At 35.7% G+C, this 40652-nt stretch carries 34 protein-coding genes, 3 pseudogenes and 1 riboswitch; of the genes and pseudogenes, 22 read left to right on the forward strand and 15 right to left on the reverse strand.

The genetic code is table 11. The features are described from left to right. The 3 genes and pseudogenes from G468_RS20000 to cas1f all read right to left on the reverse strand — a co-directional run. Positions 1-210 (reverse strand): annotated as a pseudogene (locus tag G468_RS20000) (hypothetical protein); the annotation flags it as partial. 59 nt (positions 211-269) lie between these two features. Beyond that, positions 270-2738, reverse strand: coding sequence for a type I-F CRISPR-associated helicase Cas3f (gene cas3f / locus G468_RS20005; protein ID WP_051296986.1), 2469 nt, complete (start codon positions 2736-2738; stop codon positions 270-272). Between the two features lie 20 nt (positions 2739-2758). Beyond that, positions 2759-3712: a type I-F CRISPR-associated endonuclease Cas1f gene (gene cas1f / locus G468_RS0106900; RefSeq protein WP_026822504.1), complete on the reverse strand. Its 954-nt coding sequence runs from the start codon at positions 3710-3712 to the stop codon at positions 2759-2761. Between the two features lie 668 nt (positions 3713-4380). Between cas1f and G468_RS0106905 the strand changes: the two genes are divergently transcribed. From G468_RS0106905 to G468_RS0106915, 3 genes are all read left to right on the forward strand, one after another. Continuing rightward, positions 4381-5130, forward strand: coding sequence for a LysR family transcriptional regulator (locus G468_RS0106905; protein WP_026822505.1), 750 nt, complete (start codon positions 4381-4383; stop codon positions 5128-5130). Between the two features lie 4 nt (positions 5131-5134). After that, positions 5135-5302, forward strand: coding sequence for a hypothetical protein (locus tag G468_RS23720; protein ID WP_155846980.1), 168 nt, complete (start codon positions 5135-5137; stop codon positions 5300-5302). A gap of 154 nt (positions 5303-5456) precedes the next feature. Continuing rightward, a riboswitch (M-box (ykoK) riboswitch) is annotated at positions 5457-5626 on the forward strand. Between the two features lie 337 nt (positions 5627-5963). Beyond that, positions 5964-6959, forward strand: coding sequence for a porin (locus G468_RS0106915; RefSeq protein WP_162143415.1), 996 nt, complete (start codon positions 5964-5966; stop codon positions 6957-6959). Between the two features lie 118 nt (positions 6960-7077). Here the strand turns inward: G468_RS0106915 and G468_RS22855 are convergent, their stop codons facing one another. From G468_RS22855 to speFL, 4 genes are all read right to left on the reverse strand, one after another. Further along, positions 7078-7494 (reverse strand): lysozyme inhibitor LprI family protein, encoded by a 417-nt coding sequence (locus G468_RS22855; protein WP_026822507.1) that lies wholly within the window; start codon positions 7492-7494, stop codon positions 7078-7080. A gap of 233 nt (positions 7495-7727) precedes the next feature. Further along, positions 7728-9059 (reverse strand): putrescine-ornithine antiporter, encoded by a 1332-nt coding sequence (gene potE, locus G468_RS0106925; protein WP_026822508.1) that lies wholly within the window; start codon positions 9057-9059, stop codon positions 7728-7730. 76 nt (positions 9060-9135) lie between these two features. Further along, positions 9136-11295: an ornithine decarboxylase SpeF gene (speF, locus tag G468_RS0106930; protein ID WP_026822509.1), complete on the reverse strand. Its 2160-nt coding sequence runs from the start codon at positions 11293-11295 to the stop codon at positions 9136-9138. 265 nt (positions 11296-11560) lie between these two features. Next, positions 11561-11668, reverse strand: a complete 108-nt coding sequence (gene speFL, locus G468_RS23725; protein ID WP_135678032.1) for a leader peptide SpeFL — start codon at positions 11666-11668, stop codon at positions 11561-11563. Positions 11669-12062: 394 nt separating this feature from the next. On the opposite strand from speFL, the gene G468_RS24655 reads away from it, so the two are divergent. The 14 genes and pseudogenes from G468_RS24655 to yjiA all read left to right on the forward strand — a co-directional run bounded on the left by G468_RS24655 (position 12063) and on the right by yjiA (position 28251). Continuing rightward, complete coding sequence (locus G468_RS24655) at positions 12063-12797, forward strand: hypothetical protein (RefSeq protein WP_246067275.1); 735 nt, start codon at positions 12063-12065, stop codon at positions 12795-12797. 222 nt (positions 12798-13019) lie between these two features. Next, positions 13020-14564: an AAA family ATPase gene (locus tag G468_RS24660; protein WP_246067274.1), complete on the forward strand. Its 1545-nt coding sequence runs from the start codon at positions 13020-13022 to the stop codon at positions 14562-14564. Then, on the forward strand, positions 14561-15397 hold the full coding sequence (locus G468_RS22365; RefSeq protein ID WP_026822510.1) for a DUF2357 domain-containing protein: 837 nt from the start codon (positions 14561-14563) through the stop codon (positions 15395-15397). Before G468_RS24660 ends, G468_RS22365 begins: the two co-directional genes overlap by 4 nt. A 38-nt stretch (positions 15398-15435) precedes the next feature. Beyond that, complete coding sequence (locus G468_RS22370; protein WP_026822511.1) at positions 15436-15942, forward strand: hypothetical protein; 507 nt, start codon at positions 15436-15438, stop codon at positions 15940-15942. Between the two features lie 137 nt (positions 15943-16079). Then, positions 16080-16379: a hypothetical protein gene (locus G468_RS22375; protein WP_135678030.1), complete on the forward strand. Its 300-nt coding sequence runs from the start codon at positions 16080-16082 to the stop codon at positions 16377-16379. A 103-nt stretch (positions 16380-16482) separates the two neighbouring features. Continuing rightward, positions 16483-17813: pseudogene (gene rimO, locus G468_RS20020) on the forward strand (30S ribosomal protein S12 methylthiotransferase RimO). A gap of 225 nt (positions 17814-18038) precedes the next feature. Then, positions 18039-18557 carry a DUF2165 family protein gene (locus G468_RS0106970; protein WP_026822513.1) on the forward strand — a complete coding sequence of 173 codons (519 nt, stop codon included), beginning with the start codon at positions 18039-18041 and terminating at the stop codon, positions 18555-18557. 995 nt (positions 18558-19552) lie between these two features. Then, positions 19553-20116, forward strand: coding sequence for a fimbrial protein (locus G468_RS0106975; protein WP_026822514.1), 564 nt, complete (start codon positions 19553-19555; stop codon positions 20114-20116). Between the two features lie 155 nt (positions 20117-20271). After that, the gene (locus G468_RS0106980; RefSeq protein WP_248604877.1) at positions 20272-20886 is read left to right on the forward strand and encodes a fimbrial biogenesis chaperone; all 615 of its coding nucleotides are present in this window, start codon (positions 20272-20274) and stop codon (positions 20884-20886) included. A gap of 21 nt (positions 20887-20907) precedes the next feature. Further along, a complete protein-coding gene (locus tag G468_RS0106985; protein WP_246067273.1) occupies positions 20908-23439 on the forward strand; it encodes a fimbria/pilus outer membrane usher protein in 2532 nt (843 codons plus the stop codon). 17 nt (positions 23440-23456) lie between these two features. Further along, positions 23457-24365 (forward strand): fimbrial protein, encoded by a 909-nt coding sequence (locus tag G468_RS22380; RefSeq protein ID WP_026822517.1) that lies wholly within the window; start codon positions 23457-23459, stop codon positions 24363-24365. A 460-nt stretch (positions 24366-24825) separates the two neighbouring features. Continuing rightward, the gene (locus G468_RS0106995) at positions 24826-26979 is read left to right on the forward strand and encodes a carbon starvation CstA family protein (protein WP_026822518.1); all 2154 of its coding nucleotides are present in this window, start codon (positions 24826-24828) and stop codon (positions 26977-26979) included. 64 nt (positions 26980-27043) lie between these two features. Beyond that, a complete protein-coding gene (locus G468_RS0107000) occupies positions 27044-27247 on the forward strand; it encodes a YbdD/YjiX family protein (protein WP_026822519.1) in 204 nt (67 codons plus the stop codon). A 35-nt stretch (positions 27248-27282) separates the two neighbouring features. Next, on the forward strand, positions 27283-28251 hold the full coding sequence (yjiA, locus tag G468_RS0107005; RefSeq protein WP_026822520.1) for a GTPase: 969 nt from the start codon (positions 27283-27285) through the stop codon (positions 28249-28251). Between the two features lie 53 nt (positions 28252-28304). On the opposite strand, the gene G468_RS0107010 is transcribed toward yjiA, so the two are convergent. The 3 genes from G468_RS0107010 to G468_RS0107020 form a co-directional block, all read right to left on the reverse strand. After that, positions 28305-29645: an MATE family efflux transporter gene (locus tag G468_RS0107010; protein WP_026822521.1), complete on the reverse strand. Its 1341-nt coding sequence runs from the start codon at positions 29643-29645 to the stop codon at positions 28305-28307. A 388-nt stretch (positions 29646-30033) separates the two neighbouring features. Further along, positions 30034-30864 (reverse strand): phosphoenolpyruvate hydrolase family protein, encoded by an 831-nt coding sequence (locus tag G468_RS0107015; RefSeq protein WP_026822522.1) that lies wholly within the window; start codon positions 30862-30864, stop codon positions 30034-30036. A gap of 15 nt (positions 30865-30879) precedes the next feature. After that, positions 30880-32097: a Tm-1-like ATP-binding domain-containing protein gene (locus G468_RS0107020; RefSeq protein ID WP_026822523.1), complete on the reverse strand. Its 1218-nt coding sequence runs from the start codon at positions 32095-32097 to the stop codon at positions 30880-30882. 217 nt (positions 32098-32314) lie between these two features. Here G468_RS0107020 and G468_RS0107025 point away from each other — a divergent pair, with 217 nt between their 5' ends. Continuing rightward, positions 32315-32941, forward strand: a complete 627-nt coding sequence (locus tag G468_RS0107025; RefSeq protein WP_026822524.1) for a TetR/AcrR family transcriptional regulator — start codon at positions 32315-32317, stop codon at positions 32939-32941. Between the two features lie 131 nt (positions 32942-33072). Here the strand turns inward: G468_RS0107025 and speD are convergent, their stop codons facing one another. From speD to G468_RS0107040, 3 genes are all read right to left on the reverse strand, one after another. Further along, positions 33073-33873, reverse strand: a complete 801-nt coding sequence (gene speD, locus G468_RS0107030) for an adenosylmethionine decarboxylase (RefSeq protein WP_026822525.1) — start codon at positions 33871-33873, stop codon at positions 33073-33075. Between the two features lie 25 nt (positions 33874-33898). After that, positions 33899-34762 carry a polyamine aminopropyltransferase gene (gene speE, locus G468_RS0107035; protein WP_026822526.1) on the reverse strand — a complete coding sequence of 288 codons (864 nt, stop codon included), beginning with the start codon at positions 34760-34762 and terminating at the stop codon, positions 33899-33901. A gap of 105 nt (positions 34763-34867) precedes the next feature. Then, positions 34868-35221 (reverse strand): YacC family pilotin-like protein, encoded by a 354-nt coding sequence (locus G468_RS0107040; protein ID WP_026822527.1) that lies wholly within the window; start codon positions 35219-35221, stop codon positions 34868-34870. 233 nt (positions 35222-35454) lie between these two features. On the opposite strand from G468_RS0107040, the pseudogene cueO reads away from it, so the two are divergent. Further along, positions 35455-37034 (forward strand): annotated as a pseudogene (gene cueO / locus G468_RS20030) (multicopper oxidase CueO). A 121-nt stretch (positions 37035-37155) separates the two neighbouring features. Beyond that, positions 37156-37692, forward strand: coding sequence for a hypoxanthine phosphoribosyltransferase (gene hpt / locus G468_RS0107050; RefSeq protein WP_026822528.1), 537 nt, complete (start codon positions 37156-37158; stop codon positions 37690-37692). A 57-nt stretch (positions 37693-37749) separates the two neighbouring features. Here the strand turns inward: hpt and can are convergent, their stop codons facing one another. Next, the gene (gene can / locus G468_RS0107055; protein ID WP_026822529.1) at positions 37750-38403 is read right to left on the reverse strand and encodes a carbonate dehydratase; all 654 of its coding nucleotides are present in this window, start codon (positions 38401-38403) and stop codon (positions 37750-37752) included. A 164-nt stretch (positions 38404-38567) separates the two neighbouring features. On the opposite strand from can, the gene G468_RS0107060 reads away from it, so the two are divergent. Together G468_RS0107060 and G468_RS0107065 are read left to right on the forward strand one after the other, a co-directional pair. Next, positions 38568-39512, forward strand: a complete 945-nt coding sequence (locus G468_RS0107060; protein ID WP_026822530.1) for an ABC transporter ATP-binding protein — start codon at positions 38568-38570, stop codon at positions 39510-39512. Next, on the forward strand, positions 39509-40279 hold the full coding sequence (locus tag G468_RS0107065; protein WP_026822531.1) for an ABC transporter permease: 771 nt from the start codon (positions 39509-39511) through the stop codon (positions 40277-40279). The genes G468_RS0107060 and G468_RS0107065 overlap by 4 nt, the downstream gene beginning before the upstream one ends. A gap of 49 nt (positions 40280-40328) precedes the next feature. On the opposite strand, the gene tnpA is transcribed toward G468_RS0107065, so the two are convergent. Next, positions 40329-40652 (reverse strand): IS200/IS605 family transposase (gene tnpA, locus G468_RS0107070; RefSeq protein ID WP_026822532.1); only part of this gene is annotated, 324 nt, incomplete at its 5' end.

Genomic DNA, 40652 nt, shown 5'->3' on the forward strand with positions numbered 1-40652 from the left:
GAGAAAAAATTGGGGGCCGAGTCGGACGCAGTGGCGTATGGCTTCTTTTAGGGTGTCATAAAAAAATTCAGGCGGTCTGTCATCATCATTTTCGGGTGGGAGAGAGATCATAAAACGTTTCGGATAAACAGGCGCTGTGGCACGTGAAGTGACGGGCAGCCTGCCTGATTTAACCGGTTTACGCTTTCTGGGAGATTTATTGCGAGCCATCGAGATGAATCCCTGAAAAAAATTAACCTACTGCAGAGTATAAAACAGTACTCAACTCATTAACATCCCCGAAGCAGCACCGCTGCGCCGCTCACGCGTAGCGTGCTACGTTCTCGGCTGTGATAGGCCATGGCCCGAATATCGACCTCTTGCGGCCAAATGGCTTCCAATAAGAAACGGGTTAACTGAATACATGGCTGAATATTTGCCATCCGTACAACACCAAAAGAGACATTAATACCGGTGAGCTTGTCAGGGAAACTGTGCTGTTGGTGTTGAGCAATAATTGCTTGCTGAATAGCCTGAAAGTAGCTTTTTTGCTGATCAGTATCATTTTTATCACGTGGCAATGGCAAAATTGTTGCTTTGCGTCTTGCTGGTTTTTCCGCCAGCCGCTCAGTTCGTTTTTGGATAAATGTCTGATGTTCAGCTTGATAGTATTGCGCAGTTTGTTCACTGTTATTGAGGGTGGCAAGGTGGGCGGTAAATTCATCGACCCAGACGCAACCAACCTGATGATTAAGATGTCGGCTAGTGGCATGCAGATGCCAGCCTTGCTGGTAGGCATGGAAAAAACTTAATGCCAGATCCGGTGGTATAGTGGCTGATGAGATCATCACTTTGCGCCCCAACATACCGGCCAGATGAATTAATCGGCCAATGGCGACCAGATCCTCGCCCATAAAATCATCAACCTCATCGATCACTAAATCGGAGGACATTAACCTTAGACAAGGCAGGATATAGCGTCCACCCCGTGTGGTCTCGGTCGCAGCCATGATATGGTCGATGGTACAAGCTAATACGGGCGCATAGAGTAAAGCGCGATCTTTTGCGCGTTTTAACACAGTGATCAGCTCTTCTTCTGGCAGAATTCCTTGCCAAGCTTCATCTTGCCAGCGTAATTCGTCGTCACCATCAAACAAATTTTCCACAGATGCTGAGCCCGTTGCCTCATACTCCGTTTCTGGCTCTTCATTTTTCGGCGACAGTTCATCTTGATGCAATTGTTGGATCGCTTGCGAGCCGATTAAGACTGCTAATTGGCTATCATCGAGCCCGATCCGAGCACGGTATTCATCCCCAGTTTGCAATGTCAATGTACGCAATCCCAATGCGAGTATGTAACGGAGACTCTGTTTATCATCCGATAAGGCTTGCATAATTTTGGCGTTGGCCAGTGTTTTACCACAGCCGGTACTCGCCATATTGACGATAAAAAAACCGCTAATATTGTCGTTATTTTCATCACGGTAATGGCTAATCGCCGTTACTGCCTTGTCTTGCCATTGAAATCCTTGCTTGGGATTTTTCTGTGGTTTTAGCTTCTTGATATCACAGGCGACTGGCGGTTCACTCTCAAAAAAAGGCAAATATTCCACTACATTTCTCGCCGCTTCTGTAACATTGAGTAGATGTTCATCCAGTTTTTGCTTTAATTTTTTACCGCCGTTATTTGGTTCAAGTGCAGTGTTAGCATATAAATTAATATTGGTTTGCCAGTTAGGATCGTTATTTTGTGATGAGTAATGATGATCGCCCAACATTAGACATAAGCGAGCATGATGAGCAATTAGGCGCCAGCTGCCATTTTGCATTGCTTCCATAAATAGGGGTAACTGTTGTTTTAAATGGTTGGCCGCTGAACTTAGCGCTGTAAGCCAAACCAGCGATTGACTGAGTAATCCCTGGGGAAATTCGAAGCACTGACTCACTCGTTGTTGATATTCTTTTTCATCTTGCCGATTTTCGTATCCCCAGTTTTGTTTCAGCCGCTGCAATAATAGTGTTATTGTGTCACAGGTATGATCTTTTAAATTGTTAATTTCCTTATCAACCCGTAATGAAGGTAACCGGTGATGGGAAACAATTAACCAACTTAGTAGTGATGCAGCATCAGGTAGGTGGGTTAACGGTTTTATTTCCTGCTGATGACTTTGTTGTTCTGTTAGCCAATTTTGTAGCTTTGCTTCATCAATGCGCTGAGTAATTAAGGTGTCAAGCCAGCTTAGATCATGCTGAGGTTGGTCACTGGTTTTGACTAACGCACTAAATAGTAATACCGAGATCCATTCATGCCTAATTGGATCACCCTTAGCTGAAGTTTTACATTGTGGATCTAATTTTGTTTGAAATAAGCGAGAGGCTTTTCCCCAATCATGTAATAAGCCGGCTAGACGAGTGAAAGCATCAATTAACGGCAGGTACTTCCAGTTATTTTCATACTGGCTGCCAAGTAGTGATTTTTCCGTGCGGTTGACAGGAACATGGCCTTCGTTATTAAATTTATTTTTATTACCAACCACCCATAATAATTGAAAACGAGAACGAGATCGTATCCAGTGGCAACTGATGGCACTATTTCTGCTAGCACTTTGGCGTAACATTTTATGTACGGTTTTTAATCCATTTTCAGTGATCACCGTTTGCCAGGTGTTATCGCCGATCCGATTGGCAAAGGCATCTAATATTCGACGTGTTCTTTTCAAGGCATTTTTCTCACACTGAGAAACAAACGTTACCATCATAGATTTTGTTCCTTAATCTGTTATTCAGAATGGTTTTGTAATGCGATTGCTTTTACGGTATTAAACATAAAATCGAGTGCTTGATGCTCAACAAATTGTTGTAATACTTGTTGGCGAAACTCCTGTTCGCTGGCATTGTCCTTGGCGCAGATAAAGGCCCATGGCAGAACTATCGCATCTTTAATTAAGTCAGCTACATCAAATACCAGTGCGCCACGGCGGGTTTTGCCATGCATAACAGCAAAACTGTGGGGGATGCCTAATACCCATAGGCAACTGGCGGCTAAACCGTAAGCTAAGTAATTACCGTGATTAAGAAACTCATTAGTTTTATTGAGTGATTTATGTTGTCGGATAAAATTTTTCTGGTTGGTATTATTTGCAGCATATTTATATAAAGTTTTCGTCAATTGCGCTTCTGTTACTAAGAGTTCTATGGGATCCTTAGCCACTTTGGTGCGCGCATGAAATGTTTCCAGAGCCTTTTGAATTATTTTATTTTGGTAAACAAATTCTTCATTTTTCAATTCACGATCTTTTTCCCATACTTGTTGTAAATAGTTGATCCGCGCCTGCTGAAACTGCTTAGCGGCGGCTAAACGCTTATCTTGATCAAACCAGAACTGCATCCAGCCTTGTAAATATTCTGTTGGTCGATACTCATTTTGTGGTGTTAGCCACTCGATTTCGGCACCCATAAATAAAGGGGTACCGCCGCCGCCACAGAAACCTACCAGTACGCCGGCGGTGGCTAGCATTCGCATAGCAGCTTGAGTGATAGAGGTTCCTGTGCCTAATAGAATTACGGTCGTATTTGCAATGGGAATATTGTAATAGCAGTTTTCATTCTTGGCTTCCGTTAGATATAAAACTCGGCCATCTTTTTGCATAACGCGACAATGTTCTAGATAGTAGAGGTTAGCTCTTTTGGAATGTAATATTGTTTTTAGGTCTGAAGGCGGCAATTGTTCCATTTTTATTTTAAAACTCCATTTTAATGATTTTTTGACGCTAAATGGCGCTAGCGAATTAATTGATTGCTAAGTGGCATTTGGGGTTGTTATTTAGTGTTCTATATTAATGAAAATTTATTTTATATTTCATGATATAGCACATAAAAATCAGATAAATTTAGGTTAAGTGAAACATTGTTCTATGGTATGGCTTATTGGGCTTAATTTTAATTTCCCCTAATTAGGCGTAAAATTTTATTGCTTAGTTGCTAGCAACTTTTTTATTAACTAATAATTTATGTAAATATAGTTAATATAAGTTATAGAAATATTTTATTAATTTAAAGAACTATATATTAATTAAATGCTGCTAATCTTTTATTATTTTCATTTATTATAAAATTAAAAATTTCTAGTGATTATTGAAGAGTTAAATAAATAGAGTTTAAACAGAAAATAAATTGAATTTGATTTTGCATTGCTATTTAGTTGAAATACTAAGGTATTGCTATCAGCGATACCTAACGTTTTTTTACAAAAAATGAAATTTATATATATTAAATATACTATTAAAAATTTAGTTGCAGAAAAATATTTGTTAATGTCTGATTATCATAATATTTTATTATAAATTGTTAGAAATTGATTTCAGGTAATATATATTCAATAAAACAGACAGCGGAGCAGTAATGAAAAAATTTTTACCTCAATTAGAAAATAAAATGCTGATGGCGTTTGTCGCTGCTGCTGAGTCAGGTAATTTTTTACAGGCAGGGATATTATTAAATAAGTCTAAAACGACAATTAGTCGTTGGATAAATGAACTTGAGATTATATTAGGCTATACGTTATTTGATAAACGCGCGAATGGCTCTGTTTTGGATATAAATAGTAATGGTAAACTTTTATTGCCAAAGGTGAAAATGTTTTTGTTATCTTTACAAAAATTAGAAAAATTTTCTTTCGCGTTAAATAACAATAAAGAGCCTGCGGCCATTAGATTAGCATTTAATCAACTGATTCCTGAAGAGGCGATTGCTGATGTAGTATTAAAATTAAAGAAAGAATTTCCCGCTGTTGAAATACATATTGTTCATGCGGATTTATTTGATGTTGAATTTACCCTTAATAGTAATAAAGCGGATTTTGTTTTAGGTTTGCAATGTGTTGAGATATATAACAATATTAATGCGCAAGTTGTTGGTGATATTCAAATGATGTTAGTGGCAGATCCAGCCCACCCTTTGGCGAAAGAACAACAGGTCAATAGTTTGTCTTTATCTTCTGAAACAGTCATTTATCCTTCATTGCAAGGTAAAGTCGATGATGAGCGATATCATTTCCTGCCTTATTCAGAAATGATGTTAACCACTGATTATTATTCGTGTGTGAAATTGGCAGAAAAAGGATTAGGTATTACTTATTACTTATATTCCTGACCATATGGCTATTAATTCTATTTTGACAAAAAAATTAAAAGAGGTAAAAGTTGATAAAAATGAAGTCAATAATATCCATTCATTAATGCTATATTACCGTGCAGATTATCGTTATTTTGCCATATCTGCCATTTTAAGTTCAGGATTAAAAGAGTGGTTTGGTTATCATTAAGTGATGAGCACCGTTTGGTATTCAATTGATCTAACGACTCGTTGCTGGGTTTTATCGTAAAGTGGCTAACATAATTAAATAAAACATAAACAAACTAGCAATGGGATATTTTTTCCCCATTCTTTACGCATATAATACGCGCTCATTCGAAAGTGTTATATCTCGTTAGGCGAGGCTCCTATACAAACACAAGTTGCTGATCTCACGACGTCGAGAGACGCCCAAGGTTAGGACAAGGCAGATCGGATTAAGGTTTGCCTCAAAGTAACTTCCTATCATAGGATACGTTGTATAGTGCTAAAACTAAGACGATTGGGATAGTGTTCTATGCTCTTTCATCTGGTTGCCCCTATATATGAGATTTATTATAGGGTATCTATATGTTGCTATTTTTGACATTCAGCGAGCAAAGTATTTTCTTAGCTAGATTTAGCTATATCTCTCTTCTTTCTCCCATACCGATAAATTAATTGTTTATTTTATTGGGTTAAAACAGCATTAAGTGATTATCTAACATCACTAATCAGCTGTGTATATTTAAAATATTTTTATGATGACCAGTTCATCAATTTTACTATGTCTTGAGATAAGTATTATGTTTTCTTTTATTAAAAATAAATCGACCAGTTTAATTTTTTTCTGTTTTTATATTCCCGGGGCTATGGCAGCAGACGTTTATGATAAGCAAGGTAATCGAATAGCGGTTAATGGTGAGATTGAATCTAAACTAATGAATTCAAAAGATAAGGATCAAGATGGTAATGAAATAAAGGTAAAACTGGGTTTAGAGTTAGATAGTCAGTTTACCAATTCTGCTAGTGGTTTTGCCAAATTTGAACATGAGATAGAACTGCATGGCGCAGAAGGGGACAAAAGTAATGAATCAAAGAATAATTTAGCTTTTGCTGGCTTAAAATATGTTACTCACCATATCGATTATGGTCGTAATTATGGTGTTATTTATGATGTCGCTGCTTATACCGATGGATTATCGCTTTTTGACGGTGATTTCTTTTCTGATAGTGATATTTCAACCACCAAAGAGGCGAGTAATTTGCTGACTTATCGGCAAACTGATTTTTTTAATTTAGTAAAGGGACTCAATTTTGCTTTGCAGTATCAAGGCAAAAATAGTCATGATGAGGTTCAGCATCAAAATGGTGAGGGGTGGGGAGCCAGTGTTAGTTATCACTTTACGGATAATTTGCAAGCAACCCTGGCCTATTTTTATTCCAACCGAACCCAACAGCAACAGCAGATCCGGCCGGGTAAATCGGCGGAAATATGGGCGATGGGTTTCAATTATGACGCTGAACCGGTCAAATTTGCTGGTTTATATTCCGAAAGCCGCAATATTCATTTCCACGAAGTCGATGATAATGTGGTGATCTTTGGTAAAGTTAGTACCCTCGAGTTGCTTTCTTCCTATACTTTTGCATCTGGTTTAGAGCCGGGAGTGGCTTATTTTTATTCACGGGCTAATAAGCAAGTGGATGTGGTTAACTATTTTAATATTTTTACTAACTATAATTTTAACGATAATTTCAAAGCTTACGCTGCTTATAAGGTTAATTTATTGAGAAATAGCCAACGGGGTAACGAATTAGAGATAGCGCGCGATAATGTTATTGGGGTAGGGATGACTTATAGTTTCTAAACTTTATCACTATTGGGAGCGGATTTTCTATTATCTTGCATCTTAATTGTTAGTTATGTGTGTCGTTAGCTATTTAATGACACACATAACTAAATTTATTTTTATTAACCAATGGTTATTAATTACCGATTTCAGTGCTTGTTCTTAATTTGGTTAATTCCAACGCTTTATTTTTCGTTAACTCAATTTTGTTGGCCATCGCGGCGATCCCCCAATAGGTTCCTTGCTGAGTATCATAAAAGCGGTTAATCGCTTCTAAGTTAAGATCGCGATATTTTATCCATGCCAATTGTGATTTTTTCAATGCAGTTTTGAATCTTGAGCTCAACTTTTTATCGGCGATTAATAATTGATATTGCTTGTTCAATTCGTTATCCCATAACTTTAATGCATTTTGGTAACAATCAACGCTATCAAGCGTTGATACCGTTGTTGGTTTCGCTAAACATTGTTCCAACGTTTGATCGATATTAATGCTATCGGCTAGCACCAATTTACTGATAAATAACATGATAACTATGGTTAATTTTTTCATGGCATCAACTCAAATGGTTTATCGGCATTAATAATATATAAGTATATAGGACAAGGTTGCTGGTTGAGATATAAATGTCGGTCGATTATCAATATTACGATTTAGTCTGAATAAAAGAATAATTATTCTTCATTAGGTAAATTATTGTCCTCATGTTAGGTTGCTAATTTAGGCTGCCTCAACTAGCTCCTCATCGAGTGACGATGAGGAGAAAGCGAGTCAATAATATTGAGCTAGTATTTGCTACTTATGTTTTGATTATTTTCCATTTCGAAACGTGGTGAAACGAAGCCATAGAGTGTCCAGCCTAGGAATGTTGCTAGTGCGCCCCACATAACGGCATCTTCTCCAGAGGAGTACAAGGCATAGAAACTATAGGCGGCACCAATAAAAGCAATAATATTAGCCATTTTTGCTTTCTGTGGCTCAACATTAGCCACTTTTTGTAAGATGATCATGGTGGCCATAGAAAGAATATAAGGGATAATATTAGTGACAACCGCTAGGTTAACTAATACATTAAATTGTTTATTTAATGATGGACTAATGGTCATTAGTGCTAAACCAGATTGGATAATGACAATAGTCAGCATACCTTTAATCGGTGCTTCTGCTTTATTGACAGCGGAGAAAAGTTTTGGAAAGTAGCCAGCATCCGATGATGATTTAAATACTTGCGCAATCGTAAACTGCCAACCCAGTAGGGAGCCACAACATGACATGATCATTAGCGCCATGATGACTTTACCGATAGTGGGATTAAATATTTGTGCGAAGGCTAAACCAAAAGGGGCTGTGGAGTTAGCTAAGTCTATATTTGGCACAATACCGGCTATGACATTGGTGGAAACAATATAGATTACCGCTGCGCCTAGTGTGCCGCCTAATACGGCAATAGGAACATTTTTCTCTGGGTTATCAACGGCTTCACTATTTGCACAAGCCGATTCCATGCCGAGAAATGCCCATAGTGTCATAGCAATTGAGGAGCCAACGGCCTGAAAAAATGGAAAATTGTGTGGGTTCCAGGAGTGGATATATAGGTCGGCTTTGAACCAGTACCAGCCAATAATGGAGATGCCCATAACGGGAATAATAACCCCCCAAACGGTAATACTACTTATCTGACCCGAGATGTGTGCCCCACCAAAGTTAGCAATGGTACATATCCATAATACGGCGATGGTAGCGATACAGATAACCAATGGACTTAAGTTTACCCCAAATAATTCTGCTCCATACCCAACCGCAGAGATAGCAATTGCTACGTTAGCAATTAATAGTGAGATCCCATAGGTATAGTTAGCCATAAAGTTGCCGGATTTACCAAAGGTATATTCAGCGTAACCACCCATTCCGCCACTGCGGCGGCTGTACATGCCACACTTTGAGAAAGCGTAAGCCAGTGCCATCGAGCCGATGGCTGTAACGATCCATGAAAGAATCGATATGGTGCCAACTTCTGCTAACTTGGTCGGTAACATAATAATACCTGAGCCCATCATATTCACCGTAGTCAATATGGTTAGCTGTAGCACACTCATTTTATTTTTAGATACCTGCATTTTTTTCTCTCTTTACTTATGAGAAATTTAAGTTATTTAATCGGTAAAAATTTACTGATTGTAGAGTTGTGCATAACTATTTAATCGCATAGCCATAAGCACGTTTGCGGCCATCAGCATCGGTTTGCAGATATACGCCTTGTAGTTCAGGTGAAAAACCTGGGAACTGATTGATCCCTTCTTCTAACGCCAGAAAATAATTTTGCACCGCCCCGCCCCAGACTTCTCCTGGCACAACACACAGTACGCCTGGTGGGTAAGGTAGCGCGCCTTCGGCTGCAATTCGACCGGCGATGTTTTCAATCGCAATCAATTCGACCTGGCCGCGTACAAACTGGATATTGGCTGCTTGCGGTAACATGTTGACGGCTGGAAAATGCGCTTGACGAAACATCTCTTTTTGGAGCTGCTTTACGTTCAATTTGGCATATAAGTTATGCATCTCTTGGCATAGCTGACGCAGGGTATAGTGCTGATAGCGTTGTTGGTTGCTACGGTAGAGTGTCGGTAAAACGTCAGCTAATGGGGCGTCGATTTCTAGTAAATGTTCAAAACGGGCAATTTGAGCCACCAGATGTTGCATTTTTGCTATCGATTCTGCCGGTGTGAGCAAAAATAGAATTGAATTTAGATCGCATTTTTCCGGGATAATGCCCTGTTCACGTAGGTAATTTGCCAGAATGGTGGCTGGTACACCAAAGCTTTCATAATCGCCAGTTTGGCTATTAATGCCGGGTGTGGTTAACATCAATTTACACGGGTCAACGAAGTACTGATTTTCGGCGTAACCATCAAACGAGTGCCAACGTTCACCGGGGGTAAATTTAAAGAAGCGTAAGTCATTAGCGATTTCATCAGTGTCGTAGTCACTCCAGGGGCGATTATCGACCATTGCAGGAATAAATGGGCGGATGAGTTTACAGCAACTTAGTAATAATTTGCGCGTTTCGATACCGGTTTTTACGCAGTCTATCCATAGCCGTTTGCCACTTTCGCCGGCATGCATTTTGGCATTAACATCTAAAGCGGCAAATAGCGGGTAGAACGGGCTGGTGGAAGCGTGCATCATAAAGGCGTTATTCAAGCGTTTGTGATTGACATAACGTAGTTGCCCTTTGATATGACGGTCTTTTTTATGGATTTGGGAAGTCTGTGAGAAACCTGCTTGTTGTTTGTGAACCGATTGGGTGACCAAAATACCGGGATCATTTTCATTGAGTTCCAGCAGTAATGGTGAACAGTCCTTCATCATTGGAATGAATTGTTCGTAACCTACCCAGGCAGAATCAAATAAAATATAGTCACAAAGATGGCCGATTTTATCGACAATTTGGCGTGCATTGTAAATTGTTCCGTCATAGGTACCAAGTTGGATCACCGCTAGGCGGAAAGGTCGTTTTTGCTCTGCGTGCTCAGGGGAAGTTTTTTTGATCAGATCAAGCAGATAATCTTCATTAAAACAGTGAGCGTCGATGCCACCAATAAAGCCAAATGTATTGCGAGCTGTTTCTAAATAGATTGGTGTTGCACCTGCTTGGATCAGCGCACCATGATGATTGGATTTATGATTATTGCGATCAAATAACACTAAATCCCCGGGTGCCAGTAAGGCGTTTAATACCACTTTGTTGGCAGAAGAGGTACCGTTTAAAACAAAGTAGGTTTTATCGGCATTAAACACTTTTGCGGCGTATTGCTGTGCCGTACAAGGTACACCTTCATGGATCAAGAGATCGCCCATTGAAACGTCCGCATTACAGAGATCTGAACGGAATAGATTTTCACCAAAATAGTCGACGAATAAGTTACCTAGCGGATGACGCCGAAAGAATGCTCCCCCTTGATGACCCGGACAATCGAAAGCGCTATAGCCTTGTTCGACATATTTTTTCAATTGGCCAAAAAAAGGTGACAGTAAATTTTGCTCATATTTTTGTGCCGCTGTTTCTAATTGCTTGGCATATAACTGGCTATTATCTTTGTTGAGATCGATAACACCCGCCAGACAAGAAAGTGTGTCGGCCGGAATAACTTGATTGCGATGAATTAGCGCAAAGATCGGCTGACCAAAACTATGTTGTTTAATGGTGTCGAGCGCACCTTGTTGAATATCTTCCAGTGAGATAATAATCGCAGCTACATCAGTGAAGTCAGTAGCAAAGATATTAACCAAGTTACGCTGGCTATCAATATAGTCACTGATATCAAAACTGGTAGCGAGTTTATATTGTTGCATTTTATTTCCTGTGAATTAAGACAATAGAATTGCAGCCAAAATGGATAAGAAAATATTTTGGCGTATTGTTTATTGCAAATTTAATTAAGCTAAATTTAATTTGGCTTAAAGCAATAAATAATTTTGTTAGATTAATTAACCTAAATGCGCTAATTGACAAGTATGAATAGTTAATGCCATAGACATGATTTATTTAAATCAATAACATGGCTATTTGGGAATGACGATCCATACAGTAAAACAGCAGCATGGATGTCGAAAAGGATCACCTGTGGGGATAGAAACGTTCAAAACTGAAACATGAGCGATGGCAGAACATCATTAAATGGGTTGTTCGTCTTATATGTGGCCAAAGTCGGTTATTATTTTCCATTTTGCACTTCTAAAAAAGCAGTTTGTTATATAGCGTCTCTTTATCAATATAAATTAATAAAAGAATTAAATAATGATGTTAATCAAAATTAGTATAAGAAGTTTTTTTAATTATTATCAAATTAACAATAATGTTAGTAATAATGATGTTAATTATATTGTTTTTGTTAAATATAAATTTATTGTTGGTGTTTGTTTTATTACAGAATAATAATCTTATATTTTTGTTTTTAATTTATTAATTTATTAATTTATTAATTTATTAATTTATTAATTTATTAATTTTAATGTTTTTTATTATGATAAATTATTCTTGATAATAGAATATGAAATTACAAGTTGTTATAATAATTATGAAATAAATATTATTTTTTATACTAATGTGAGATTAATAGATGCAAGCTTTAGAACGTAGGGTTATTTGCACTTTAGAGAAAAAATATTCTTTCGAGAAAGAAGAAAAGATCGGAAGATTGAATGTTTTATTTGAAGTATTACCAGATGGTAATGTTAGTCCAGTGAATCAATTAGAAATTTTTTGTGAAACAGGACAGGTATTTGTTACATCAGGTTTTAATGAAATAAGAGAAAGATTTAACGATGCTATTTTTGAAACCAAATGTAAACCCACAAGTTTTGAGCATAGAGATGGTGAATGTCGATACGTTAGTAATTCAAGTTCATGTGAGGATATACGAGGGATAATGGTTGCACAATTATTTAAAATGCCTCTACCTAACATACTACATCCTGTAATAATTTTATCAGAGGCACCTCAAACAAAAATAATTTTTCTTGAAGATGATAAATTTATATATGGTCCATTTAGCTATGAATTAAATGATAAAAATATTGGTAAGCAACATATATTAACCCTGGCTAGTATAACTACTCCCATTAATAAAATTCCTCCATTTCATATTGCAAAAATAAACAAAGAAAAAGTAAATAATCACATTTCAGTAAATATAAGACAGGGAACATTTTTTTTGGGTAATGTTAAATATATTATAGAAAATAACGATGATATTATTGATTTTATTTCTAATGAGCAAATAATTTCAACTTATGGAAATAAAATAGCTCAAAATTCAAATATAAGAAATTTTAGTAAGGGAACAATTACTTAAATAAGAAAACATTATTCTTCTACTATAGAATATAAAACATTTCCGCAGAGATTTAAACGTTTATTTCAATGTTTAGAAGATGCTGAGACATGGGATAATAGTAGAAAAGAATTATTTGATAATTTTCTGTCGAGTGAAAAAGGTAAAAATATACTAAAAAAATATATTGAAGATAATAAAGAACATTATTTTAAGGATGAGAAGAAATTATATATTGAGAAATTGAAAAAAGATACACTAGATAAGGAAAAATATCTCAAACAGCTACAGCTTGATAATAAAAAATTAGAACAAGAAATAAGAAAAAAAATCAGAGAAAGAGATCAATTTGAAGATGGAAGCAATTTTTTAACAAAAAAAGAAAGGAATGAATTAGAACAAAGTTTTTTTAAAAAGGAAAAAGAGTTAGAAGAGCTTAACAAAAAACTATCTTCTCTTGAATTTAAATATTATCATTTGAATACTATTTATAAGTTAAAAAAAGAAATTAATAATTTAGAACGGGATAGGGATAATTATCGCGATAGAAAAAAAGATATGAATGCGCAACTGAACGATGTAGAAAAGCGTTTAAAGGAAAATAATGAATCACTTATTGGTAAACTGTTAGAATTTAAACCTTATGTTGATACTTTATGCGGAATCAGGCCAAAATCTCCAGTCAAGTCTCTAGACTATAAAGTCAATATAAGAAAGTTAGATTCTGACGCAAATATCGAAGACTTAAGAGAAAAACTGATTGATACGGTACTAGATTCTCTAGATAGTCAGGGGCGAAAGATTGATTATTATACTGCGGCTAATTTGTTAACCACGATAGCACAATCTCAGTTTACGCTTTTTAGTGGCTTGCCTGGAACAGGTAAAACATCGTTAGCAAAAATGCTGGGAATTAGTTTAGGGTTAAAAAACAGATTTCTTAATATACCTATAGCACGAGGCTGGACTTCTTATCGCGATATTTTAGGTTTTTACAATGCTTTGTCACAAAGTTATGTTAGTGTATCATCTGGTTTATTTGAGTTATTAAAATATTTACATATGGAACAAAAAGAGCAAATTGATGGGGCTTTATCGATAATTTTACTAGATGAATTTAACTTATCTCAACCTGAACATTATTTTAGTCAATTTATGGAAATGGCAGATCCTGAGTCTAAAAGAGAACTTTCAACTGGTGATCCAGATGAGCCATATTTCATTATTCCTGAATATCTGAGGTTTTTAGGCACACTCAATCAAGATGAATCAGTACAAATTTTAACACCACGTCTGCTTGATAGAGCAGCTATCATTAATTTTGATGAGTTTGAGTCTGATTATGAATTTTTGGAGTTTGGTACTAAGAAAGAATATTCGGTAGAGCCGATTAGTGGGAAAAAATTTATTGAGCTTTTTCAACCAAGCTCTTTAGATATGCCGTCAGATATTGAAAATACATTAAAAAATATCATTGATATCTTAAAAAAAGATAGTCCTGATTTAGGGATTCCCATAAATATTTCTTATAGAAAAATAAAATCAATTCGTTCATATCATAATGTAGTAGGGCCAATGATGTCTACTCAGAGCCGCTATACTGCTTTTGATTATGCGGTATCTCAGCACCTTATTCCATTATTGAATGGCTATGGTTCTCAGTTTGGTAAAAGATTGGAAAATCTTGAGAAAGAATTGCCCGATGATATGGAAAAATCTAGAAAGTATCTTAATAAATTGATTAATTATGGTAATCAAAATATGTTTAATTATGGAATTTCTTTATGATTAGTTGGTTTTTATATATTAATAATAATAAAGAGGCTATTGAACTAAAGACAGATGAATTGATAGAAATAAAAGAGACTGATAGGCTTTTTTTTGTTGTTAAAATTAAAAGAAATATATTGGATGAAGTTGGATATCCAATATTATTGTTAGGAGATATACCGGTCGTTTTTGATGATGAAGATTATATTGATAATGATGCGATTTTTAAGTCACAAAAAAGTGAAGATATAAATCAATTAAGATATTTTTATAATTTTTTTGGTGAAAGCGAAGCTAAACTTTCATTTCAAAAAGATGATGAAAAATCTATTAAATTAAAGTTTAATATATTGGCAAGAAAGGAAAATGCTATATTGGCAAAACAAATGTTAGATTATCTGACTGATAGAATAGATGATGCTATTTTTATTTGTTTTTCCAGAAGCTCTATTCACGGCACGTCTTCTGATAGAGAAAATTTTAATTTTAATAAATTCAATTTAATTGAAAAAGTTGTTGATTTTTTGAGGGAAAATATTTGTTTATTTGTAAGAGAAAATAAGCATACTTGGCAAACAGATATTATTCTTTCTAAAGTAGGTCAACCAACAGGAGCTGATTCAGTATATTGGGTTTTGTCTAACTTAGATAAAATCACATTAAATAATGGAGATAATGTTAATGTTTTTTATAATAATAGAGGATATAGTTTATCTTTGATCCCTAAAGAGATAATAAAAAAGCAAACAGATACTTATGAAAATCGAGTTATAAAATCTTTTTTATATCATGCTGAAGATTTTTTAAATAAACTAAAAAACAATATTCTAATTTTGATTGTAGTATTTTAAATAATATTAATAATGATTATGTACGATTTGATCATACTATGTCACAATATATAAATATAGTATTAGAACATAAAATAAAGAATATACACTTATTGCAAAAAAAGTTGAAAGATATACATTACATTTTTGATAAAATTTTACCTGCTAAATTAATAAAAAATATTTACCCTAAATTTACACCATATGTAAATAGACATTATCATTACCGTGAAGTTTTCACGTTAATTACAAAATGTTTAAAATCGCCTAGTCCAAAATTATTAGAAAGAGATTTATTATTTGGTATTAAAAATTTAGCTATTATTTATGAGCTAACAATATTAATGAGTTTACATGATATATTTATAAATGATTTTAATGTTAAAATAAAAAGTAAAGAGTATCGACAATATTTAGCTGAACTGCCTTTCGGAGGGAAAAAAGTGAAGCATCTGATGGTGTCATTAATAATTTTTTTTCTTATTATAATGACGATTTTTACGTTGATATTTATTATGAACCAAAGATATTTTCATTTAAAGAATTTAATAAATCTGGAGATTTAATTAATATATCGAATAATTATGGTTCAAAAAAATATGGTGAATATTATATTTGCCCAGATTTCATTGTAAAAATTTCCTCAGAATTATGGAAGGAACCTATTATATTAATTTTGGATGCAAAATATAAAAATTCACAGATGGTGAAAAAATATGATTTTGATAAATTAACTTTAAAATATCTTATTAACATTCATCAAGTAAATGAAGTAGAAGGTTTGAGTAATTCATTTAATAAAATACTTTTTATACTTTTTTCCCACCAAAATAAAGGTATTTTTATTAAGAATGTATCAAAAGAACATTTAATTACAGGAAAATATCCCGCTTTACCTCAAACGATTGGGTTGCATTTTAATCCAATGGATAATGATACACTTGTTAAGTATATTCAGGCGTCTATTAACTATATGAATGTGAAGAAAAGAAATGTTTTTTGAAAGTATCTACTTGAACAGCAAACCCAATTGTACAATTTCGTTTTTTCAATGTTAAAATAACTTTTTTATCCAATCACTATTACAACATAGATCCTATCCTTTTATGAGCAATAAACAACATGTCCCTACAATAGGATTTTTATCATTAGGCTGCCCGAAAAATTTAGTTGATTCTGAGAGAATTTTGACTGAATTGCGGACGGATGGTTATCAAATTGTGGCCAGTTATCATGATGCAGATCTGGTTATTGTTAATACCTGCGGTTTTATTGATAGCGCAGTACAAGAATCATTGGAAGCCATTGGTGAGGCATTAAATGAAAATGGTAAAGTGATCGTAACCGGTTGTCTGGGAGCGAAAGAAGATCAGATCCGTGAAGTACATCCGAAAGTATTAGCTATCACGGGTCCACATAGCTATGAACAAATGTTAGCCCATGTTCACCATTATGTTCCTAAACCGCAACATAATCCTTTTTTTAGTTTAGTGCCGCAGCAAGGGATCAAATTAACACCTAAGCATTATGCTTATTTGAAAATTTCTGAAGGCTGCAATCACCGCTGTACATTTTGTATTATTCCATCGATGCGCGGTGATTTAGAAAGTCGGCCTATTGGTGAGGTATTAAGTGAAGCCAAACGTTTAGTCGCTGCGGGCGTAAAAGAGTTGCTTATTATTTCACAGGACACTTCAGCCTATGGTGTAGATATAAGCATCGCGTAGGTTTTTGGGATGGTCAGCCAGTTAAAACTAGTATGGTCAGCTTGTGTGAACAGCTTGCCGCTTTAGGCATTTGGATCCGATTGCATTACGTTTATCCCTATCCTCATGTTGATGACGTGATCCCACTAATGGCGCAGGGTAAAATTCTACCTTACTTAGATATACCCCTGCAACACGCGAGTCCAACGGTGTTAAAGCGGATGAAACGGCCGGGAGCAGTGGAGAAAACCTTAGAACGTATTCGCCGTTGGCGTGAAATTTGTCCAGCATTAACCTTACGTTCAACTTTTATTGTTGGTTTTCCAGGGGAGACTGAAGCGGATTTCCAGCTATTACTGGATTTTCTCCAACAGGCTCGTTTGGATCGGGTTGGTTGTTTTAAATATAGCCCCGTTGATGGTGCACAAGCCAATGCGTTACCCGATCAAGTTCCAGAAGAAATAAAAGAGACACGTTATCACCGTTTTATGCAGGTTCAGCAGCAAATTTCTCCGCAGCGATTGCAGGAGAAAGTTGGCTCTAAGATCTGGGTAATCATCGATGAGCTCGATGATCAAGGAGCGGTAGGGCGTAGTATGGCAGATGCGCCTGAAATTGATGGTGTAGTTTATCTTAATGGCGAATTTAATGTTAAACCGGGTGATATCGTTCAGGTATTCGTTGAACATGCTGACGAATATGATCTATGGGCCACGAGACATATCCATTAATGTAAATCAAATCTATAAGGTATGATAGGGCTTTTATTTTTGCCTACTAATATGACTTATTAACAAAATTACGGCATTTTTTGAATTTTGTCCTATTTTAAATTCTTGTGTTAAAATTAATCTGTTCATTGTTTAGTTAATCATCCTAAACAGTGAACATTTTTATTTTTGAGCCTGCATCTTGTATCGAAGATTATCTTATTGTATTTCTAAGGACAATAAATCATGATTATTCGTTTATCTAAAGCGTTGGCTGTATGTGCGGTGGCGTTATATACAACGTTAGTGGTTATCGGTAATATTACCGATTATGACACCAATTTTGCCTTAATTCGTCATGTTCTTTTGATGGATACTATCTTTCCTGAGGCCACCATTAAGTACCGCGCGATTGAGTCTCCAACTGCCCATCATGCTAGTTATATCATTCTCATTATTCTGCAAACATTAACAGCAATACTTTGCTGGATTGGCGGCATTAGGTTATTAGCTAATTTGAAAAATACCGCGGCTAATTTTAATAGAAAGAAAAAAATTGCCATTGCTGGCTTAACCTTAGGTTTTTTGACCTGGCAAGTTCTATTTATGTCATTAGGCCGAGAGTGGTTTGGCATGTGGATGTCTGAATGGAATAGCGGGGCAGAAGCGTTTCAAGTTTATACCACTATTTTGCTGGTGCTTATTTATCTTGTTCATCGCGATAGAGACCGTAATCGTGAGCGTGAGCATAATGAGATGAAGTAACCTTTTTTGTATGCCGTGAGTTGCAGCTCATCTTATTGGCAAAGTTCATTAGCATTTATAAACTTATAAATGCTAATGAACCGCTAAGTTATGGTTAGTTAAAAAATGCGTTATTCTATTTCTAAACTGAACAATAACGGCTTTTACCACCATCACAGACTATATTTAATTAAATATTTTTAAAATAATTTATTAAATCTTTCGATGCTATCAGACTATCAGACTATCAGACTATCAGACTATCAGATATATAATAAAATATAGTTTAATTTTAAAATGATTTTTCGACGATATTAAAGGATATTTGGTTAAGTGAACAGCTATTTATTGCCTAACAATAGGCATAATTAAAGTTTTAGTCGTACGCTCTTTTTATAAAAAATTAACATGGTTTGTAGTTAATGTTGATAAATTATATCCATTATTAAAATAATTAAATATTAAATTAAATAAGTAGGCTGAAATTAGAATTGAATTTTTGCGGTAAAATTTATTGTAACTTTTGAGATATGCAAAATATTAATAAGTTGATGCTGATTTTTGTTTGTATAATTCGCTTTCATGAAAATAACAATAGGTATATTCTTAAAGTAATGCTTTTATGATGTCTGAATTATCTTAAATAATATATTTACGTATAGATGTTAAAATATGTGTTAAATTGTGTATTTTTTTGATTGCAATTTGATTATTTTTAGGTAATATATTGCTTATTACAATGATTATTAATCAACATGATAGGGCTCTATAATTAAAATGGAATAATTATTTGGCGGCGAATTTATTAGCGATAATTTTATTACTCAAGATTGAGCTTTTTTGTTTTACCTATATTTTATACCCGTCTGTTTAGGTATTATTTTTTGCATATCATAAATTACAACTCCAGTTTTTAATTTTTATTATAAATTAATGTATCTAAGTATACTGCTGCGCCGTTTAAATATTTCATTATGAATTTGAAATATATCATTTGTTTTATTAGGAATATATACATGAAAAATAATCTTACCAGCTATTTTATTGGCTTATTGTTAATTTTATTTTGTAATACTGCTTTGGCTGCAACTGGTGGAACTGTGAAGTTTAGTGGAGCAATTATCGACACGCCTTGTAGCTTAACTTTAGCCTCTGAATCATCTAGTTCTTCTTCTTCTTTAGCTATCGATATGGGAGTTTATATGAAAGATAAGGTACCGAATGCTTCAGGTCAAAAAGTTGTTGGTAGTGAGAAGGAATTGTCAATTAAGCTACAAGATTGTCCTCATTATGATGGTTACGATATTATGCCTAAAATAGTATTTAGAGCAAATCATGATGATCATAATTCGAAATTAATTAAGTTAGATGGTACAGGTGCTGAAGGAATTGGTATAGGTCTTTATGATTCTTCAGGCAGATTATTAGATATTAAAGACGTATATGAATCAAAAGTGGCCACTTCAAAGGATAATCGTATGTTAACCTTTCTTTTTAAAGCGGCATATGTATCTAATGGCCAGAAAGTTAAATCTGGTAAAGCAAATGCTTCGATAAATTTTGAAGTTTCTTATAAATAAAAATTGATAATTGAATTTCTAGATATTTTTTCTAGTCATAGAAAGGATTCTTTATATTTATGACTAATGTTTGAGTAATAATAATGAGAAACAGAATAATAAAACTTTTAATACCTTATATACTATTATTTTTTATATTTGAAGCTTATGCAAATGTGACAATTAATGGAACCCGGGTTATTTATAATGGCAATAAAAGAGAAGCTTCAATTCTAGTAACAAATCATGATGAGAATAGGCCTTATTTAATTCAATCCTTTATCAGTGTTGATGCAAATGGCAAAAAAGCACCGTTTATTGTTACTCCACCTTTATTTCGTTTAGATGGCGGCAAAGAAAATATTTTACGAATTATGCGAACAGGCGGTGATTTGCCTTTGAATAGAGAATCTATTTTTTATCTCAACGTGAAAGCGATTCCCTCAGCCCCGGATAATAGGCAGAATATTTTATTTATTACAGTAAAAACGCGCATAAAATTATTTTATCGGCCCGAAAAAATTCAAGGTGATGCAGAAGAAAGTTATAAATTATTAACCTTTCGCTGGCTTGGTAAACAATTAGAAGTTAAAAATCCAAGTAATTATTATGTGACTATTAATCAACTTAAAATTGGCAATCAAATCGTTAATTTAAATGATACAGATATGATTGCCCCGCAAGAAATAGCTTATTTTAATATATCTGCTAACTCATCTAATTTAATTAGTTGGAATAGTATAAATAGTTATGGTGGTATTAGTGCAGAGATGAAAAAAAATCTACCTTAGATGAGATGGAAGGCCTTTAATGTGATTTTTTTTAATAACCAATTAGAAAAAAAACAACTATGCTCATTTGTATTTTTTCTAGTCACTTTAAGTTCATTGATATTTTTACCCGAAATTATTGCTCAAGATTATTTTCCATTATCTGCGTTAGAAATAAGTAACGCTGAGCAGGCGGTTATTGACTTGAGTACGTTTTCTTCACCTGGCGGCCAGTTGCTAGGAACGTACCGAGTCACTGTTTTGTTTAATGGAACAGAGAAGGAGAACAAGGATATTAACTTTGTTCAGAAGAATGGAAAATTATTTGCGGCGTTAACTGTTGATGATTTAAGGCGATTCGGGGTTAAAATCACGGCTTTTCCTGCATTGATGAAGCTTCCAGCCAACCAGATTTTGTATAATATTGAGGATTATATTCCCTACGCCACAATATTATTCGATTTTCATCAACAACGCCTGGAAATTAATATTCCACAAGCCGTGATGGATAATCAGGCCAGAGATACTGTTCCAACCGATTTATGGCAACAAGGGGAATCGGCTTTTTTAATCAGTTATGACTTTAGTGGTTCGCATAATCATAATCACAATATAACGAGTCAAAATTATTATTTAAATTTACACAATGGAATTAATATCGGCGCTTGGCGCTTTCGAAATCAATTAGTTTATAACTATGATTCGCAAGCAGGTAAGAATAATTTATCTTCTGTTAATAGTTATATTCAACGAGATATTCATAAATTAAAAAGCCAAATTATTTTGGGTGAAACATTTACTACTAATGAGGTTTTTGAAAGTATAAAATTTATTGGGGCATCAATTATCTCAGATGACTTAATGTTACCAAGTAGTCAACATGATTTTGCGCCAGTTATTAGAGGAATAGCGCAAACACACGCGCGAGTTACGGTGCGGCAAAATAATTATGTTATTTATGAAAATTATGTTCCGCCTGGTCCTTTTGAGATTTCCGATCTTTATGCAATATATGGTTCGGGTAATTTGCATGTTACCATTACTGAAGATAATGGCAAACAAACAAAATTTATCCAGCCATTTTCTTCAGTGCCCATTATGCAACGAGAAGGTAAATTAAAGTATCAATTTACTTTGGGGCGTTTTGCTGGTTCAAAAAAAAATTCTTATCAACCCTATTTTAGCGAATTAGTTTCAATATATGGGGTTTCTAATCGATTAAGTTTATTATCGGGTATTCAAGCTGCGGAAAATTATTTATCGCTTTCTCTAGGGCTAGGGCTAGGGTTAGGTTTAGATAATTTTGGTGCTATTTTTTTTAATGCCATATTTGCTGATGCGAAGCTGGCGAATAATAGACGTAAAAAAGGGCAGTCTTATAAAATTCAATATGAGAAAAGTATTGATGAAATAGGAACATCCTTTAATTTTTCCGGAAATTTTTATACTAGTCCTGAATATTATTCTTTTCTAGAAGTAAATAGACCTTTAAAAAAACAGGATACTGCAAACGGACAAAATAAACTGAGCCAATTTCAGTTTACGCTCAATCAAAATATGTATGATTTTGGTAATTTTTATTTTTCTGCTTATTGGCAGAATTATCGCCGAACAAAAGGTACGACTCAATCATTATCTGCCGGTTATAATATTAATATTGCTGATATTACTTTTGGCATAAATTTATTTTTTAATAATAATGATGAATCGACTGAAAATAAAGATAAACAAATAGCATTTAATGTTTCTGTACCCTTCAGTAAATGGTTACCTAGTGGTTGGATCACTTATAATATTAATAATAATACAATAAATGGGCAGCAATTAGCTGTTAATGGCACTTTATTAGATAATGATGAATTATTATATAATGTTCGGCTAGATAATAATTATACTAGTTTAAAAGAATTGGGTGGTGGTATTTCTGTGAATTATACCAATAGCCTGGCTCGGATGAATGTAGGGTATAATTATAATAATAACGAGTGTTCTTTTAATTATGGGCTTTCTGGTGGCGTGATCGTTCATCGAAATGGGATTGTTTTTTCTCAACCATTAGGGGAAACGATCATATTAGTTAAAGCTGATGGTGCGATGCAAACCAAAATATTGAATCATCGAGGTATTAAAACTGATGCACGCGGTTATGCAGTGATACCCTATAGCGAACCGTATAATTATAACTATATTACCATTGATACTGAATCATTAGCCAATGGAGTAGATATTGATAATCCGGTGCAAAAAGTGGTACCAACCAGAGGGGCGGTAGCAACCGTTAATTTTAATGTGCGTCGTGGTAATCGTATATTAGTCAAATTATCGCAAAATAATAAGCCAGTCCCTTTTGGTGCTATTGCCACATTAATTGATGGTGATAGCCATGGCATTGTTGGTGATGATGGAGAATTATATTTAAATGCAGTCCCTGATTTAGCCAACATAAAGGTTCAATGGGGAAAAGATGAACAGCAACAGTGTTACGTCAAATTAGATCTTTCTAAACTAGCAAAAGAATTAGATATATTAGAAATCGATGCTGATTGTTATATAGATAAACATTTTTCCGTATAAAATATAATAGGAATTATATGTCATTTAAATTTAAGATATATTTATTGATAATTTTTATTTTAATTCAAAGTTATATATCATTTGCTGTTGCCGGAAAATGTTCAGCTTATATCACAGAACAAAATATTGTATTTGATGAGTTATCAGTTCATTATGATAATACCCATTTCCCCTATAAAGTAAGAAAAATTGGTAGTGAAATTAAGATTAATTGCCAGAAGAAAGGTGATAACTATGTCTATGTTAAATCTATTGAAGGAATAAAATCAGTCAGTGGGTATTATTTTAATACTAATCTTAATGGTGTGAAATTGCGCTGGCAGCTTGAACGAAAAGGATTTGGAGCAAAAAAAATGGGATTGAATGGATATAGAAGGATTGATGAAGGTAATAAAAAAATATTTATTGGTCGTTTTACTATAATTATTTATTCTGATTTTCAAGCTGGAGAAGTGAATCCTATAAAAATAACGCTTGCTCACCGCGATGGAAACCGAGATACAGGAGAAACATTATTTACTTATCATATCCCTAAATTTAAAATTAAGGAACAGTCATGCAAAATAAAAACACCGAAATTAAATGTTCAGATGGGGACAGTATTTAAAAATAATTTTAAAGGTAAAGGAAGTACCACGGGAGAGCGAACTTTTAACATCGATGTAAACTGTAAAGGTGTTAATCAGGCCTATATTACCTGGCAAGGAGGTGACTCAAATGGTGTTATACCAGCGGATAAAGATTCGTCAGCGACCGGGGTTGGGATTCAGATTTTTGCTAATAATACACCCATTATTTTTAATAAAAAACTCGATATCGATTTTTTTAAACAATTAACTTACAGTGCAAAATATTATCAGACTGGGAATAGTGTTTCTGCCGGAACGGTTAATGCAACAGCAACATTTACTATTGATTATAAGTAAAATAAATTTCTTATCACGGATATTAATATATCAATAAGATATACTGATTATTTAATTTATTTTCCTTTTCTCTATTGGTTTATTCATTTAACTAGCATACTAACTTCACGTTAATTTGATTAAACAGTAACATTTTTATTTTTACCCATATTAATAATGTTTATTATTTTACAATAATAACATTTTTAACCTATCATTAACGCGCGACCTATTAATAGTTTAATAATTGTATTGTTAACGCTGTCACAAAAAAATATTTCTTTTTTATTTTTAACCACTCATTGGATTTATTTAAGCGCTTACTTAGAAAAAAATCAACGACTACCTCTTCCGCTTTATTATAATCATCATGGCAAAGGATGTTTTTAAACTGCCATGAATTAAAAAATAGATGCTAAAAATAGTCAATAAAAGTTATTCCCATTTGACATGTTTATTTTAACTAGGAAGAGTTTCTTAAATGAATAAGAATAATATATTAAGGCATATCCCTTGGTTAATATTAGGGATCATTGGTGCTATTTGTTTAGGTGTGGTTGCCCTTAGACGTGGAGAGCACATTAGTGCTTTATGGATCATTATTGCTTCCATTGCCGTTTATTTAATTTCGTACCGCTATTACAGTTTATATATTGCCAAAAAAGTATTGCAGCTTGACCCAACCCGTTCAACACCCGCCGTTCTTAATAATGATGGATTAAATTATGTACCCACAAATCGCAATGTTTTATTTGGTCATCATTTTGCCGCTATTGCTGGCGCAGGCCCATTAGTCGGGCCGGTATTGGCGGCACAGGTTGGTTATTTGCCAGGTACACTATGGCTGTTGGCAGGTGTTGTGCTTGCCGGTGCGGTACAGGATTTTATGGTGTTATTTATTTCATCGCGCCGCAATGCGATTTCTTTAGGCGAAATCGTAAAAAAAGAGATGGGGGTCGTGCCCGGTTCAATTGCGTTATTCGGCTGCTTTTTGATTATGATTATCATCTTAGCCGTATTAGCGTTAATTGTTGTAAAAGCATTGGCCGAAAGTCCATGGGGTGTTTTTACCGTTTGTTCAACCGTACCGATTGCGCTATTTATGGGTATTTACATGCGCTATATTCGGCCAGGATGTGTCGCTGAGGTCTCGATTATCGGAGTTATTCTATTGATTGCGGCTATTTGGTTTGGTGGTGTTATTGCTCATGATCCTTATTGGGGACCCGCGTTAACCTTTAAAGATACGACTATTACTTATGTCTTAATTGGCTATGCTTTTGTTTCCGCACTATTGCCAGTATGGTTGATTTTAGCACCACGAGATTATTTGGCGACCTTTTTGAAAATAGGTGTCATCGTTGGTTTAGCAATTGGGATTGTTATTCTAAACCCAGATTTAAAAATGCCGGCTGTAACCCAATTTGTTGATGGAAGCGGGCCGGTTTGGAAAGGGTCATTATTTCCCTTTCTGTTTATTACTATTGCTTGTGGTGCCGTGTCTGGTTTTCATGCGTTAATTGCGTCAGGAACAACGCCTAAATTATTGGCCAATGAGACTGATGCGGGCTACATCGGTTATGGCGCTATGCTAATGGAGTCATTTGTGGCTATCATGGCGCTAGTTGCTGCTTCTATTATTGAACCGGGTCTCTATTTTGCGATGAATACGCCGCCGGCAGCATTAGGCTTTAGCATGCCTAATTTGCATCAATTAGGCGGCTCCGATGCAGCTATGATTATGGCGCAATTGAAAGCAGTTACCGTACATGCTGCGGCAACAGTTAGTTCTTGGGGATTTATTATTTCGCCAGAGGAAATCTTGCAAACGGCTAAAGATATCGGTGAACCTTCTGTTTTGAATCGTGCCGGTGGTGCGCCTACGCTTGCGGTAGGTATTGCTTATGTATTTCAGCAAATTATCCCTGCTGCTGATATGGGATTTTGGTATCACTTTGGTATTCTTTTCGAAGCTTTATTTATTTTGACCGCTTTGGATGCCGGCACACGTTCTGGTCGATTTATGTTACAAGATCTTTTGGCTAATTTTATCCCGGCGCTGAAAAAAACAGATTCATTAGTCGCTGGTATTATTGCTACTGCCGGTTGTGTTGGTTTATGGGGTTACCTGCTTTATCAAGGGGTTGTTGATCCTTTAGGTGGTGTTAAAAGTTTATGGCCATTATTTGGTATCTCCAATCAGATGTTGGCAGCCGTTGCGTTAGTTTTAAGCAGTGTTATTTTGATTAAAATGAAGCGTACTAAGTTTATTTGGGTAACACTTGTTCCAGCAATATGGTTATTAATATGTACTACATGGGCGTTGGGTTTGAAGTTATTTAGCGCTGATCCTCAGTTGGAAGGCTTTATCTATTTGGCTCATTCATACCAAGCAAAAGTAGCAACAGCAACCACTGCTACAACGGCGCAAAAACTGTCTGATATGCATCATATTGTGATCAATAATTATACTAATGCAGGATTAAGTATTTTATTCTTGCTCGTGGTGTATAGCATTATTTTTTATGGGCTTAAAATAGCAATAAAAGCAGGAAAAACAGCTAGACGTTCAGATAGGGAAACACCTTATGTTTCTGTCGCTGAAAGCGATATTAAAATTTCCTCCTCACGTTAATTAGTATTATTTTTCTCCACAAAGTAGGTTATTACTTAGGTGGGCGTTTTTTGAGGTAATAAATATGTTTAATAATCTTGCACGAGCAGGCAAATATTTGGGACAGGCGGCACTTATGCTAATCGGTATTCCTGACTATGATAATTATGTTCAGCATATGCAGAATAATCATCCTGAGCAGCCTATTATGAGCTATGAAGAATTTTTTCGGCAACGTCAGGCAGCGCGTTATGCTAGTAGTGATAAAGGGGGTTTTCGCTGTTGCTAGCGATTATTCAATGGATGGGATAACTGAGGCTTAGCATGACACCAATATCAGTAACAATATTGACAGGATTTTTAGGGGCAGGCAAAACGACATTACTTCGTCATATTCTCAATGTAAAGCATGGCTATAAGATTGCCGTTATTGAAAATGAATTTGGGGCAGAATCGATTGATAGTGAGCTTATCGGTGATAATGCCACTCAGATAACAACCTTAAGTAATGGTTGTATTTGTTGTAATCGCTCGAATGAATTGGAAAATACGCTATTAGATTTACTGGATGGTAGAGATAAAAAACAATTAGTTTTTGATCGCCTGATTATTGAATGTACTGGAATGGCTGATCCAGGCCCTATTACGCAAACTTTTTTTTCACATAACGTTTTTTGTCAACGTTTTGTTTTAGATGGTATTATTGCTGTTGTGGATGCAGTACATGCTGAGAAACAACTGAATCAGTTTATTATTGCTCAAGTACAGATTGGTTATGCAGATTGTATTTTGTTGACTAAAACTGATGTTCAATCAAATAATAGCGCGTTGATAGCACGTTTACAGCGTATTAATGCCCGAGCAGCTATTTATCCAGTCATCCATGGTGATATAGCTATAGCACCCTTATTTAATTTAAATGGATTTATGCTTAGTGATAAGTTAACCATTGCAAAACCAGTTTTTCGCTTTATGTCGAGCACACAAAATGCTATTCAATCGATTGTAATCTATCTTGATCAATGGGTTGAATTGGCCGAATTATCAAAAATGATGGAGACCTTATTATGTCGTCATGCTGATAATCTTTTACGTTATAAAGGAATATTAGCGATTAAAGATCAGCCTTGTCGATTAATATTTCAAGGCGTGCAGCGTTTATATAGTGCAGATTGGGATCGTGAATGGCAAGCAGGTGAGGTGCGTCAAGGTGTAATGGTTTTTATTGGTTTACATTTACCGGAAGAGGAAATACGGCAACAATTTGCATTATTAACTGAAAGCGTTAATTGATCGGTTATTTTTGGCTACCTTAATTGCTTAAAGACAACTAAGGTAGCAGTATATTAGATATCTAGCCGCTTGGTTTGCCAACGCTTAGAACGCCAACGCCAGGCATTGGTTAGACCGCGTAGCCATTCATCACAGAGGAATCCAAGCCAGATCCCTAATAACCCCATTCCCATTTTTAAACCTAAAAAATAGCTAATTGGCAGCGCAATACCCCACATAGAAATAAGTGCGGTGCAGAAGGGAAAACGGGCATCACCAGCCGCACGTAAGGCATTCACCATGACAATATTCAGTGTTCTGCCGGGCTCTAGGAAAACAGAGAGTAAGAACAGCGGAAGTAATAATTTTATAATGTTTTGATCTTCAGTAATTGCATCCAATAGCGGTATACGAAATAACCAGAAACAAAATACAATACCAATGGTAATAAAAAATCCCCATTGCAAGCTTTTCAATCCTCTCTGGTAGGCCTCCTCAAAGCGCTTGGCGCCGACTAAATGACCAACCATAATCTCATTACCAATACTAAGGGAAATACCAAACAACATAATAAATAGTGAAAGTTGGAAATAGAGGGTTTGAGCTGCAAGGGAGGTTTCTCCCATCAAACCAATGAAAGCAGAAGCAACCATATAGTGTAAAATCCAAACTAAATTTTCGCCTGCTGATGGTAGTCCGATATGTAATATTTTATTCAACATACTTTTTGACCAGCGGAACAGTAAAGTAGGAACAAATGTGATCCTCAGTCCACTAAACAGTAAGAAGAAAAGTAATATAATCGCGATTATACGACCGATAGCCGTTGACCAGGCAACGCCGGTTAAGCCATATTGTGGTAAGCCAAAAAAACCATATAAAACAATCATATTACCTAAAATGGTGATTAGATTAGCAATAAATGTTACCCACATTGCCGGCTGTGATCTGCCATATACGCGTAAGCAAGCCGCTAATATAATAGAAATTGCTTCTGGTATTAAACATAAACCAAGAATATGTAAGTAAGCGTAACCATAATCCAGTAAATGTGCTGGTGTATTCATGATCCCAAGGATCTTATAGCCAAACAGGAGAATAATGGCAGCACTCAGAAAACCTAATAGGAAGTTAAAAGCAATCGAGATATGAATGGCTTGACTGGCCTTTTCTTTTTTACCAGCACCTAAATATTGGGCGATAACTACGCTGCATCCTACACTGATAAAGTTAAATATGGTGATAAAAAGATCAAAAACTTGGTTGCCTACTCCCATTGCGGCTAGATAAGCGGTGGAGACGTGACTAACCATATAAGTGTTGATAAGTAATGTCGCAAAATGGAGCAGAACATCAATAAAGATGGGCCAACTTAGCGAGTAGAGCGAACGCTCAGTAACATCAGATGAATGCATTATGCACCTTTTTAAGTAAGCAAGAAGCTTTTTGGCAAATCAAACAAAAAACGACTAAATATTTTACACATTTTATATATGTATGATAGATGATTAACTATTTATTATTTATTAATGTTTTTTTATTTAAATTTTATTGGTTAAATTAATAGAAAAGTTAAGCGTTTTTTCTATTTTGATAATCTCTGATTCTATGTTAATTAAATTAGATGATAAGCTTCTATTGGTAAGGTTATTCTAATGCATTGTTAATTATTATTAATTTATTGCAACATTTTTTATTGGTTAGTTATTAATTAAATAAAATAAGCCTGTGGCAAATACCACAGGCTCCTGGTGCTAGCGATTAATAGTTTGGTTGATTTAACAACCTAAAATAGATTAAAGATTATTTTCGTTTTATCGTTTTAAATATTTTTGTCGTTTCAGTTATGGCCGTTTCGGCCGGTAAACGTTCCATAGAACTTGCCCCATAAAAACCGTGGCAATCAGGACAGTTTTGTAAAATATATTTGGCATCTTCAGGTGTTGCAATCGGACCGCCATGGCAAAGTACAATAATATCTTTACGAACAGATTTTGCCGCTGCCGCCCAATCGTTAATAAGCTTTACGCAATCCTCTAATGCGTGAGTTGTTTTTGCGCCAATATCACCACCTGTTGTTAATCCCATATGCGTAACGATAATATCAGCGCCAGCTTCTGTCATGTTTTTAGCATCAATAGCACTAAAAACGTAAGGTGTTGTTAATAAATCTTTTTCATGCGCTTGCCGGATCAAATCAACTTCTAACGCATATCCCATGCCTGTTTCTTCAAGGTTAGCTCGGAAATTACCATCGATCAAACCAACCGTAGGAAAATTTTGTATACCAGCAAATCCCATTATTTTTAGGGAATCAAGGTATTGATCGAATTGGCAAAATGGGTCGGTACCATTAACACCAGCTAATACAGGAGTATTTTTAACCACAGGCAAAACTTCTTTTGCCATCTCTATAACAATATCGTTGGCATTGCCATAAGCGAGTAAACCTGCCAATGAACCTCTGCCAGCCATGCGATAGCGACCAGAGTTATAAATTACAATAAGATCAATTCCTCCTCTTTCTTCACATCTTGCTGATAAACCCGTGCCGGCACCGCCCCCGATAATGGGTTGACCTTGCGAGATCATCATTTGAAATTTTTCTAATAATGATGCGCGTGTTTGTTTCATATCAATAACTCCATATTAATGCATTAATTCTTGCTGCAATTGTATCACTTGCTGACAAAATTCTGCTGAGTTGATATGGTGAGGACTGACTATTAATTTTCTGTTAGTTGTGATGTGGTAGTTTGATTTAAACGCATCAATAAAAGCTTGGTTAGCTTGAGGTGACCAAAAAACACCACCCTCAATATCTAATGCGGAAAATCCCCCTGTTGGAATAATAAAAGTAACAGCGCCTTGACATTGATTAAGTTTCTGTGCGATCCAAACTCCGATCTGATAATTTTCCTCGGCAGTGGTACGCATTAAGGTAACTTGACTGTTATGATGATAAAAATGGCGATCTTTATACTTGTCAGGGATTGTTGTCGGACGGCCAAAGTTAACCATATCTAATGCACCGCAAGAGATGATACAGGGTGTTTGGGTACGCATGATTGCGCCAAAGCGATCCTCATCACAGGCAAGTATGCCGTCAAAAAGGTAATCACAAACTTCAGTAGTTGTGATATCAAGCACGCAATCTACTAATTGGCTATCAACCAGTTTTTCCATTGCTTTGCCACCACTTCCTGTGGCATGAAAAACTAAACAATCATAATGATCAGCTAATTTTTTGGTTAATTGTTGGACACACGGCGTGGTTACACCAAACATGGTTAGTGCCAATATTGGTTTATTATTGTCTTCAGTTTCATCAGCAGAATTAAAAAGTACCGCACCTGCGATTTGAGCAGCGGCATTTTTTAGAATTTTACGGGAGATGACATTAAGACCAGAAATATCTGTGACTGAGTACATCATGGCAATATCACTGGCACCGATATAGCCTGAAACATCACCGGATGCCATCGTTGAAAGCATTAATTTGGGCACACCGACGGCAAGAGATTGCATTGCAGGTGTAATAAGTGCTGTTCCGCCTGATCCACCTAATCCAAGAATAGCTAAAACATCTTTTTGTTGTAACAGATATTTCTCAAATGCGATTGCCATCGCTGCGATAGCTTTCCCTCTATCTTGGCCAAAGATAGCTTCTCTTCCGGTAGGATGATAGCTAGCAACAGTTTCAGCAGTAATATCAGCTTTATTATCCAAATTGTCAGCTTTCGTACTCAAATCAACAATACGTACTGCTAAGCCAGTTTTTTTTATAAGTTGACCAACATAAAAAGTTTCGATGCCTTTGGTATCGAGCGTCGCTGCAATATAGATATATCCATGCTGTTCCTTCATCATAAATCCTTGATTGTTTGCTGACTTGGATGGGAGTATTATAGGCACAATATGAGTAAGCTATCATTTGTGCTTTTATAAATTGAGATATTAGTCTCAATTTATTTTTAAATCTTTAGCGTTATATTGGTTCTTAATGCAAGTACATTCTAATTATAAAAGTTATCGTAAAGGTGACGTTTAAATCCATTTTGGTTAAAAATAAAGGATAAATTTTATGACGTCAATTGATCTTATTTCACAATACACAGGTACTAGAAAGCGGACTTTTAACCGATTAATTTCTACTGCATTAAGCTTGTTTGAAGACGGGAAATTGCCTTCTGTTTCTGAAGTTGCATCTCATGCTCATGTTTCGAGAGCGACCGCTTATCGTTATTTTCCAACGCATAGTGATCTGGTTTCCGCCATTGTGAGTGAAAGCTTAGGACCTATTTTAACCTGGTTGCCTGATAGCAAAAAAACGGAAGAACGGATTCAAGAATTATTGTTATTTGCCTATCCGCGTATGTTCCAATATGAAGGAGCGCTTAGAGCAGCATTACAAGTTTCTTTGCAGCAATGGGCGGCAGCTCGTTCATCGACAATCCAGGCAGAAAAACGGTTAGTTCGTGGACATCGGAAAGATACTTTGGCGATGATAGTTGAACCGATGAAGGATGAGTTTTCGCCAGAAATTATTGAGCGAGTGAAACGAGCATTTTCGCTTATTTATGGTTCTGAGGTCTTTTTGGTAATGAAAGATATCTGGCATATGGAAAATGCAGAAGTAATTGAAATTAACCAATGGATAGCAAAAGCCATTTATAATCAAGCCATAAAAGATAATGAAAAAAGCCAATAGGTCTGTTTGTTATCTAATATATTTAGATTTAGTCTGCAACGGCTTAAAAGTAAAAATTAATATCAATAGTAAAATGGAGTTCTGTGATTAGTGGATAAGATATCTATTCTCGATCCACTAATCGATATAAATTACAGTTCTGGCAAATTACGGCCGTAATAAATTTCTTGCATCTCTTTTTTTAACAGATAAGTAATCCGTTTTTTTTCCTCAAAGGCAAGTTGATCTGCGGTCGTATTAAATAAATAGTTATTCAAATTTAGCTCAAAGTCTTTTAGCATCATTTTAGTATGGAAAAGATTTTCCTGATAAATGTTAACATCTATCATATGATACTGAGACTGGAATTCTTCCGGCATATAATTTTGAATGGAATTGATTTCGTGATCAATATAGAGTTTGATGCCATTAACATCGCGGGTAAATCCACGAACCCGATAATCAATAGTAACAATATCTGATTCAAGTTGATGAATAAGATAGTTAAGCGTTTTTAATGGCGAAATCACACCACAAGTGGAGACTTCGATATCTGCTCTAAAAGTGCATATACCATCATCTGGATGACTTTCTGGGTAGGTGTGAACACAAATATGACTTTTATCGAGATGAGCAACAATAGAATCAGGTAAGGGGCCTGGATTTTCCGTGTTGTCTACATTTTGGGGATTTATTGAGTTTTCGCTAATCAAAATAGTAACGCTGGCACCTTGAGGGTCATAATCTTGTCGAGCAATATTCAAGATATTGGCATCAATAATAGAGCAGGTTTCAGTTAGAATTTCAGTCAAGCGTGTTGCATTATATTGCTCATCAATATAAGCCAGATAACTATGTCGATCTGCTGCTGTTTTGGCATAACAGATATCATATATACAAAAACTTAAACTTTTAGTTAAATTATTAAAGCCATGTAATTTCAATTTTTGCAATTTTTTCACCTCCTATTGAGTAAAACTAAGCTTTTTTAGCTAGTAAATCCAGTAAATACTGTGGTAAAGCGAAGCTGGCAAGATGTAATTCGGGTGTATAATAGCGACAAATAATATCTGCTTTTTTAAAACGAGTTTCCAATATTTTCAAGGGTATTTGACGTAATTTTGCTGTTTGGCTTGCCCAGGCAAAGGTCATCATTCCGCCATAGTAAGACGGTATAGCGGCTTGATAAAAGCTGCAATCTTTAAAGTAATTAGATAGTTTTTGGTGACTATTAATTACCTCATCTTGTTGCAGGAAACAAACACCATTTTGGGCAACTAAAATGCCATTTTCATTCAGACAGTTGACACATCCTTGGTAAAAATCTGAGGTAAATAGCCCTTCTCCTGGTCCGATAGGATCGGTGCAATCAGAAATAATCAGATCAAATTTTTGCTGGGTGGTTTTAACAAAATTGACACCATCATCAATGACCAATTTAAAACGGGGATCGTTATAAGCGCCTGCATTATGATTGGGTAGATATTGGTGGCAAAATTCCACTACACTGGCATCAATTTCAACCATAGTGATGTTTTCTAAATATTGATGGCGACATACTTCACGTAACATTCCGCCATCACCACCTCCAATAATTAGTACTTTTTTAGCGTGGCCATGGGCAAATAAAGGGACATGAGTCATCATTTCGTGATAAATAAATTCATCTCGTTCAGTTGTTTGTACTACGCCATCAAGGGCCATTATGCGCCCCATTTCAGCATTCTCAAAAATAATCAGATCTTGGTGAGTGGTTTTATTATGGTACAGTATATTATCGACAGTAAAATATTGACCGACATTGTGGTGGAGTGTTTCGAGCCAAATCTCTTTTTTTGACATACTTATCTTTTCCTTTCTAACAGAGTTAAAAAAGCGCAGCTAATAATTTGTTTCGTTTCAATGATAAGTTAGAAATTGCTTATCTGAGTGCATGAAAGAAAGTATTTATTTTACATAGGCAAATAATGCTAAAGCATCATCGGCAAGCACCCGGCATTTCTTTTTACGGGGGATAGGAATTTTTTTTAAGTCATCATAACGCTCTTCATTTAATTTTGCCATGGTAGGTTTGTCATAATTACTTAGATCCCAATGATTACTCTGGGCAAAATAGAGGATTGCTCTTTCAATTTCACGATCAGGAATTTGTGAGTAACCACAATCATGCTTTAGAAATATATAAACTGCAGTTAAATCAGCAAGATTTTCTGTTTCATTGCTTGATAGAGCAGATGCTTTGGTTGAAAAAATAAACCAAAAAATCAGAGCGATATGTGAAATAAAAATAATTTTACGCATTTAGTTAGTTGTATAATTTAAATGTCAATTTATTCTATTAATACCAATAGAACGATGAAGTATACCTATTTTTCAGAAGACCAGATAAATATATCGTCATATTACATAAAAAAATATTGGCTTGACCTTCCAGTAAGTGGAACCTCTATATTTTAGTGAAATTATCTATTTTCTACCATTTTACATTATACCTTACCTTATCTTATTAGGATTTAATTATAAAGGAGCAAGCTATGTTGCGTCGGGATTTTATGAAATTGGCAGCGGCAATGGGATCGGTAAGCTTATTACCAACTTGGAGTCGCGCTGCATTATCTGCAACGCAATATCCTTGTTTACCTATTCCAGCATTATTATGGCCGGATAAGCATGGCAAAATTACCATCCGGGTTACTCAAGGTAAAACGCAATTTTTACCAGCAAAATCCGCTGTAACATGGGGGTACAACGGATCCTTATTGGGTCCAGCTATCAAGCTTAAATCAGGCCAACGTGTTTCTATTGATATTTACAATCAGTTAGCCGAGGCTACCGCATTGCATTGGCACGGACTGAAGATCCCCGGTGAGGTTGATGGTGGTCCTCATGCGGTAATTAAACCTAATGCGGTAAGAAGGGTTAATTTTGCCGTTAATCAGCCCGAGGCAACTTGTTGGTTTCATCCGCACCCTCATGGCAAAACCGGTTATCAAGTTGCCATGGGGTTGGCGGGTTTAGTATTAATTGAAGATGAACATAGCCAATTACAAAAATTGCCAAACCAATGGGGTATCGATGATATTCCCGTTATTTTGCAGGATAAACGTTTAAATCGCGCAGGGCAGATAGATTATCAACTTAATGTAATGAGTGCTGCTGTTGGTTGGTTTGGTAACACAATGTTAACTAATGGCGTAGTATTACCTAAACATATAGCACCTAAGGGTTGGTTACGTTTACGATTTCTTAATGGCTGTAATGCCAGAAGTTTAAACCTGGCAACTAGTGATGGGCGAAAAATGTATGTTATTGCGAGTGATGGTGGACTATTAAAGGAACCTGTTGCAGTCGATCAATTACCGATGATAAGTGCTGAACGTTTTGAGGTACTCATTGATGCCTCAAATGGTAAAGCGTTTGATATTGTTACCTTGCCAGTCAAACAAATGGGGATGACAATAGCGCCTTTTGATCAACCCGTAGCTGTATTGCACATTGAGCCAGGATTAAACGCAAGAGCGACTTTTTTACCTGACAGTTTAGCTTCTATTGCATCATTGCCTGATTTGACTGGCATTAAACAGCGTCAATTGCATTTAATGATGGATGCACGTTTAGATATGCAAGGTATGATGGCGCTTAGAAAAGAGTATGGTGAACAGGCTTTGGCGGGGATGAATATGCATGGTCATAGCAATATGATGAAGCAAAATGGGGGCATGCGATGCATAATCATCAGCAAGCGCCGATGAGGAATCAATCATTCGATCTTCTCCATGCCAATAGTATTAATGGTCGACCTTTTTCCATGACGGAAGTGGCATTTAATGTTGCAAAAGGTCAGTATGAACGCTGGATCATATCCGGTCGTGGTGACATGATGTTACATCCTTTCCATATACATGGAACTCAATTTAGGATCTTGACAGAGAATGGACAACCAGTGGCTGCTCACCGACAAGGTTGGAAAGATACTGTGCGAGTTGATGGTGATATCAGTGAGGTATTGGTAAAGTTTGATCATATCGCAACTCAGGCGCATCCCTATATGGCGCATTGTCATTTGTTAGAGCATGAAGATACGGGCATGATGGCTAGTTTCTCGGTTAGCTAAGATATTAACTCTTATCTTTATGTTGTTAATCAATATTGGATGAGGGCATTTTATCGCGTCTTTATTGCCCTTATGTTAAAATCTACGGTTTTACTTCCATGAATACCTAAAGCCTAAAGTTATGAAACAAATTATAGAAGTCATGATCTCAGAAGCGGATGTTAAACAACGTATTGATGAGATGGCAAAAGAGATTGTTAAACATTATAAATCATTGCCAGAAGAGTTAGTGTTGGTTGGTCTGTTAAAAGGTTCTTTTATTTTTATGGCTGATTTATGTCGTAAAATTGATATCCCTCATGAAGTCGATTTTATGACGGTATCAAGTTATGGCAATGGCATGACTTCAACTCGCGATGTGAAAATTATTAAGGATCTAGATGAAGATATTCGTGGCAAGCATGTTCTGATTGTTGAAGATATCATTGATTCTGGTAATACATTGAAAAAAGTGCGTAAAATCCTAAAATTACGTGGCCCCAAGTCTGTGGCAATTTGTACGTTATTGGACAAACCTTCTCGACGTGAAGTAGAGGTGCCTGTTGAATGGATAGGTTTTGCTATAGAAGATGAATTTGTTGTGGGTTATGGTATCGACTATGCACAGCAATATCGACATTTATCCTATATTGGGCATGTTATTTTACTAGACGATTAAGCCTAGTGTTATTTATTGAATGAAAAAATCGAACGTTAGTTCGATTTTTTGTGGTGCTTATTTTTGCTCGCTTAATTTAGCAATAGCTTGCCGATAGGTGATTTCAAGCTGTTCACGGCTATTAGCCGTAACATCAAGATCATTGAGTCTGCCATTCTGTATACCATAGACCCAGCCATGAATAATGACGTTTTGGCTGCGCCGCCAGGCAGATTGTATTATTGTCGAATGACCGAGATTATATACTTGCTCAATAACATTGAGTTCACATAAGCGATTTGCCCGTTCTTGCGGTGCAAGCTCACCTAAGATGGCACTATGTTTAAACAAAATATCACGGACATGCAGTAGCCAGTTATTAATCAGCCCTCGTTCTGTGTTATCAATTGCGGCTTCAATACCACCACAACCATAGTGACCACAGATGATAATGTGTTCAACTTTTAGTACGTCAACAGCATATTGGATGACTGACAGGCAATTTAAATCAGTATGGATCACCAAATTAGCGACATTTCGGTGGACAAATAGATCGCCTGGCGCTGCTTTAGTTAATTTTTCAGCTGGTACGCGGCTGTCAGAGCAGCCTATCCACAGAAAATGTGGATTTTGAAATTTTGCTAATTCTTTAAAAAAAGAGGGATTTTCTTTGGTTACTGATTCTGACCACTGTAGATTGTTTTCAAACAGCTGTTTAATTTTTTTCATCATAATTCACGTGGATTAGTTATGGTTAACTGCAATAATAATCATATACAACATAAATTTATTTTTTAATATTTACTCGCTGTTAGTTATAGTTTAATTGAAAAAAGATGACTAATGGTGTGATTTATTATCATATGTGGAATAAAAATAGATAAGAAAGGTTTTTTATGACTTATGCTTTAGAGCTGCTCCAGCTTACAAAAACCTATCCCGGTGGTGTGAAAGCATTAACCGGAATTGATTTACAGGTTGAGGTGGGAGATTTCTATGCCTTATTAGGACCTAATGGTGCAGGTAAATCAACGACAATTGGTATTATCAGTTCATTAGTCAATAAAACGAGCGGTAAAGTGAGAGTATTTGGCTACGATCTTGATAAAGATGTGGTGAATGTAAAACGCCAGTTGGGTTTAGTACCTCAAGAATTCAATTTTAATCCATTTGAAACAGTCATACAGATAGTGCTGAATCAAGCGGGTTATTATGGCGTTCCACGTTCGTTAGCCTTATCTAGAGCAGAAATGTATCTTTCTCAACTGGCTTTGTGGAATAAACGCGACGAGCCTGCACGAGACCTCTCCGGAGGCATGAAACGGCGTTTGATGATTGCTCGTGCATTAATGCATCAACCTAAGCTGCTAATTTTGGACGAACCAACCGCAGGGGTCGATATTGAATTGCGTCGTTCAATGTGGAGTTTTTTGAAGACCTTAAACGCGCAAGGCACCACCATTATTTTAACGACTCATTATTTGGAAGAAGCGGAAATGCTGTGTCGAAATATTGGTATTATTCAATATGGAGAATTGATTGAGAATACCAGTATGAAAAAACTACTTAATCAATTGGAGTCAGAGACGTTTATTTTTGATCTGGCGCCAAAGAGTCCTATTCCTACATTAGATGGTTATAAATTCAGGCTAGTGGATACTTCAACCTTAGAAGTTGATGTACTTCGCAATCAAGGTTTGAATGGTTTATTTAGCCAATTTGCTGAGCAAGGGATACAGATAATCAGCATGCGTAATAAAGTCAATCGTTTGGAGGAGTTATTTGTTGGTTTAATGAATAAACAACATCCACTATCGATAAAACAAGGAGAAAATAGATGATTCAGCTCTACTGGGTGGCGATGAAAACCATCTGGATCAAAGAAATAACACGTTTTGCGCGTATTTGGGTACAAACTTTACTACCGCCGGTGATCACCATGTCACTCTATTTTATTATCTTTGGTAATTTAATTGGTGCAAGAATTGGCAATATGGATGGTGTGAATTACATGCAGTTTATTGTTCCAGGCTTGATTATGATGTCGGTGATCACAAACGCTTATGCGAATGTTTGCTCCTCTTTTTTTGGGGCAAAATTCCAAAAAAGCATTGAAGAATTGTTGGTTGCACCCGTTCCTACCCATATTGTCATAATTGGTTTTGTTGGCGGTGGGGTTGCTCGAGGTATATTGGTGGGTCTATTGGTTACCCTAGTTTCGCTTTTTTTTGTTCCATTACATATTTATTCATGGTGGATGGTCATTATTACCGTATTAATGACGGCAATTTTATTCTCATTAGCGGGATTAGTGAATGCGATATTTGCCAAAACCTTTGATGATATTAGTATTATTCCTACCTTTGTTTTAACACCATTAACTTATTTAGGTGGTGTTTTTTATTCTTTGTCTCTGTTGCCAGAGTTTTGGCAAATGGTATCGAAGCTTAATCCGATCGTCTATATGATCAGCGGGTTACGTTATGGATTTCTTGGTATTAGTTATGTCGCAATATCGATTACTTTATCAGTATTAGTGATTTTTATTGTTATCTTATATGCGATAACTTGGTACTTAATTGAAAAAGGACAAGGTTTAAGAACTTAACAATTGCCCCGTAAATCCTCGCCCAATGCGGGCCGGGATATAAGGGATGCTAATCAGGTGTTTTCTGCGATTCTACATACGTTTTCAGTGTTTCGATTGTTGCACCGCCAGAACTACAGGCGAAGTAAGAACGTGACCAGAGAACGCCAGTATTAGACTGCTTTATCAGGTGACTATTTTGTTGTCGTACCATTCTGCTGCTGATCGATTTCAGGTTATTTACCAGAACACTAACCGATAACTTTGGCGGATATCCCACCAGAACATGAATGCGATCCGCTTCTCCATCCACTTCAAGAATATCTATCTCAAGCCGTTTGGCGGCATGGTGCATTGCTTCCCGTATCTGGGCGATCATTGCACCGTCTAACAA

This window comes from Arsenophonus nasoniae DSM 15247, assembly GCF_000429565.1.
GTDB classification, from domain to species: domain Bacteria; phylum Pseudomonadota; class Gammaproteobacteria; order Enterobacterales; family Enterobacteriaceae; genus Arsenophonus; species Arsenophonus nasoniae.

Coding starts and splice junctions, on each gene's coding strand:
- cas3f (WP_051296986.1), bottom strand. CDS start 2,738: ATGATGGTAACGTTTGTTTCTCAGTGTGAGAAAAATGCCTTGAAAAGA.
- cas1f (WP_026822504.1), bottom strand. CDS start 3,712: ATGGAACAATTGCCGCCTTCAGACCTAAAAACAATATTACATTCCAAA.
- G468_RS0106905 (WP_026822505.1), top strand. CDS start 4,381: ATGAAAAAATTTTTACCTCAATTAGAAAATAAAATGCTGATGGCGTTT.
- G468_RS23720 (WP_155846980.1), top strand. CDS start 5,135: ATGGCTATTAATTCTATTTTGACAAAAAAATTAAAAGAGGTAAAAGTT.
- G468_RS0106915 (WP_162143415.1), top strand. CDS start 5,964: ATGGCAGCAGACGTTTATGATAAGCAAGGTAATCGAATAGCGGTTAAT.
- G468_RS22855 (WP_026822507.1), bottom strand. CDS start 7,494: ATGAAAAAATTAACCATAGTTATCATGTTATTTATCAGTAAATTGGTG.
- potE (WP_026822508.1), bottom strand. CDS start 9,059: ATGCAGGTATCTAAAAATAAAATGAGTGTGCTACAGCTAACCATATTG.
- speF (WP_026822509.1), bottom strand. CDS start 11,295: ATGCAACAATATAAACTCGCTACCAGTTTTGATATCAGTGACTATATT.
- speFL (WP_135678032.1), bottom strand. CDS start 11,668: ATGGAAAATAATAACCGACTTTGGCCACATATAAGACGAACAACCCAT.
- G468_RS24655 (WP_246067275.1), top strand. CDS start 12,063: ATGCAAGCTTTAGAACGTAGGGTTATTTGCACTTTAGAGAAAAAATAT.
- G468_RS22365 (WP_026822510.1), top strand. CDS start 14,561: ATGATTAGTTGGTTTTTATATATTAATAATAATAAAGAGGCTATTGAA.
- G468_RS22370 (WP_026822511.1), top strand. CDS start 15,436: ATGTCACAATATATAAATATAGTATTAGAACATAAAATAAAGAATATA.
- G468_RS22375 (WP_135678030.1), top strand. CDS start 16,080: ATGGTGAAAAAATATGATTTTGATAAATTAACTTTAAAATATCTTATT.
- G468_RS0106970 (WP_026822513.1), top strand. CDS start 18,039: ATGATTATTCGTTTATCTAAAGCGTTGGCTGTATGTGCGGTGGCGTTA.
- G468_RS0106975 (WP_026822514.1), top strand. CDS start 19,553: ATGAAAAATAATCTTACCAGCTATTTTATTGGCTTATTGTTAATTTTA.
- G468_RS22380 (WP_026822517.1), top strand. CDS start 23,457: ATGTCATTTAAATTTAAGATATATTTATTGATAATTTTTATTTTAATT.
- G468_RS0106995 (WP_026822518.1), top strand. CDS start 24,826: ATGAATAAGAATAATATATTAAGGCATATCCCTTGGTTAATATTAGGG.
- G468_RS0107000 (WP_026822519.1), top strand. CDS start 27,044: ATGTTTAATAATCTTGCACGAGCAGGCAAATATTTGGGACAGGCGGCA.
- yjiA (WP_026822520.1), top strand. CDS start 27,283: ATGACACCAATATCAGTAACAATATTGACAGGATTTTTAGGGGCAGGC.
- G468_RS0107010 (WP_026822521.1), bottom strand. CDS start 29,645: ATGCATTCATCTGATGTTACTGAGCGTTCGCTCTACTCGCTAAGTTGG.
- G468_RS0107015 (WP_026822522.1), bottom strand. CDS start 30,864: ATGAAACAAACACGCGCATCATTATTAGAAAAATTTCAAATGATGATC.
- G468_RS0107020 (WP_026822523.1), bottom strand. CDS start 32,097: ATGAAGGAACAGCATGGATATATCTATATTGCAGCGACGCTCGATACC.
- G468_RS0107025 (WP_026822524.1), top strand. CDS start 32,315: ATGACGTCAATTGATCTTATTTCACAATACACAGGTACTAGAAAGCGG.
- speE (WP_026822526.1), bottom strand. CDS start 34,762: ATGTCAAAAAAAGAGATTTGGCTCGAAACACTCCACCACAATGTCGGT.
- G468_RS0107040 (WP_026822527.1), bottom strand. CDS start 35,221: ATGCGTAAAATTATTTTTATTTCACATATCGCTCTGATTTTTTGGTTT.
- hpt (WP_026822528.1), top strand. CDS start 37,156: ATGAAACAAATTATAGAAGTCATGATCTCAGAAGCGGATGTTAAACAA.
- can (WP_026822529.1), bottom strand. CDS start 38,403: ATGATGAAAAAAATTAAACAGCTGTTTGAAAACAATCTACAGTGGTCA.
- G468_RS0107060 (WP_026822530.1), top strand. CDS start 38,568: ATGACTTATGCTTTAGAGCTGCTCCAGCTTACAAAAACCTATCCCGGT.
- G468_RS0107065 (WP_026822531.1), top strand. CDS start 39,509: ATGATTCAGCTCTACTGGGTGGCGATGAAAACCATCTGGATCAAAGAA.